This is a genomic window from Alteromonas sp. S015 (assembly GCF_036864485.1).
Classification (GTDB): Bacteria; Pseudomonadota; Gammaproteobacteria; order Enterobacterales; family Alteromonadaceae; genus Alteromonas.
Genome location: NZ_JAZETO010000002.1, coordinates 461,369 through 519,039, shown reverse-complemented (window position 1 = coordinate 519,039; position 57,671 = coordinate 461,369). Strand labels below are relative to the sequence as shown.

Genomic DNA, 57,671 nt, shown 5'->3' with positions numbered 1-57,671 from the left:
TACCTGAATGGGTAAACGTTCCTCTGCATTATTGGCTTCCAGCAAGAGTGCTTTTATTTGTGCAAGACGATGTTCGTTAGCAGCAGGGATAAGAAATTGAATGTCGCTGCGTTTAGCATGAATAGCTTCTATGGTCTCCAGAAATACAGGAAGTAGCGTTTCTACTTCGCCTCTGCGTGAGCCGGGAAGTACAGCCAATACGGAAGCATTACTATCTACACCTAATTCTTGGCGCGCCGCATTTTGGTCGGGCTCAATTGCTATAGCGTCAGCCATTGTGTGTCCCACAAAGGTATAGGGAACATGGTATTTATCGTAAACCTGCTGCTCGAAAGGAAATAAACCCAATACGCGATTAGTCGCTTTCGCTATTTTATGGATGCGCTTTTCACGCCACGCCCATACAGTCGGACTCACATAGTGCATGGTTTTGATACCGCGTGCTTTAAGCGCTTTTTCTACTCTTAGATTAAAATCAGGCGCATCAATACCCACAAATATATCTGGCGGATTTTGCTCAAAATGAGCAAGAAGCTGTTTTTTAACTTTTAAAATGGCGGGTAGATGGGAGAGGACTTCAACAAGTCCCATAACCGACAGCGTTTCCATATCGAACAGACTATGGAAACCTGCGTTTATCATGTTTGGGCCGCCAATACCTTCGACAATAGCATCTGGGTATTGGCGCTTCAACTCGGCAACCATTCCGGCGGCAAGCACGTCACCAGAGGGCTCTCCGGCAACCATGCCGATACGGATAGGTGTAGACATAATTAGCGAATAATGCCTCGCTCTGAGTCTTGTAAAAACTTAACCATTAGTGCCACACCGGGGAATTCCTTTGAAGGCTCAGCAAGTTTTTCAATGGCTTCTTGTATGGTATTGCCTTCGCGGTATATCACTTTGTAAGCGCGCTTAATAGCCATTACTTCTTCTTTGTTGAAACCGCGACGCTTAAGCCCTTCAGAATTAATTCCCTGTGGAATATTCTTTTGACCGCTTACCATAACAAAAGGAGGTACGTCGCGCAGAATAATACCGCCAGCCCCCAAGAACGAATGCGCACCAATCCTACAAAACTGATGAATTCCTGCAGCACCACCAACAATCACATGGTCATCCATGTGAACATGGCCAGCTATTGCAACACTGTTCGCAATAATGATGTCGTTGCCTAGAACACAATCGTGGGCCACATGGGAGTTGGCCATAAATAAACAACGAGAACCGATAATGGTAATGCTGTTGTCTTGGATAGTGCCTCGGTGAACGGTTACCCCTTCCCTAAACTCGTTATCATCGCCGATTACAAGTTCAGTAGGCTCGCCCGCATATTTTTTATCCTGGCAGTCTTCACCAATTGAAGAAAACTGATAAAACTTATTATTTTTACCGATACGCGTTGGGCCGCGCACCACCACATGTGACTTCAGAATACAGCCATCGCCTATGGTAACGTTATCGTCTACCACACAAAATGGGCCAATGGTGACATGTTCACCAATCGTTGCACTTTCTGAAATTACCGCAGTCGGATGGATCACGTTAAGCTATCTCTCTCATCGCACACATAAACTCTGCAATACAAGCGATGTCACCATCGACACTTGCAGTACCCTTAAATTTCCAAATCCCTCTGCGCTCTTTAACTAAAGCGACATCAAATTCGAGCCTGTCTCCTGGTACAACAGGACGCTTAAAGCGTGCGTTATCAATTCCTGCATACAAGTATAACTTATCATTGTTACCCATTGTCTTAAATCCCAAAACACCGGCGGCTTGTGCCATTGCTTCAAGAATTAACACACCAGGGAAAATTGGGTGCTCAGGGAAGTGCCCCATGAAACACGGCTCATTGATAGTGATATTCTTGTAAGCCTTTACAGACTCACCCAGAACATAATCTGTAACACGATCAACAAGTAGGAATGGATACCGATGTGGTAACAATTCCAATATCTCCTGAATTTCGATGGTATTAAGTGAATTGGCCAAAAACTTTCTCCTGTATACAAGCATGACCTATAACTATTTTATACCAATACGGATGATTGATTGGCATACTGGTCAAACTCGCCGTAAAACTAAAAACGGCGGCAACCATACGCTGTTAAGCGCGAAAAACAAATCAGACCAACACCTTTGGGGAGTTGGTCTGACAATTTTCACAACCGATTAGCGCTGTTGATTAATTAGTTTTACTTACTTGCTCAAGAACTTGCTCAGATAAATCGTGCTCTTCTTTTGCAAACGCAACTGCACCAGCGTTAAGTACTAAATCGTAACCTTGCTTTGCTGCAACAGCGTCGATAGCCTGCTTGATAAGGCCAAGAAGCTTGTTACGCTCCTCGTTACTGCGACGTTGAATATTTTGCTGTAAAGGTTGCCCTTTTTTAGCTAGCTCTTCACGCACTGACAAGATTTTTTGTTCTAGTTCTTTCTTCTCGGCATCGCTCATTGTCGCTGCATCACGCTGAAGACGCTCTGCATAAAACTGACCATCGCGCTGCAGTTGATTCACTTCTTCAAGCTGATCTTTAAACTCAGCCTGAATAGCGTTTTGAATTTCAGCCGCTTGCGGCATCGCTTGGAAAATACCTTGCACATCGACAACAGCCACTTTCTGCTCGGCCATTACAGATGTACTAACTAAAGCGCTACCCAACATAGCTCCTGCAACGATATGTTTTACCAACTGTTTCAAAGGGAACTCCTTTTGTAAATCCTACTAAAGAGCGCGCTCAAAACGCGCTCACTTTAATGTCTTAGAAAGTTTGACCAATGTTGAAAGTGAAGAATCTCGCATCGTCACCATCACGTTCCTGTATCGCTTTCGAGAAGCTGAATACCATAGGTCCCATTGGCGAAATCCACTGAACCGATATACCAGCCGAGCTACGATACAGACTCCAATCAGAATAGTCCAATAGCTCGCCACGTTGAGTAGACGCTATGTCAAACTGACGGTAATAGTCATAATCAAACTCAGTATCCCACACGTTACCCACATCCACAAACAAACTTGTGCGCACAGAGTTATCCATTTCTTCTTCTACAAACGGTGTGGGAACAATTAACTCAACACCACCAAGCGCCATTGCGTTACCACCTAGGCTTCGCTGCGACCAAGACAGCTGTGCATCAGCGGGATCACCTGTAAACACATCACCATCGGGACCAACAATGCTACCCGTGTTGCCTAGGAATATGCCGCGAGGACCTACCGTATTATTTTCAAAGCCACGTAGTGAGTCTGAACCACCTGCCGTAAAGTTCTCTGTAAACGGCAATATTTGCTCATTGCCGTTAATATCACCATAACCATTACCGTAACCAAGACGTACACGAGCCAAGAAAGACCAGCGCTGGTTACGTGATAATGGAAAATACCATTTTCCGTCAAAAACTGATTTGAAATAGTTAACGTCTGAATTAGGCGTAGTAATACTGAATGATGCTCGCTGAGACGAACCTGCGGTAGGGAACAAGCCGCGGTTAAGCGTACTTCTGCTCCAGCTTACGCTAGCCAAATAGCTGTCGTATTTAATGGCTGCATCAGGGTCTTCACCATTAGTAAACTGATTGTAGAACTGTTCCGTTTGCTCGTAATAACCGCGGTTAAAGAGCTCAACATTGCTGTAGGTCAAGCCGAAGTTAATACGGTTGAATTCGTTAATTGGGTAACCAATGTTCGCACCAATTGACCAACGTTTTGAGTTGTATTGGATTACGTTGAAGTCGGATCCGTCGAATTCACTGTAGCCTATGCTTCCACCCAAGCTGATACCATCAATGGTAAAATAAGGGTCGTTATAGGTGATTTGCGCACTACGCTGATAAGAAACCGTACTAAGGTTCAAGCCAACACGCTTACCAGTACCTAAGAAGTTATCTTGCTGGATACCCGCCTGCAAACTTAGCTTCGTTCTATCACCGTAACCGATACCCGCATTGAATGAGCCCGATGGCTGTTCTTTGACGTTAAAATTAACGTCTACTTTATCTTCCGACCCTGGAATACGCACGGTTTCAAACTCGACTTCTTCCATATAGGTGAGTCGAGAAAGCTGATTCTTAGAAGACTCTAACAAGTTATTCGACAGCCACGTGCCTTCCATTTGACTTACGTTCTGACGCAGTACGCTATCTGCTGTTACCACGTTACCGTTAAACTTAATACGGTTGACGTAAATACGCTTACCTGGGTCAACAGACAGTGTCAGCTTAACTGTTTTGTCTTCGTCATTAATTTCAGGAACCGTAGTTACTGTTGGGTAAGCGTACCCAAAACGACCAAGATACTTACTGATAAATTCTTCTGTATACGTCACTTCTGCTTGGTTATACAACTCACCCGTTGTAAGAGGAAGCACGCGCTCGATATACTCTTCATGACCAAGTACATCGCCCACTAATTCCACTTCAGAGATGGTGTACTGCTCACCCTCTGTAACGTTCATAGCTATGTAGATGCCTGACTTTTCAGGTGTCATTGAAACTTGGGTAGAGTCGACGTTAAAACGCAAGTAACCGCGGTTCAAGTAATGGTTACGCAGCGTTTCCATATCACCTTGCAAGGTTTGTTGCTGGTAGCGGGTTTCTGATAAGAAATCCCACCAAGGCGTGTCATACTGCAGCTCGAAAGCCTCCATCAACTCTTCGTCTGAAAAGATTTCGTTACCGACAATATTGATTTGCTCAATCTCAGCGGCATCGCCTTCTTCGAAAAGCAACTTCAAGTCTACGCGGTTACGCGGTAGCGGTGTGATGATGGCTGTTACATCAGCATTGTATTTACCAATGCTATAAAAAAAGTCTTTGAGACCGTTCTCAATAGAAGTTAATACTGTCTTATCAAGCGGTTCACCAATGCGAACACCGTTTCCGTCCAAGCTTTCCTGTAGCTGCTCATCTTTTATATCATCGTTGCCGTCAAAAATAATATTGCTGATGGTAGGACGTTCAGAAACACGCACAACGAGCGTATTGCCGTCGCGAAGAATTTCTACATTTTCAAAGTGAGTTGAAGAGTACAGCGAGCGAATAAGCTGCGTTACCCTAAATGTATTAAGCTCGTCGCCAACTTGTACGGGCAAGTAGGTTAAGGCTGCACCAAGTGCAACTCGTTGCAAACCTTCTACGCGAATATCTTCAACGACAAATTCACTGTCTTGCGCCGCAGCGTTGGCAAAGCTAGCACTGGAAAGAATGGCTCCGGCTGCTACTAACTGTTTTAACTTCATCTATTTTTCTTTTCCTAGCCGCGTTTTGTATTAGCTGTTTTGTACTTCCTGATTTCAATCAGGTTATGCGAGCGATATCGTTAAAAATTGCGATACCCATGATCATAAACAGAAGCACGCCACCTATTCTGTAACCCCATTCCTGCACCGCTTCAGGCACAGGTTTGCCTGTGATCCACTCCACGATAAAAAACATGAGGTGACCACCATCAAGCATGGGCAAGGGTAATAAATTTATTATGCCTAAATTTACGCTTATTAAGGCAAGAAAACTCAAAAAGTACGCAAGTCCATACCCAGCACTTGTTCCCGCACCTTGAGCAATTGAGATAGGCCCGCTCAAATTCTTCACTGACACGTCGCCTGTGATGAGCTTACCTATCATTTCAACACTGAGTGTCATAAGGCGCCACGTTTTATCAAGCGCCTTCCCAATAGCCTCTATAATGCCATATTGATGAGTAAACACATACCCTTCTGGCCAAGGCTCAAATGTTGGGCTTACACCGAGATAGCCACTTTGCCCCTGTGGTGTATCGCGGCGCGCTATCGTGGCATCTAACGTCAGTGGTTGTCCATCTCTTTGTATATCAAGTGAGATATTCTCTCCGGGACTTTCAACAATAACGTCAACTAATCGCTCCCACGATGACAACTTGGTACCATTTAGTGCAATGAGCTCATCACCGGGTTTTAAGCCCGCTTGCTGAGCCGCACTCCCTTCACCAACGAACCCAACGATTAACGTTGCGTCTGGACGATAAGGGGTAAGTCCTAAGCTGCTTAAAGGAGACTCGCTATCTGGGTCAAAGTTCCAAGCCCCCAGTGTAAAAGTCAGTTCTTTTTCGACATTTGATGAATTTTTAACCGTAACACTGGCATTTTCAGCACCAATATTTGAGACTATTTCTAAATTAACGGCTTCCCAATCGGGTGTACTTCTGTCGCCTATTTTAATAATTTCATCGCCAGGTCGCACTCCAGCAATGGCTGCAATGCTTTCTGGTTCAACCTCTTTCACTACCGGTTTAACCGTGTCCAGTCCCACCAAATACATTAACCACAGGGCGAAAAATGCAAAAATAAAATTAACACCAGGGCCCGCTGCGATCACCGCCATGCGCTGTAGTACTGGTTTGTTGTTGAAGGCTTTATCTTCTAACTCGGGCGGTACGTCATCAATCCGGCCATCAAGCATGCGAACGTAGCCACCAAGCGGGATCATAGCGATAACATATTCAGTACCCGACTTGCTTGTCTTACGCCAAATTGGCTTTCCAAAACCAATTGAAAAACGCTCTACTTGCACACCGCATTGACGAGCAACGTAAAAGTGCCCCCATTCATGTACAGCAACCAAAATGCCTAAGGCTACAATGAATGCACCAAGACTCCATAAAAATGCTAGCACTGGAATTTACCTCGAATAATTTCGTTAGCTTTTGCTCTTGCTAAGCTGTCTTGCTCTAGTATTTGCTGAATAGAACTTACTGAAACATAAGGCATGGCGTTAAGCGTGGCGTCATTCACTTTGGCAATGTCACAAAACTGAATCTTACCTTCTAAAAAGGCTTCAACTGCCACTTCATTTGATGCGTTCACACGCGTTGTTGCACATTGCCCCTCTTTGCATGCATCAATTGCAAGCTTTAAATTAGGGTAACGCTCAAAGCAAGGCGTTTGAAAGCTGAAGTTTGCTATATCTGAAAAGTCGAGTGGCGTAACGCCAGCTTCAATTCGCTGCGGATGTGCCAAGCCATAGGCGATAGGCGTGCGCATGTCAGGGTTGCCCATTTGTGCGATGACCGAACCGTCAACGTATTGCACCATAGAGTGAATAATACTTTGCGGGTGGATAACCACATCAATATCATCAACCCCAGCGCCAAACAGCCAACAAGCTTCAATGAACTCCAACCCCTTGTTCATCATAGTCGCCGAATCGATTGTTATTTTTCTGCCCATCGACCAGTTAGGATGTGTACTCGCTTCATCAATAGTAATTGACGAGAAGCTATTAAGCACCCTTTCTCTAAACGGACCACCTGAACCCGTAAGCAGAATTTTACGAATGCCTGATGCCGCGAAATTACCGTATTCATAATCGTTCGGTAAGCACTGAAATATGGCGTTGTGCTCGCTGTCAATAGGAAGAATTTCTGCGCCACTTTGATTCGCTGCTTCGATAAATAAAGCGCCGGACATGACCAAGGCTTCTTTGTTGGCAAGCAAAACGCGCTTGCCAGCCTTAACCGCTGCCAATGTAGGTAGTAGCCCTGCCGCTCCCACAATAGCTGCCATCACGGCATCAACCTCAGGCGCACTTGATACTTCTTCCAGCGCCTTGGCTCCAGAGAGAATTTCTGCGTCAACGCCATACTGAGATGATAACTCACAAGCATCTTTGTAGTGAGCATCATCGGCAATTACCACATAGCGCGGTGCGCATTTCTGAGCCTGCTCCATAAGTAATTCAAGCTGAGAGTTACCAGTAATAGCAAATACGCGGTATTTATCTGGATGGCGGTTTATTACGTCAAGTGTATTACAACCAATGGAGCCGGTGGCCCCTAACACTGTTACTGTTTGCATTACGCCATCCAGGTTACATAGCAGAACGCGAAAACAGGGAAAGCTGCTGTTAAGCTATCAATTCTATCAAGCACACCACCGTGACCAGGAAGAATTTTGCCACTGTCTTTTATACCCGCACAGCGTTTTAGCATGCTTTCGTTCAAATCGCCAAGGGCTGAAACAGCAACTGTGATGCCACCAATAGCTAAATGAAGCCATATACGAGACGGTTCTACTTGATAGTGAAGAGCAGCAAAAGCGATAATGGCAAATGAAGCTGCAATCCCACCTAGCAAGCCTTCTAAGCTTTTGCCAGGCGATACATTTGGACGCAATTTATGGCGACCAAATTTCACGCCAACAAAGAATGCGCCTATATCTGCTGCCCAAACAATACCAAGTACGTAGAAGATAAGTGAGGCACCATAGAACGGGTCTACATCGTGCAAACTCGTACGAAGCGCCACTACTGCTACCCATGTAGGAATAAGCGTAAGTGCACCAAACAGGGTTCTGACGCTACGGCTGTCCTTCCAGAACCTAGAATATTTAGGGTAGGCAAGCACCATGAATAAAGAGGCTATCCACCACAAAACCGCAATGGTTAATATTGCGCGATATAAGCCGTGTAACTGGCCTTGATACCAAATTGCGCTAGCATCAACAATAAGTGACAATGTAATGCATATGGCGAAGGCGCCCGCCATATAAATAAGCTTTTTTGGACGCTCACATACGCCCGACATATTCGCCCACTCATAAGCCCCAATTCCGACAACGCCAGCAATGGCTATTTCAAACCAAAATATAGGAAGAAAAAGAATAGCGTAAAGCGCCAGTGGCGCGAGAATTAATGCGGTTATTATTCGTTGTTTTAGCATAATTTGCCCTTGGCAATCGTTACTAGGGCTAACCTGATAATCGCTTGCGTGGAGTTAACCATCGGCCGTCACTACCTGTTCACCGGTTAGACCGAAACGACGTTGGCGAACATTAAAATCATCTACGGCTAATTGAAACACATCTTCATTGAAGTCGGGCCATAGAACGTCGGTAAAATACAGTTCAGCGTAAGCACATTGCCAAAGCAAAAAGTTGCTAATACGGTGCTCGCCACCAGTGCGAATAAGAAGGTCTAACTCAGGAAGGTTAGCTGTTGAAATGTGCGCATCAAGTGCGTCTTCAGTAATACTTTCTACTTCTAAATCGCCGCTTTTAACTTGCATAGCAAGCTGTTGAGCTGCGTTTACAATATCCCATCTACCGCCATAGTTTGCGGCAATGTTTAAGACCAAGTCTTTATTGTCTTTGGTCATGTCTTCCGCTTTTCGAATTTTTTCGACTAGCTTGGCATCAAATGCCCCAACATCACCAATAACCTTTAAACGTACACCATTTTTGTGTAATCGTTTTGCTTCGCTGTTAAGCACAAGGTTAAATAGTTCCATCAAAACACTAACTTCTTCTTCGGGACGCTTCCAGTTTTCACTTGAAAACGCGAATAGCGTCAGTGATTCAATGCCGTTTTGACGTGCAAAGCGCACAACAGAACGAACAGATTCTACCCCGGCTTTATGACCAAAAGTACGAATTTTCCCTTTCTTTTGCGCCCATCGACCATTGCCATCCATAATGATAGCAACGTGCTTCGGGCCAGCAGTCGCTGCTGGCGCCTCGGCTTTTGTCGATTTGGCTGCGCTTAAACGCTTTCCAATCATAATACTGACTTATACTTCCATTAGTTCTTTTTCTTTGTCAGCAAGCATGCTGTCAACTTTCTTAATGAAATCGTTAGTAATAGACTGAATATTTTCTTCTGCTGCACGGCTCTCATCTTCACTGATCTCTTTCTCTTTAAGAAGATCTTTAATGTCACCGTTCGCGTCTCGACGGATGTTACGGATAGCTACACGACCACCTTCCGCTTCGTTACGTACAACGCGAATAAGGTCCTTACGACGCTCTTCGGTAAGTGGAGGAAGCGGTATACGAATTGAACCACCGGCGCTCATTGGGTTTAAGCCCAAATCTGACTGCATAATGGCTTTTTCAACTGCTTGAATAGCACTTTTGTCGAATACCGTCAGCGCAAGTGTGCGGCTGTCTTCTGCAACTACGTTAGCCACTTGTTTTAGCGGTGTGTCTACACCGTAATAAGGTACCATGATGCCATCTAGAAGGCTTGGATGCGCACGACCTGTGCGAATTTTGCTGAATTGGCCTTTAAGAGAAACCAGGCTTTTTTCCATGCGCTCTTGCGCATCTAATTCAATTTCATCAATCACGATTTGTATCCTATTGTTCTTAATTAATCGTTGTCAGCGTGGCGAATAACAGTACCTTCTTTTTCGCCCATCACAACACGTTTTAGGCAACCTGGCTTATTCATGTTGAAGACGCGAATTGGCAAGCTGTGATCGCGCGCCAAAGTAAACGCTGACAAGTCCATCACTTTAAGTTCTTTTTCTAGCACTTCTTGATAAGTCAATTCGTCATAAAGCGTTGCTTCCGGGTTTTTAACCGGATCATCACTATATACACCGTCAACTTTCGTCGCTTTTAAAACGGCATCAGCTTCAATTTCGATACCGCGTAAGCAGGCCGCTGAATCGGTAGTGAAAAACGGATTACCTGTGCCCGCAGAGAAGATAACAACGCGTCCCGACTTAAGAAGACTGATAGCTTCTGCCCAATTGTAGGCATCGCACACGCCATTTAGCGGAATAGCTGACATCATACGAGCATTAACAAATGCACGGTGAAGCGCGTCGCGCATGGCTAAGCCATTCATAACGGTAGCCAACATTCCCATGTGATCGCCAACAACGCGGTTCATGCCCGCCTTTGCCAAGCCTTCGCCACGGAACAAGTTACCACCACCAATAACAAGACCAACTTGAACACCAAGTTCAACCAGCTCTTTAATTTCTTGTGCCATTCTATCTAGCACTTTAGGGTCTATGCCAAAGCCTTCTGCACCCATAAGGGCTTCACCACTAAGTTTTAACAAAATGCGTCGGTATGCTGATTTTGGTGTGATACTCATAGTTTGAATTGTCCTCGTAAACCCGTTTTGTCCTATGTCTTTCATTAAATCACTGGTGCAAAAAACATAGGACAAAGCGCTTTCGTTTGTCAGGCAGGCGCGTACTCGTCTAGCCTAGCTTCACACTTACACGCTGCAATGGCAACACTAAAGACGTTTAGCTATAAAAAAGCACCTCCTAAGAGGTGCTTTGTAGTTTATCTAACTATTGCTTAATGCAAAAGATAAACACTCAATTATTTCTTAGCAGCTTCCATTTGAGCAGCTACTTCAGCAGCGAAGTCTTCAGTCTTCTTCTCGATACCTTCACCCACTTCGAAACGTACGAAGTTGATAACGTCTGCGCCGTTGTTCTTAAGAAGTTCAGCTACAGAGATTGAAGGATCTTTAACGAAAGGCTGACCAGTCAAGCTCACTTCACCAGTGAACTTCTTCATGCGGCCTGCAACCATTTTCTCAGCGATATCAGCTGGCTTACCAGACTGGATAGCGATTTCGATTTGGATTTCTTTCTCTTTCTCAACAACTTCTGCTGGAACGTTTTCAGGCTTAACGAACTGCGGGCTTGCAGCTGCAACGTGCATTGCAACGTCTTTCGCTAGCTCTTCGTCACCGCCAGTAAGGATAGAGATAACGCCAATGCGGCCGCCGTGGATGTAAGCGCCTAGTGTATCGCCTTCAACGTTGATAACGCGACGAGGAGAGATGTTTTCGCCAATTTTAGCAACAAGTGCGTCACGCGCTTCGCTAACTTTAACGCCGTTCATGTCAGCGTCATTAAGCGCTTCGATGTCGTTAATGTTATTAGCTGCTGCTACTTCTAAAAGCTCGTTACCGAACTTTAGGAAACCTTCGTCACGAGCAACAAAGTCAGTTTCACAGTTTAGTTCAAGCATAGTCGCACGACCCGCTTCAACTTTAGTAAGGATTACACCTTCAGCTGCGATACGGCCTGCTTTTTTAGCTGCTTTCGCTTGACCTGATTTACGCATATTTTCAATGGCTAACTCAATGTCACCATCGGTTTCAACCAGGGCTTTTTTACAATCCAGCATACCTGCGCCAGTACGTTCGCGCAGTTCTTTTACTAGTGCTGCAGTCACTGCCATTTTTCAATTCCTCAGCATTAAATTTTAAATTCGTTAGGTAAAAGGGGCGATGTCGCCCCCTCAATACGTTTCGTATAATAGCGCTGTCATATTATCTTGATATGACAGCAAGCAATCAGAATTACTCTGCCGCTTCTACGAAGTCGTCTTGCTCAGCTTGTACTTCGAGGTTGCTTTCACGACCTGAATTAATAGCGTTTGCAGCAGCATCCAAGTAAAGTTGGATAGCACGGATAGCATCGTCGTTACCAGGAATGATGTAATCAACACCGTCTGGGTTAGAGTTAGTATCTACAACACCAACAACAGGAATACCTAGGTTGCGCGCTTCAGTGATAGCAATGTGCTCGTGATCTGCGTCGATAACAAAGATCGCGTCAGGAAGACCGCCCATGTCTTTGATACCGCCAAGGCTGTTTTCAAGCTTGTCCATTTCGCGCTGAAGCATAAGTGCTTCTTTCTTAGTTAGCTTCTCAAACGTACCGTCTTGAGCTTGTTGCTCTAGATCTTTAAGACGTTTGATTGACTGACGTACTGTTTTCCAGTTAGTCAGCATACCACCTAACCAACGCTTGTTTACGTAGTACTGGTCGCACTTAAGAGCAGCGTCTTTAACTGCTTCGCCAGCGGCGCGCTTTGTACCAACGAAAAGGATTTTACCTTTCTTAGACGCAACACCTGAAAGGTAGTTAAGTGCGTTGTTGAAAAGTGGAACCGTTTTTTCAAGGTTGATGATATGAACTTTGTTGCGTGCGCCGAAGATGAAAGGCTTCATCTTTGGGTTCCAGTAACGAGTTTGGTGACCGAAATGCACACCTGCTTTCAGCATGTCACGCATAGAAACATTAGCCATTTTATTTTCCTCTTGGGGTTAGGCCTCCATATACCCCTTGTATCGATTCAGACCAACCTAAGTTGAACTGAACACCCCGATACGAAGTGTCGGTATATGTGTGTTTTAATAGAATAAATTTACCCTCTAAAACGGTGCAAAATGCACGTAGCAAAATGAGCTTTCCGTCAGGGCGCGCGCTTTATACCACATTCCCACCTGAGCCTCAAGTTTTGAGGGTAAAAAGCTAAGGTTTGGTGCAATACGACTTAAGAAAGTGTAGCCCCGTCAACCACCTTGCGTAACGCGCTACCGGAGAACAAATAAAAGCCATCAATATCATAACCTTACTAAGAATGGCCCGAATGGTGTTATAATGCGTAAGCAATCAATATTCTTCATAAAACTAGTTTCAAACGATTTGAGAGGCGCTGTGACAGCTATTATCAAAACCCCAGAAGAAATCGAAAAAATGCGCGTAGCCGGTAAACTGGCTGCCGAAGTGCTCACCATGATAGAGCCTTATGTAAAGAAAGGCGTTACCACTGATGAGCTGAATACTATTTGCCACGACTACATAGTAAATGAGCAAAAAGCGGTACCCGCGCCTTTAAACTATGGCCATCCGCCTTTTCCTAAGTCTATTTGTACGTCTGTAAACCACTGTATTTGTCACGGTATCCCTTCTGACAAGAAACTGAAAGACGGTGACATCATAAACATCGATGTTACGGTTATAAAAGACGGCTACCATGGCGATACATCAAAAATGTTCGTGGTCGGTAAGCCTTCGATTCTTGCAGAACGCCTAATTCGCGTTACCCAAGAATGCCTATATAAGGCTATTGAGCAAGTGAAGCCAGGCATGCGACTTGGTGATATTGGTCATATATGTCAAACTCACGCAGAAGCGCATAACTATTCAATTGTTCGTGAGTACTGCGGCCACGGCATTGGTGCTAGCTTCCACGAAGAACCACAAATTGTTCACTACGGTAAACCAGGCACGGGGGACGTGTTAGAGCCGGGTATGTGCTTCACTATCGAGCCTATGGTAAACGCAGGAAAGCGCTACTCAAAAGTGCTGCCAGACCAGTGGACCGTGGTGACGAAAGATAGAAGTTTAAGTGCTCAATGGGAACATACGCTTTTGGTCACTGAAACTGGCGTTGAGATTCTTACGCTTCGCGAAGAAGAAACCTTGGAGCGCGTCATTTCTCACGGGTAAAACGACTTCGACAATATTGATAACGGGCTACTTTTGCGCGTTATTTATTGCAAGTTTGTAAAGTGAAGTCCAATGGATTTTTATAAAGCGGTTGTTGAGTAAACGGCCGCTTTTTTACATCATTCGCAAGCTTCAATCCGAACGCTCAAATTTCGATAGTATGCCTTCTGCTTCCCTTTCGTTTATTGCGCTACACACCTATAACAAAAAACCATAAATATTCACAATTCAACCTAACTTATGCATTAATTTGCTACTGCGCACTGCTACCAATTCATGTTATTGTTCTTAGCGTCTAAAAAGAAGTCTATTTCAAAGGTGTATTTTGACGCTGCAATCACTGATAAAGAATATCGACACAATCAGCTCTGTTGATGAAATTCCCGCCATTAAGTCGTGCGTGGAAGCCAGCTATGCTTGGATAACAGAGTCCTTCGACACTACACCGGTTAATCAACTTGTCACCGGTCGTGCACAATTCGTCGATGCGTTACTTTGTCATCTTTGGCAGCTATATGGTTTAGATACTGTTGACGAATTATCGCTTTGCGCCGTTGGTGGTTACGGTCGTGGTCACCTGCAACCTCACTCAGACATCGATTTACTCATTGTTAGCAGAAAGAAGCTTAAGCCCGATGTGCAAGAAAAAATTGGAATGTTCATCACCCTTTTATGGGATATCAAATTAGATGTCGGCCAGTCGGTTCGTACCATCAAAGAAACGGTTAAGCTAGCAAAAGACGATATTACGATTGCAACCAATTTGGTTGAGAGCCGATTACTTTGCGGTAGCGAAGCCACCTTTGATAAATTGTGGGATGAAGTTAACGGTCGAAACTCATGGTCAAGCAAAGCGTTTTTCTCAGCCAAGTATGAGGAGCAGAAAAAGCGCCACGCAAAATTTAACGGCACCGCGTACAACCTTGAACCTAATATCAAAGAAAACCCCGGATGTCTGCGTGATATTCAATCTATCGGTTGGGTAGCAAAAAAGCATTTTAAAGAGTACGACGGCTGGAATTTAGTAGGCCACGGGTATTTTACCGAGCAAGAACACAGCGAGCTAATAGCTTGTCGCATGCACCTTTGGAAAATGCGCTGTGCACTACACCTGGTTGCTAGCAGAAGTGAAAACCGATTGCTTTTCGACTACCAACCCGACGTTGCAAAAATGATGGGGTACGGCGAAGAAGGTAAATCGTCTGTCGAGAAAATGATGCGCGACTTTTTCCGTACCGTGGCGCGGGTATCTGAACTGAATCAAATGCTGCTTCAACGCTTCAAGTACGACATGCTGAATCAAAGTGTTCAGAAAAGCGTGATCATAAACGAAGATTTCGAACTGCTCGATAATATGATTTCGCCACGACACGAAACCGTATTTTCATCACCCGAAGCTATCTTAGATTTTCTGCATTTGGTGGCAAACACACCAGAAGTACAAGGCCTCAGCACGATTTGTATCCGTCAGCTGCGCAACGCCCACCGGGCTTTTGAAGCAGAGTACTATGTAGAGCGCCCGTTGTGTCGCGAAAAGTTCATGCGCTTAATGAGACAGCCTGAGTTTTTTGATTTTGCATGGGACATCATGCATCAGTATGGTATTTTACAAGCTTATCTTCCTGAGTGGGATGCTATTGTTGGCATGATGCAGTTTGACCTGTTTCACGCCTACACGGTAGACGAACACACTCACCGATTAGTAAAACATGTAAATTACTTCTTCTCAAAAGCCAATAAAGATTTCCCGCGATGTGGCAGAATTTGTAGAAACCTCGATAGACCAGAAGTACTTTATATCGCGGCTATTTTCCACGACATCGCAAAAGGTAGAAACGGCGATCATTCCACGCTGGGTGCCCAGGATGTGGCAAAGTTTTGTCAGCAACACGATGTTCCCAATGACGACGCAGAAATGATTGCGTGGCTAGTGGAAAACCACCTACTAATGTCAGTGGTGGCTCAACGCCGTGACATTTACGATCCTGACGTTATAAGCGAGTTTGCTGGCGCGGTAAGGAGTCACAATCACCTTAATTTGCTTTATACGCTAACCCTTGCCGATATTCGCGCCACCAATGATAACCTTTGGAACGATTGGAAAGCATCTTTGCTTCGCGAGTTATATTTAATGACGCAAAAGGCATTGGATAATGGACTGCAATGCCAGGTAACACTGAACGAGCGAGTAACCACTCACAAACATCAGGCAAGACAAATATTGCAGGAGCGCGCCATAGAGTCGGTTGCCATCGACGCATTATGGGCCCGCCTTGACGATGATTACTTTGTTCGCTTTAAGCCTACGCAAATTGCATGGCATACCGATGAAATAATCAAGGCTCAGAATGAATGGCTTACACCAGAACACAATGGTCTGTTAGTTAAGGCCAACGATAATAGTGCTAAAGGCGGCACTGAGGTGTTTGTTTACGGCAAAGACAGAAAAGCCTTGTTTGCGCAGGTCGCATCAGTGCTTGACAGTCGCAACTGTTCAATTCACGACGCCCACGTCACCGTAACCCGAGACGGCTATGTATTCGATAGCATGCTCATTCTTGAAAATGATGGTAGTCGCATAAGCTCAGAATCCCGTATTGCGTCTATTGAGAATGCCATTTCTGCCCAACTTGAAAAGCCGGGGCGTTCACACGAAAATAAGCGAAAGTTACCTCGACAAATGAAACAACTAGACGTGCCTACCAAGGTACGTTTTTTCAATATCAACGATGAAGCTACACTTATTGAGCTAGAAGCCCTGGACGCTCCAGGCATTTTGGCTAAAATTGGTCACGCATTCGTTGATACTAATATGACGCTTAAGCTTGCGAAAATTGCCACTATTGGCGAGCGAGCTGAAGATATTTTTATCGTCAGCAATGAGGCTGGCAAAGCATTAACCCAAGAACAACAGGTGAACCTTAAAAAGCGTATCCTGTTTAAACTCGACCAACTTGAAGATATCACAATACCATGAATGAATTGAAAGCCATCATTGAAGACGCCTTCGAAAATCGCGATAGCATTAGCCCTTCATCTGCACCTGATGAAGTAAGAGATGCAGTGGCCCAAGCTATTGACCTTTTAAACACAGGTAAAGCGCGCGTTGCCGAAAAAATTGCTGGCGAATGGGTCGTCCATCAATGGCTTAAAAAAGCGGTTCTACTTTTCTTCCGCCTTCACAACAACGATGTAATTGAAGGTGCTGAAAGTAAGTTTTATGACAAAGTACCGCTTAAATATACTAACTACACTGCTGAGCAGTTTGCAGCTGATGGCGCACGTATTGTTCCGCCAGCAGCGGTACGTACGGGTACTTTCGTAGGCAAGAATGCCGTTGTTATGCCTTCTTACGTAAACATTGGTGCGTTTGTTGACGAAGGCACTATGGTTGATACGTGGGCAACGGTCGGCTCTTGTGCACAAATCGGTAAAAATGTTCACCTTTCAGGTGGTGTAGGCATTGGTGGCGTACTAGAGCCACTACAAGCCAACCCAACGATCATCGAAGACAACTGCTTCATCGGTGCCCGTTCTGAAATTGTGGAAGGTGTTATCGTTGAAGAAGGTTCTGTTATTTCAATGGGCGTGTACATCGGTCAGAGCACTCGTATTTATGACCGCGAAACCGGTGAAATTCACTACGGCCGTGTACCAGCAGGTTCAGTAGTAGTAGCCGGTAACCTGCCTAGTGCCGACGGTAAATACAGCCTTTACGCAGCCATTATCGTGAAGAAAGTGGATGCGAAGACCCGCGCTAAAGTAGGAATTAATGCGCTACTTCGCGGCGTGGAGTAAGCAGTGTTACTGACTTATCGCTTAGGACTCGGTTTAGTTTTAGTTAGCCGAGCCACATGCAAAAAGAGTTACACATAAAAAGAGGCGCTTATGCGCCTCTTTCTAATTGTAATCAAAGTATTTCTAAGGTTTAAGCCAATAGTTTATCCTTAATGGTATTAACCCACTCTACTACGTCTTTTTCGGGCTCTAGGGTTTCAATCGCGTCAACCTCTAACATATCGGCAACTGCGTTGCCTCGTAGTTCGGTAAGTAGCGCTTGAAACTGTTTACCTGCACCACAGAAACTTTCGCCATAGCTGCTATCGCCTAGGGCTGCCACCGCGAATGGTTTGCCGGTTAGCATAGGCGATTCGTCTTTTAAATCTGAAAACACAAACTCTAAGTTTGGCGGTACATCGCCCTGTCCTGTTGTAGAGGTGATGATCAAAAGTGCGTCAGCATCAGTGAAATCCGCAACCGACGGGTCGCTTTCTAGTGAGCAATCCACGCCCTGTTCAGCTAAGTTCTCTTCCACCTGCTCAGCTACGTGTTGTGCGTTACCGTAAACTGTACCCGCAATAATTTTCAATGTTGCCATTTTTACCTCTTAAACCAATGATCATCGCCTTTGTCGGCAGGCGGAAATTCTTACTATTTTATCAACCTAAACGCTAAACGGCGTTAATTTTTCAAGCCATAGTCGCATTTCACTGTGCATCTGTGAATTAATGGTTACCCACTTTCCAGTGACGGGATGAGAAAAGCCCATGTGAGTACAACTTAAGGCCAAATTATTAAAATTAAAGTGTTGCTTGGCGAATTTGTTTTGTTTGCCGTCCCCGTGAGTTGTGTCGCCGATTATGGGGTGTCGAATATGAACCATGTGTCTACGAAGCTGATGTTTGCGCCCAGTACTAGGTGAAAGTTTCACTAACGAATATCGGGCGCTTTGGTATTTTCCTACAGGCTCAGGCACTTCGAATTTTGCTACAGACTGGTACATAGTTGACGCGGGCTGTGGCGGCTGTTGCGGACGCTTATGCTTATCGGCAATTTTGTCGTAACGGTATTTTAGCGCGTAATCAATATAGCCGGTGTGGTGCACAAAACCGCGAACAATGGCGTGATACGCTTTGACCACTTGCTTGTCCATCATTTGCTGCCCCAATCTTGCAGCTATTTCTGAGTTAAAACTAAATACCAACACACCGGATGTGGGCCGGTCTAATCGGTGGGCTGGATATACATGCTGACCAATTTGGTCTCTAAGTGTCTGCACTGCGAACACCGTTTCGTGTCTATCAATCGGGCTTCTGTGTACTAGTAGACCTGGCGGCTTTTCAATCGCGATGATATGTTCGTCTTGGTACAACACAGGTAAATGAAGAGCGTTAACACTATCTTCCTCACCAACGTCTACCTTTCCTATTATTTGCTCATCTGAATGCACAGTTAATTGGCCTTTTTAAATCGTTCCGCATTGTGCGTTGTGTTTGCTCACCCAATGTATCCATTGGCAATGTTATCAATTTTTTGTAGCTGGGAAAGCGTGCGCTGATTCGCCGATGATAGGTATATTTGTGCTGCAGGCGCAATTTGCATAGGCGGCAGAGGCTTCTCTTGCGATAACAAGATGCGCAATTTGGGAATAAAAATAAAAGCCAACCAACTCTCAAACGCTAAACAGTCGACAGCAAAAGGAACCGCACTTTCCATAGCAGTTTTAAGGTCTTGCTCAGCAGGCATTTTCTTAGGCCAAACACCATCTTTTTCCATAACAGTTTCTAACTGCTCCAATGCCCTAACAAGTGCAATGTGACAGGCACGACTCTCTTTACTCACAGCAACTCCGCAAAAAAACGCTTCTATTTCGAAGCGCGCAGTATATCAGGGGCTAAAGGTCAACATAAGTCTGCGTGTCTTATCGTTGAAATTCATCTGCTGTGATACCATTATTCGTGTTTGTTGGCGGTCACTCATAGAAGTCCCCCATACATAGATTTGCCCACTGACAAATTTTAATTAAAGCAGTATTTTGGAACGAGTTATGAGCGCTAACAGTATTAATTCTATCAGCGAGTTTTTGTTACATGCAGGCACTGAATACCAGGTTTTTGATTTAGGTCGTCGCCTTGAACCCACCGATAGTCAGACTTTTCTAGAAATAGAAAACGGCAGTGCTTACGCACCCTACCCTCGTCAGCAGCACGCGTGGTTCGGCATCGTCTTTTGGAATAAAAACGCATCCACGCAACACTATATTTGGTTTGTGAAACTGCCGCTTGATGAGCAAGGTTTAGTGGTTGCCGCTGCAAGGAATCATTTTCTAGAAATTATTGTCGATGCACTAGGTCAGTCTGTTGCTGAAGATACTGAAAACGCGCAAACATTGCCTGATAATCCTTATTCGTTTGTTCCCAATCAATCGCAACTCGCTCAATTTAACGGATTAGTCAAACGCACCCTAAACCAGCCTTTAAGTGAAGATGCGCAAAAAGTGGAGGCCTACATTCAAGCCCCACAACTCGTTGACTGGCAGCAAATACCCATGCAAAGCGTGGCCGACTTTGTACAAAGCCTAAGCCATCACCCCAAACAAGACGGGTTAACGCAAGCAATTGAAACCAACACTTCACTCTACTCACAGGTTTTTCTTAACACACTGATGGAAATGAGCGAAAGCGTTTCTCTGCCTGAAAATCTATTAACGGCGTATTTATTTGAGATAGATAAAAGTGATGACATCAATTTAGCCGCGCTGAGAGGCACGTCAGAAGGTAGTTTTCACCCTACCATCAACAACAAACTACTCGAACTATTAAAAAGCGAAAAGTCGCAAAGACTTGATATTTTAAGCGTTATTGCAGCACGCCATTTCGACCAAATGGAACCACTGCTACTTAGTGCCTTTTTAGAGCAGGTGGCAAACGTTGATGAAAAAGAGGGACATAAAGGCGCCTTATTCGCAGGGTTCTTTTCGGATTTAGTGCAAATCCCGAAATTACGCAGACAAGTGCTAACACTTCTGCATTCCAAAGCCCCCCCACAGATTCTCAGCAATGCGTTTCAACAGTTGTTTGCACAAGCGAGAAAATAAATGACGTTACTTGAATTGGTGGTGTGGTTGGTTATTGGATTTACTGGCTATCAGTTTTGGCGCATTAGAGCCATTTCCGAGCAAACAAATGCATACTTAAAGCAATACTGCGATAAGCACAACTTACAGTTACTGAGTGTGGCGAGAACAAAAACACGGTTTTCATTCAAATATGGCAAGCCTGATTGGCACAGTGTATTCAACTTTGAGTTTTCGAGTAATGGAGAGGACCGATATACCGGCGAAGTTGAATTGATAGGAGTAAGGGTTATGCGAACAGAAGTGCCGCCCCATAGGGTTTGAGCAAATATAACAGAAGGCTCGAAGGCTTTTAGCCGCCCATAAATTCCAAAAAAAAGGGGAACCTGACGGCTCCCCTTTTTCCTGGAATTTTGAGTATCCTTCTCCGCGATCCTTTGCGACTAAAATCTTCCCGATTAAAATCCGTATACGCCCCTTTCCATCTACTCTCGCGCCTTCCTGTGCGAGCTACCCTTCCATGCGTAGGTCCCTTTCCTTTTGTCCTAAGCTACTGTACATCCTTCATACAGCGTTCCTCTTCCTGAGGCTGTCCTTGTCAGACTCCGCTGACGCTCCCTTCCTTCGTTCCATTTTTCGCTGCACATCCTGTTACAGCTTTGCTAATCCGTTAGCATGTCCCTCTTTCGTCCCTGGTTTGCTCGTCCATGTAAACTAGAAGTTCCTTGATGGCAACCCTGCCGTTGGCTTCATGCCTCTAGCTCCTTGCTAGCTTTAGTCCCTTTATCCCTGCAACGTCCTATACGTGATGTCCTATCTCGTCTCTCGTCCATGAATTCCCTTATTCCCTATCAAATCCGTTTTCAACGTCCGTTTAATGCAGAATCCTATCTGCTTTCCCTTCCCTTCACTCACTGCCTTGTGAGAGTCTCATCCTTAAGTTGTCCTAACTTATTCCGTTGATGATTCCTTACTCAATCCGTGACTCGTCGTGTTTCCTTGTGACATGTTCATAGTATCCCTTCCAATTATTACCGCCATATTGAATTACAGAGATTTAAGAAAAATTTTTGTACGACTTTTGACTAAATAAAAAAACTTCAATGTAATCAACAGCTTTATACTTTAGTATAAATTCTTCTTTCACGATTTAAGTAAGATCACTCACAGCGTTTGTAGGAAATGTCTTACAAACGCTATGGTAAATTTGGTGCAGAGGTTGGAATTACTTATGGTGGGGTTTTAATAAAGCTGTCTCATCGAAAAAAGCATCATTTCATCCTAAACATTACGTCGCCGTTCACATGAGAAAGGCTGAGTTGCCCCACAACCTGATAATTGTCATCGTTAAAGAAAGCACGATGTTTTTCTATAGTCACAAATACTGAAACGCCTTCGCTTTTTGCATCCTCTTCTACCACGCTATCAACAGCACCTAGCAATACATGCCCTAGCCCATGATGTTGATAATCAGGATGAACCGCGATGAAACTTAGCATGTGGAAATTGTCGGCGGGTACTAATGAGCGTACTTTTTCTTCTTTTTCTAACATTTGCTTGGTGCCAAACAGGCCTGCTGTCAAAAGCATTCGCAATCTCCAGTGCCAGTAACGCCCTGAACCAAATGCCGCATCAGGCGCGGTTAAACATGCAACGGCGATAAGCCTGTCATCATCAAATAAGCCAATCATGGGCTGCTCCGCTACCCAAAATGCGTTGAGCTCTTCGCGGATGGCCGATCTTAGACGGCTTTCATATCCTTCTTTTTCTGCTTGGAAAATATCAATAAATAAAGGGTCGTCTACGTACGCATTGTATAGAATGGAGGCGGCAACTTTGAGATCATCTACACACAGATAGATGGCTTTAACCGTGTCATGCAGCGGGGCTATTGCATTGTTAATGGTATCAGTATTCATGAGGGGCTCCTTGTACGCAAAGTTTTCGGTTTCTTTTGCCCATCTAAACAATACGGGCAAAGTGGACGTTAGCGCACAACTTTTACCATTGCGCCAACAACCCACTTAAACTGTATAAACTTTAGCCTACGCGAAAAGCCCCGACTTGTTAACTTTTTATTAACACGTTGGATATTACAGTAATTTCAACATCCGTCGTAAATTACCAATAAAAGGCTTAATTAGTGCATCAAACTATAAGCGCTGTCACCCCAACCTATCAAATTACCGTTTCTGAAAACTAAAGGTGTGCACTCGTCCTTTGTGGTAATACCGTCACCCATGGTTTTTTGAGTACGGTAATAAAGTACGCGATATGTTCCATCTTGCTTCTCGAACAGTTCGTTGAAATCCGCTACGCCCATTTTTCTTAGCACACTTTCGTAACTTTTCCCTGTTTCAAGATTCGCTATATGTTTACGATTGTTAAACTCTCTATCTTCCCAATCAGCACTGTAGTGACTGTCCGATCCACCACCTACTGATACGACACAGCCAGAAAGTAAAACTGAAGATGCCAAAGCTACAGAAAGAAGAACCGTTTTCATGTGAATTCCTTATTTATGTTGTTTTTATTTGATACTACGCCTACTTTGTGAACCAACACTGAATAGACATTAATATACTCATATTATTCGTGCAAAAACCACTACGCTTGTTAGTGATAACGTAATTTATGACTGATTAAACAAGAATAGGGCCAAAAAATTAAACCATTGATTTTTATATCTATTTTTATTTTTTCTTTTCCCGTTAACTTTTAGGTATAGTGAAATGAGTTATTTTTTAGTGAAATTGACTACATATACAAGCTACACTGAGGCGATTCTCAACCTTGAACCATTTTCGTATTATGAGTAATTCTAACTTACAGCAACTTCACTTATTGTGTGTTCAAATGCACAAACAAGGTAAAACGCCGTCAGTGGCCATTCTACGTGCCAAAGCGCCCTTTAAAGTATCAGTAACCGAAGCCATTGAAGCGCTCAAGCGGTTTCACGCACATAAGCCTAAGTTAGATGTACCTAACGAAGAAAACGTATTACAACAAAACCACGCCACCACAACAGAGCAGTCAAACAATTTGAACACACGGGTCGACGTTTTGGAAAAAGAAGTAGCAGCTCTTAAACAAGCACTACATCAAATTATTAGCGCTCAATAGCTTAGCGTTTTGCAAACCGGTAATTTTAGGCCTGATTAACGCCATTTAAAGTGATATTGTCATATAGTGGGTGTAAGTTGCTCAAGAAAAGCCGAAAGGGAAGGCGCAAGGATTTGAGTAGGTTCTCTGCCTACCTGCTCTAGTGCAACTTCGCCACTTTCGTTAACAACGGTTAGAACAAAATCTTCTTCGTCGGTTAACCCAAAAAACAATGTTGGCCTTTGCTTGAGTCTTTGCTTCATCAACAAGTGCCCAATTAAGTTTTGCTGTAATCGCTCGAAATCTTCGTTATTAAAAACTTGAAGTAATTCACAACGACCTTGCGGAGCAGTAGCCTTTAAATTATCGCTGTAGTAACGAGTAAAATACTCGCAGTAGTCTGGGTTTAGCTTTAGCGATAGCGCCTCTTCAACATTATTGAAAGACTGCCGAGGCGATTGAAGCGTTGGAGACCATCTAACCAGATCACCATCTTGCGCCGACATTTCATAGCACGGCGAGGGCCACTCGCTATCATATGCAATCTTTAACCCTTCCCCCTTGGTGTGTTCGACATAAGATGATACAAATTTATCTAATTGTGCGGAAATTGTTAGAGCCATTATGACGTTACCTGCGTATTTTTGGGGTACACTATACAACTAAACGGTTAAGTCAATACACGGGTCGCTTTTATACGCTGCACGGCTTTGTTTCGCTACTGCAGTTAGCTAATTTCAACCCCTCGTAGATGGATAAAAGGTTCTTATGTCGACGGACAACTCTCCTCAAAAAATTGTTATTTCTGCCCCCGATGATCTATCGTTGGGCAAACAGGTCGCTTATGAGTTTGAATATAATCCTGACTTGTTGCAAGGCGTACCGCGCAGTTTAAGTCGTGATACGTTGAACTTGGCTAGCTCAGTTTTACCTTTTGATGGTATCGATATCTGGACAGGATATGAACTTTCTTGGCTTAACCTAAAAGGTAAGCCCAATGTAGCAATTTTGGAGTGTCACGTTCCCATTACCTCGAAGCATTTAATTGAATCAAAATCATTTAAACTGTATTTGAATAGCTTTAACCAAACAAAATTCGCTTCTGTAAAGGACGTAGAGAAAGTATTACAAACTGATTTATCGGCGTGTGCAGGAGAATCTGTCGAAGTAAAACTCATTCTTCCAGAGCAATTTTCATCGCTACAGTTCAAAGAATTTGAAGGTATCTTGTTAGATAATCTTGATGTAGAAATCAGTCAATACTCCCCTAACACCCAATATTTAAATGTTGCTAACAACGAAATTGACGTCAAAGAGACGCTTGTTTCTCACTTACTTAAATCTAATTGTTTAATCACAAGTCAGCCAGATTGGGCTAGTATTCAAATTAGGTATGAAGGAAACGCTATTGAACACGAAGGGCTTTTGAAATATCTAATTAGCTTTAGGCAACACAATGAATTTCATGAACAGTGTGTTGAGCGCATCTACAACGACATCATGCAGCATTGTCAGCCAGATAAGTTAACCGTTTGCGCTCGTTACACGCGACGAGGAGGTTTAGATATCAACCCTTTCCGTTCAAATTATGAAGCGCCTTATGCTAATCATCGTCAGGCACGTCAGTAATATAACGATGAAGTATATACCAACGCTAACTAAGCCGCGGCAGTAATAGCGAATTAGAACTAAGACGAGATTATGGAAGCAAAACAACTACAAACGCTAAAACAAAATAACGCGCTTCTTTGTCAGTTTATAGTGAAGCTCTCAGCATTTTATGAGGGCTTCTCGGATAAGATCGATACTGAACTTAAGGTGTTGCGAGGCCACCTTTCTGGCACACCTAATTTCAGTCTAGCGGCGGTCAGTATTGAAAAACTCAATAAATCTCTACAGCACCAAGAGATAACGCTTAGAAAATACACTGTTGATACTGTTTCATCGCTAGAAGATGCGATGAAACAACTACAGAAAATTGTATTTGAAGATACTGAATTAAAAGGGTTAACCACGCAGGAATTGATTAAGTTAAATCAACCTGTGGGGGATATCTTCAGTATTTATAAACTCTATGCAAAAGCCATTGCACTTCACCGCATCGCGCTTAACAAAGAAATGGTTGGACTTGAGCCATCTGAAACCACAGAAACTAAGCCCAATAACAATGAAAGCGCACCGGCTCGTTCAATTAAAGATGATAACCCTCACTACCGCTCTATATTGGTTGAACTTAATCATTTAATTACTTCATATGCGCAGAAAAAGCCAAATGATCCTCAACTCAATGATATAAAACAACGTCTTGATGAAGGCATGGATGAAGACAAGCTACTGAAAAGCTGCGTTGTGATTTTACGCATGATCGTGCAAGACGCCATGTCAGAGGCGAGCATAACGGGAAAAGTGATTCAAAGCCTTCATCGCTCATTAGGTGAAGTGAGTAACGATGTAAATAACTCTATTCAAGGTAGCCAAGCCCAATTCAAGCAGCGCCAAGCGGGTAATGAGCAGCTCAAACGTGAAATAACTCACATAGAAGAAGCCGTATCAGAAAGTCATTCCCTTGAAGTACTTAAAGAGCAGACACAGTTTCGCGTAGAAAAGCTTGTGGCTACGTTAAGTGAGCAGCAAAGTAACGACCAACAAGGTCAAGAAGCACTGATGGCATTGTTATCCTCTATGCAATCGCGAATAGATACCCTTCAGCAACAAACCAGTGTTTATAAGAAAAAACTGGCCGAACAGGCGATGCAAAGCCGAACTGATCCGCTAACACGACTGCCTAATAGACAAGCTTATAACGAAAGACTAGAAGCCGCTTTCACTAAGTTTAAAGAAAATGGTGACTTACTTGCGGTGGCTGTTGTCGATATTGACCATTTTAAGTCTATCAACGATAGATTCGGGCACGCTGCGGGCGACAAAACCCTGCAAGTAGTGAGCAAGTTCTTAAAGCAAAGTCTGTCGGAAAATGACTTTATCGCAAGGTGGGGAGGAGAAGAATTCGTAATGCTGCTGCCTCAGGCACAGATGACTGATATTGATAACAAGCTTAATGAAGTTAGAACTAAACTTGCCACAATGCCGTTCAAATTTAAACAAGAAAAAGTAAAAGTCACCGCTTCTTTTGGCGCAACGTGTTTCAATGACAATGATACGACCGAAACGGTTTTCGAACGCGCCGACGAGTACCTCTATAAAGCAAAACGAAACGGACGCAACCTCGTAGTTACTGATTTAAGCACTGACTTATAGGAAGTAAAAATATGAAGAAAGTGCAGCTTAACCCTGTTGGCTGGATGAGCCAGCTGTCACAAGTAGAAGTTTCTCGCCTTCAAGACGCGACTAACAGCGAGCTCTTCGCTATGTTTAGAAACTGCTGTCTTGCAGTATTAAACAGCGGTGTTGACGAAGACAATTTTGAAGCACTTTTTGCTCCCTATGAGAATTTCGAAATAAAGCTCATTCGTCGTGAGCGAGGCGTAAAAATAGAACTTGTTAATCCTCCTGAGGTTGCTTTCGTTGACGAAAAGCTTGTACGTGGTGTGCACGAACACTTGTTTGCCGTACTTCGAGATTTGCTTTACATGGGGAACAAGTATGCCTTTCTTCATCAAACCGCACCGGCTGAAGGTAACGACATCACCGACATGGTATTTGACATGCTGCGTCATGCCAAAGCACTTGAAGGTAACGATGGCGTAAACACAATTGTTTGCTGGGGTGGGCACTCCATTAATCAAGTGGAATACAAGTACACGAAAGAGGTGGGCTATCAACTTGGTTTGCGTGACATGAATATTTGCACAGGGTGTGGCCCCGGCGCGATGAAAGGTCCAATGAAGGGCGCTACTATTGGCCATGCCAAACAGCGCCACAAAACAGGTCGTTACATTGGTATTTCTGAGCCGAGTATTATTGCCGCCGAGCCCCCCAACGCCATTGTAAACGAACTCATTATCATGCCCGATATCGAAAAGCGTTTAGAGGCGTTCGTTAGGCTCGGACATGGAATTATCGTGTTCCCAGGTGGTGTAGGCACTGCCGAGGAACTATTGTATCTACTTGGCATTTTGATGAATGAGCGCAATTCGCAGCAACCTTTTCCTTTCATCTTAACGGGGCCAGCCGGTAGTGAAGAATACTTTGAAGCCATTGATGCTTTTGTGGGAGCAACACTGGGCCCAGAGGCACAGTCAAAATACCAAATCATCGTGGATGACCCAGAAGAAGTAGCGCGCACCATGAGTAAACACCTTGAAAAAGTAAAGAAATTCAGAGGTGCTATGGGCGATGCATTCAGCTTCAATTGGTCGTTGAAGATTGAGCAAGATTTCCAACAGCCCTTTATTCCAACGCATGAGAGTATGGCCGCGCTCCAGCTGCATCTAGACCAAAGCAAAAGTGATTTAGCGGCCAATTTACGCAAAGCGTTTTCCGGCATTGTTGCGGGTAACGTTAAAGCAGAAGGCATTGCTCAGATAAAAAAACACGGGCAGTTTGAACTCACCGGTGATAGCACACTGATGGATAAAGTTGATACGCTACTCGAGTCATTTGTTAAACAGCATAGAATGAAGCTACCGGGTAGCGCGTACGAACCGTGTTATGTGGTAAAAAGCGATAAGAGAAATACTAAATAACACGGTATTGTGACGAGACGCATTTGCTTACGTTTACTACTTATGTTTGGTAGTCATTTTGCGGTACACTATCAAAGAGTATTGTTTAACGAATGAATGTAGTGCACATTTAGCCCCACATTCAGACCTCGAACTGTGTCGAGCTCTGATTTGCAGTAACATTCAAGCAAATAAAAACGAGAAGTAACGGTCATGAATACCAAGGTTATTCGTCTAATTTTAGCTGGCATCGCTCTTTATGCGGTGTTTGTTTTTATGGTTATCGCGCTCTATCCCGATAAGCCAGAGAATATGGATTGGAAGGACCGTGAAGAATACAACCGTGTGCAAATCACTAAGTTGAAGCTAGGTAGCACCCGAGAAGAAGTGTTAGCATTGCTTGGGTCGCCTGACATTACAGAAGCTAAGCGACAGGGTGCCACAGCTATTCAAGTTATGTTTTTTAGAACCCAGCATGTGCGGGCAGACGGTTTAACCACGCAAGACGAATGTACACCGTTGCTTTTCGAAAACGACAAACTTATTGCATGGGGTGAAGGGGCTTACTCCAGTTATCAAAAAAGTTAATAGGATGGGGAGTGAGCGACATCATTTCCACGCTTAAACGCCTAGTTCAGTTAGGTAATTCTGAACTTTCTGTCGAGGAGCATGTTAATCATTGGTTGAAAAGCGCTAAACGTATCCTGACTTTAGTTAATGCCAACCCTGCGCTTGCTGCAGCAACATTACATATTGATAACGACCTGCCCAAAGATACACAACATCTTTTATTACTCGCGCTGTTTGGCAAGCTTTGTCGGTTAAATGACCACTATTTGCAACATGTACTTGCGTCTTTACTTGCTTCGCTCTGGTTTTCAAGTAAAGGGGCATCGAGCGACCAAAAGGCCAATATCATTCGCTTTTTGCGGAAACATAATCTCTCGATTTGGCTAGATATTATCAAACTGCAAAACGCATTTCGGTCAAACAAGCCGATCAGCTATGTCGCAGACATTCGGCTTAACTTGATCCAAAGACTTTGTTTCCTTGCCAATGTCTTCGCAACCAAAAGAAAGAAAGCAGATTACCGTGAGGTTTTCACCCAGATTGTTTTTCGCCTTCCGGCGCATCATCGTTATCCTATCGCACCGCTTATCACCCTATTCGACTGTGTACTACCTGGTGCAAAGGTGTACGCGAACGGGATACCAGGCGCGTTAGTCGACATTCAGCAAGATCACGGCTACGTATTCATGCTTAGCCAAGACGATGAAGATGGAAAGTGGCTTCCTCTTTCGTCTATACACTCACCAGTTTCACGATCAATGCCGTTTGAACACTTCGTTGCTCTATATGCTGATACGGCTACTGCTAGAGTAAATCATGGCGGCACACCGTTTTTGCCTTCTACATTCGCAATTCAGCATCCCCCTAAAGCACTAATTTCCATTATTGACGAACTGCATAAACGTGATGTGGATATTGAACAGCTTTGCGAAAACATTGAAAGGGTGCCCACGTTTAATCACTTTTTGATGCACACTGCGAGTCAGGACAACCGGCTTCAGCTCCCAGTAAAAAACATCAAGCAGGCAGTTTTAACCTATGGCATTGAACGTGTAGGTGACATGCTTATTCAATTTGCCCTACTAGAACGATTAACGCAAAACCAGTTCCCACTAATGGGAATGTGTAAGCAATTAACCTTGTTAGCCTGTTCATTTTCAAGCTACTTTGCACAACTCGCCGATTCGAAGTTTTCTCCGCAATCTGCCGCATTAACGATGACCTTCGTTTGTACGCCTTTGTTCACGCTGCCAGGTTTTAAGGTGTCTTTGTCGTTACCTGTCGACCATAGCAAAGCGGTGTCTATTAACAATGCATTCAGGGTCAAATCTGACACCCCTTGGCTTGCTATCGCTTCAGAACTCGCTGGTAGTTGGCATCAAAGTTCGACATGGCGAGCCGTAATACATCAATGCAGTAAAGAAAGTACGGAGGTGCCAAAATCACTTCAAAAAGAACAAGTAATTCTGGTGTTAAGTTTTGCTCTGGCCAAAGCGTGTTTATTCAATAAGGATGTCTATTCATTACTACAGGACATCAGTATCAAAACACTTTTAAATATCTTAGGTATTCGAAGAGATGATGTAATAAACGCGTTAGACGCCAGTGGCCCCCTTCTGTTCTGTCCACTAGCTCTATAACGCCATTTACTTTTGAACATCGAACTCAGCTATTTAATTAATATTTACGAATGGCTATAACTTGTGCCAGGTATCGTATAAAATACGGCAACTTTTGCAGTGCTTAACCCTTTTTCCCTACATTTTCCATTATAATAAGTAAGCAGGCAGAAATTGGCGCATAAGCGTCAAGTTACAAATTGAATAAACCTAACGATTTTGACAACAGAATTACCAGAGGATCCCTCCACATGACTCAGCAACGTATTACAGTCATTCGCGGTGACGGCATTGGCCCGGACATTATCGATGCAACCACAAAAATTCTAGATAAGGTTGGCTGTGACTTTGCCTATGACTATGCCGACGCTGGTTTAGTCGCACTGGAAGAACATGGCGAGCTTCTACCTCAAGAAACTTTAGACCTAATCGCAAAAAATAAGGTTGCGCTTAAGGGCCCTTTAACTACACCCGTTGGTGAAGGCTTTACTTCAATCAACGTAAGTCTTCGCAAGCAGTTCAAACTGTACGCAAACCTTCGTCCTGTGATGTCATTCAAAGGCACAAAAGCACGTTACGAAGACATCGATATCATTACCGTTCGTGAAAACACGCAAGGTATGTACTCTGGTCTTGGCCAAGTTGTATCAGAAGACGGTAACGAAGCTGAAGCAATGAGTAAAATCACTCGTGAAGGCGCTGAAAAAATCGTTGTTTTTGCTTATGAATTAGCGCGCCGTGAAGGTCGTAAGAAAGTAACAGCTGTTCACAAAGCTAACATCCTTAAGTCAACATCAGGTCTTTTCCTTAAAGTAGCCCGTGAAGTTGGTGAGCGTTATCCAGACATTGAGTCAGCTGAAATGATCGTTGATAACTGCTGTATGCAGCTTGTGATGAACCCACATCAATTTGACGTTATTGTTACGACTAACCTTTTCGGTGACATTTTATCTGACCTGTGTGCTGGTCTTGTCGGTGGTCTTGGTATGGCACCAGGTGCAAACATCGGTGAAGATTGTGCAATCTTCGAAGCCGTACACGGCTCTGCACCAGACATTGCTGGTAAGAACTTAGCTAACCCGACGTCGGTAATCTTGGCAGCAGCGCAAATGCTTGAGTACCTAAACATGGGCGATAAAGCAGAGAAAATTCGCGCAGCACTGAAAGACGTTATCGAGTCTGGCGATCGCACAACGCGTGATCTTGGTGGTGAAGCCGGTACAACGGAATTCACGCAGGCGCTTCTTGACCGTCTATAAGCATTTTAGCTTGCACTTTTCAATTATTTAAAAACGGGCTTTACAGCCCGTTTTTTTGTGCCTCTATTACCAAGCCCTGTTGAGCTTTGGTTTACGAATGTTGGTCTGGATAGAAGTCTTTTAATTGCGCAACAGTCCTAACCGCTCTCGCATTAAACTGTACTAAAACTGGACTTCCGCTTTTCACGTTCATCTTTATTATTTCCTTCGTACACGTCGAAGTGTGCTGAGCTTTGTAACTTGGTCATAGCAGAGGACAGGAACTTTTCGAGAGAGACCTACTCCGCTTGCATCAAGGTTATAAAAGTCAGCGCGCTTTGGTACATGACTAAAATCCCATTTACTTAAATATTGCGCCGATCACGTTTATGGCGCACTTAGCAACATACAAGGAAAGATGATGAAAAAATTACTCTCAGGTTTACTCGTACTATCTGCATTAACCTTTCAAACACCAATGGTGCATGCTCAGCCAGCGGATGACGAAAAAGCGCAAGTTAGTGCAGGTTCAGGTACAACTCAACAGCAACGTATCGATTTAAACTCGGCAACCGTAGAGCAACTGATAACCCTACCCGGCGTTGGGCAGTCTAAAGCGAAAGCTATTATTAAATACCGCGAAGAAGTAGGTCCGTTTCTTGAGGTGGCACAGCTTACCCAAGTCAAAGGCATTGGTGAAAAGATGCTTTATAAAATTGAAGGCTATGTACAGGTAAGATAAGTTATCCAGCGTCCTGCTTCAGAATAGCCTAAGTACTTAACTAGCACTTAAGCCTTCTAATGAAAAACAAATATAAAATGCGCCGTTACGGCGCATTTTATCTATTTCAATCCCTTGGTAAGCCTATTTGACTATTGATGCGATGTATTCTTTAAATTCATCGCCCAATGATGGGTGACGTAGAGCATATTCAACGTTAGCTTTCATATACCCTAACTTGCTGCCGCAATCGTGGCTTTTGCCTTTCATGTAATATGCGTCAACTTGTTCAAGCTTCATCAATGCGTCAATGGCATCAGTAAGCTGAACTTCGCCACCTGCTCCTGGAGGAGTGAACTCAAGCAAGTCCCATATCTTTTCCGAAAGAACATATCGACCTACAACAGCAAGATCAGAAGGCGCTTCATCACGAGGCGGTTTCTCTACCATTTTATGGATCTTTGCCGACTCACCTGGTGCGATAGCCGCTCCGTCTAGGTCCGCAATACCAAATTTAGAAATATCTTCTTCGGGAACTTGTTCAACCATAACCTGACTTACACGGCTAGTGTTAAATTTAGCAACCATATCGGCCAGATTGTCTTTTTTGGGATTACTTGCTGCGTCATCAATAATGACGTCAGGTAGAACTACCGCAAATGGCGCGTCTCCAATTAGAGGACGAGCACAAAGAACCGCGTGCCCAAGACCATTTGCAACACCTTGGCGAATGTGCATGATAGTAACGTCTTTTGGACAGATTGATTGAACTTCTTCTAACAACTGACGTTTAACACGCTTTTCTAATGTTGCTTCTAGCTCAAAAGAGGTATCAAAGTGATTTTCGATACTATTTTTACTAGCATGCGTTACAAGGATAATTTCTTTTAGCCCCGCAGCGACACACTCGCTTACCACATATTGAATCAATGGCTTATCAACTACTGGTAGCATCTCTTTCGGGATGGCTTTTGTCGCTGGAAGCATTCTTGTCCCAAGGCCCGCTACAGGGATTACCGCTTTTTTAACCTGACTCATAAGTCAATATCCTTTTTAAAATTCTCGCTACATGCTCAAGTCGACAAATCGTCTTCAGTTATTCCTCAAGCTGATTAATATTCGGTATTGTTAGCAGACTAATGCAATCAATGTTCCAATTACCTTTTTAGAGCATTAATGTCCTGAAAATGGGCATTGCGGCTAATTCTTACCATTAAACGCACAAAACTTGGGATAAATAATATCTAATGCACTAAATTAGTGAAAGAGTAATGAGTAGATTTTTCACACTGCGTATACATTAGTTGGCGATGCGTTGCTTATCACCAACGCTACTTAACGGCTTTTATCAGATTGAAAAGGACCGCTGCGGAGTATAACGCCATCCCGTAGCCCTGCACGCATATACAGACCTCTTTCTTTTGCTTGGGTAAAATAAAATCGATTAACAATATATCTCACGGGTATTGCACAAACATGACGAAGCTTCCAATAAAGTGGAACATAACGACGTCGTGCAAGAATCAAGACGTTGCGAAACTGATAATAGAGCCTTATCGGGGAACCTTGCTTAAACGTAATCCCCCATACCTTAATCCTATCATCGCCTTGTCGATGGGGCATACAAGCACTTAGCGATTGATAAATAACCATGCGTTTTGCACGTGCACGCCAGCACCATTCATGATCGACGCCATCAATAAAAAGTGCCTCTTCTTTTTCTCCGACTCGCTCAAAAGCGTATCGAGAGGTTAGCATGCCTGAAGCTATAATTTGTTTTACTTCTTTCAAATTATCAGAGACTTTTTTGCCTTTTTGCAAAACACCTTGTTCAATACCTTTCGAGAACTGACAGTAAATAGATGGACCTAAAGCAGCAATGGGAGTGTTTTTCTCTAAAGCCATAAACTGCTGTAATAGCTCAAGGGCAATAGAAGGCGTAAACAAGCTATCTTGATCTAGCAAAAAGGCGTACTCAACGCCTTTATCAAAAAGCGTTTTTAAACCAATATTTTGAGCCTTAGCAATACCTACATTGGCTTTGCAATGGATGTAAGTACAATTAGATGAGCTAAAACAGTCATTCGCCTTATCAGAATTATCAACTAATACCAAATCCCATTCAGGATCAGAAAATGCTCTGACAATTTCGTCAACATGCCTAACATCTGGATTATAAAGTACTACTACAATCCCTGTCTTCAATGCTTACTAAACCTCTCTAACAAGTGCCGGTCAAGCCTGTACGCAAGTTTCACCACTTTTCCAGGCATCAAACGCAACGACAATACGCCACATGCATAGAAAAAATTATAAGGAGAAAACTGCTTTAGTTTAGTGATGGCATATATCCGTGCTTTGAATTCATTGAGCGACTTACTCAAACCTCGGCGCTTATAAAAATTGTTAACTCTTCTAAACTTCAATAAGCGATCTTTTAGATTTCTAAAAATGTAACCTTCTGAAGCAAGGGTAATCCAGAAGAAATAATCTTGCGTGTTAGTCAAGTCACCATCGTATCGGTGTCCATCATGAAATACGTTGTAGCGGATTACAACGGTTGGATGATTAAGAGCACAACGTCTGGGTAATATTCGCGTTATTTGCTTGTGAGAAGCAGGCATTACTCGTGCTCCTACTTTCCTTCCGCTCTCATTTATTTCGGTAAGCGCTGATCCTAGCACAGAAATATTGCTGTGTTTTTTGAGGTACGTGATTTGGCGCAGAAGACGGTGAGCTTCAGAAATATCGTCTGCATCCATTCTGATAAAAAAAGTGGGATTAAACTGAAGGCCAAATTCGATGGCAGAATTCATACTACTTGCAAGGCCAATGTTATGGCTGTTTCGCGCTAATATAATTCTTATATCACTCTTTGCGGCATCTTGGAGCACGTGAGTTATTGAGTCTGGCACAGGCCCGTCAATAACAATAATAAAAAGAAAATCGGTATATGTTTGGTCTGTTATACTTTCAATGGCTTCTTTGAGCCACTCAGCATTGTCCGCTTGATAAACCGCCATTGCGACAATCGACTCAATGTGCTTTTTTTTATTTTCGTTATGAATGATAGAGAATTGATTTATCAAGAATTTTTACCAGCAAATAGAGTAACCGAGAAAATAAAAGCGCTTTGATGCGCTTTTAAATGGGTAGGTATGTTACAGAGATTTCACTCAACCTTCTACGGGTTTCACCAAATCTGTTAAGCAAACCGCTTTATAAAGCGAAGTACACTCCATATATGCTGAATTACCAGGCTGTAAAGAATTAAAAGGCCGATAAAGCCATAAAACATGACCGCTTCCGGTACCTGATAAACTTCACCTAAAATACCAATCAAGCAGTAACACGCACCAAGGCACAAAATGGCTACCAATGACTTTCTGCTGCTTAAACCAGCTCGCATAAAGATGTTGTGAAGGTGTTGTCTGTCTGGTTTCAACATCGATTGACCTTTGCGCGCACGGCGATACATAATTGCTGCCATATCCATTAAAGGAAGGCCCACAAGCCACACCGCCGTTATAGGTCTAAACGCAGCAGTATCACCTTGTGTATGATCAACGAGCAGCCAGACAATCGTAAGTCCTACGAACATGCTTCCCGCATCACCCATAAATATCTTGTTACCTTTAAACCCTTTCCAACTTAAATTAAAAGCAAGAAAAGGAACAATAGCGGCAACAATTATGAGGGGTTCCATGATTGATACGCCGTTGCCAGTGAAAATCAAAAAGCCTGCCACGGTAAGCAATATAACGAGACTCATGCCACCTGCCAGGCCATCAATTCCATCGATCATGTTGAACGCATTGATAACACCAACAACGCAAATGATAGTAAAGAAGTAACCGCCAAGGTCGAGTAGTACCTCACCGGTACCAAAAATGTTACCAAGCGAGGTAATGTAATTTTGTGCACTCCACGCCATGATCGCGGCCACACCAAATTGACACATTAGGCGGCCTTTCGCGCTTAAATCGAAACGGTCATCTAGCATACCAAGCAAGACGACAAAAGCAGACGCGGTAAAAAATAAGGGGTCGTTCTTCATCCATACGTCAGTGACAACGCTCGCCACAAGTACAGCCATGAATATCGCAACACCTCCCGTTAAAGGGACAATACCTGCATGGCGTTTACGTGCAGTAGGTTGGTCCACCAAACCGAATTGATGCGCTAACGGCGTCATCACCACTAATAGAATTAGGGCTACGAAAAATGCAGTAAAAAGCGGGACGAACTGCAAGTACGCTAGCATAAAACACACAACCTCTCGTCATCGGTTTGCGAAAAATATGAGGTTTCGAGCATAACCAATACACTTATAAATTTGTTTAAAAAACTCAATGTTGATTCCATTTTTGTACAACTTCCGTTTTTCCAACGCGGAGAGGGCTTTTAGCTGTAACTGTGCGGGTGGAAAACCACCATATGATATAAAACATTTGTTTAAGTAACCACCCCAATTACAAAAATATCGATTCAAAAGCTTTTTAAAATGCCGCAAAAATTCTAATTTCGGATTGAAGCAGCTTTAAACTGCATTGGCATCAAAAAAACTATATCTAAACGGGCAAAAAACGTCGTTATTCCAATGAATATATAAATTTTTCACACTTTTGAACTTGCTGTCAAAGTAAGGGTCTCTTTGAAGTCTTAAACCGTAGCGCCCATGCGATAGCAAGCATGCTTTTTTTGAAACTTATGTTATCCTAGCGCGAAATTGCTATATGGATGTGAAAGCTAATGTTCAAACAATTCACACGTTTAATTTTGCCATTCGCACTAGTGGTGAACGCAACAGGGTGCACTAATTCACCTAAAGTTACTAAAGCTGACATACCCTTAGTGCACTCATCTCTTGCTTATTCCTTAGTTCCGGACAAAGAGACAGCAATAAATATACCAAAAGCCAATATTTATTTCGACACTAGGGAGTCTTTCACAATCCGCTTTGATGGTTACGAATACGAAGCTTCCAAGCACTATATTTCGGCGACAGGAAATAAATGTATCCGCTTTTCTTTACAAGATACAGATTCCATTCGCGCTGGGGCGCAACGCAAAGTAACAACCTGCCAACGGGATGGTCAATGGAGAGTCATTTCTCCTCTCGTTGTTTCCGCGACAGCGCAAGGTGAATAAGTAAATGAAGTTTATGGGCATAACAAATACATTAAAAGGGCTGGCGTTAATAGCGTGTACTGCAGTAATTGGCAGCATGCTGTTAAAGCCTGCTTCAGCACAAAGCATTGAGCAGTTGCAACAGCTTAGAGAAAGAGCGCAGCAATCTCAAAACGGCATTGCTACTCAATCGATATCTCCGTTAAGCATCACAACACAGCGAACTCTCCCTGGTGCATCTGGTGCAGTAAACTCAATGGGACAATTTTCTACACAACCCAGAAATGGTGTCAATCTTCCCGGTGAGCCTACTATTGATACGGTTTTTCCTGCGCAAGCGCCTATGGAAAACCCGCCATTCGCTGCCAATCTGTTCATTGGTGGTTTTGAGTCGGAACGCAGTTCGGGCTTAAACGACAATTACTTAGTAGCCCCTGGCGATAAAATAAATATTTGGCTATGGGGCGCCGTGAATTTTTCAAATGTAGTCACTGTTGACAACCAAGGTAACATTTTCATCCCCAATATTGGCCCTATCCGCGTTGCTAATACGCCCGCCGGATCAGTAAACCAAACAGTTACAGCAAAAATTAGGCAGGTGTACACCAATGATGTGAATGTTTACGTAAATCTTCTTACGTCAACGCCCGTGTCTATATTTGTATCAGGTCCTGTATTGCGCCCTGGACAGTACGCAGGCCTTGCTTCAGATAGCGTGCTTTATTACTTAAAGCGCGCTGGTGGAGTTGATTTTCAACGAGGCAGTTTTAGACAGATAGACATTGTGCGCAATGGTAAAGTTGTCGCGACTGCCGATTTATATGCCTTTTTCAGAAATGGGAAGCTGCCTCAGATGTCGTTTAAAGATGGCGATACCATTTTAGTGCACCCAATTGGCAACACTATTGTGGTTGAAACTGGCGCTCGTAATAGTTTTACGTTTGAATTTCTCAACGAAGAATTAAATGGCAGCGTAGTTAATTACTTCGCGCGCCCTGGTGAATTTGCATCCCATGCCTCGGTATCAGGTGTTCGCAATAATAAGCAGTTCGCTCGTTATTTAGAATTAAACGAGTTCGCATCTTTAGCGCTAAGCGCAGGCGATACCGTTGAATACATTGCCGATTACGAACCTCAAATTTATCGGATAAATGTTGAAGGTGCTTTCGCAGGCGCTTCGCAAATTATGGTTGATAAAGGTGCGCGCCTACTTGACGTGCTTGACCATATTGAAGCTGACACCGCGCTTTCTGATACACAAAACATTTATCTACTTAGAGAAAGTGTTGCCACGAAACAAAAGGAAATCATTGAAGAGGGTTTACAGCGCCTTGAAAGAAGCATGTATACCGCACCAATAAGCTCAACAGGTGAAGGCGCCATCAGGGCTCAAGAAGCACAGCTTGTGGCAGATTTTATCGCCCGAGCGCGTAAAGTCGAACCGCAAGGTCGTGTGGTTGTCGCTGAAAACGGCGACATAGCAAATATTCTTCTAGAGCCAAACGACACTATCGTCATCCCTGAAGTAACCGATTTGATACATGTTGGGGGCGAAGTATTGCTGCCTCAATCTGTGGTCTTTAATCCAGATGCGACAACCGAGGACTACGTAGCGTGGGCAGGCGGTTTCACGGAGCGTGCTGAAGATGAGCGCATTTTGATTGTTCGTAAAAATGGTAACGTAGCCTTTGCAAGCGTCAATGACTCGTTCCTTTCTAGCAATGATAGTAAGCTTGAGCCAGGTGACCAAATTATTGTGCTGCCAGCGATAGATACCAAGCTATTGCAAGCGGTTAAAGACATTACTCAGATCGTCTATCAAATTGCTGTTGCAGCTAACGTAGCTATTGATTAGACATGGTAACGTTTAAAGACCAGCTCTACGCATGGAGGGGCGTAATTTTTGCGCTTTTCCTACGTGAGCTACAAAGTAAATTTAGCGATAAATTTGGCCTAGGTTGGGCATTCCTCGAACCTTTCGCGTTTATCTTCGCGTTGTCCTACTTACGTGGTTTAATTAGTGGTGATGATATTCACTCCATCCCTCTTTTTCTGTTTATGATGATTGGCATGGTAGGTCTGCAGACTTTGACTTCATGCTTGCAATCAGTGTCAACTTCGGTGCGAAGAAACAAGCCGCTCTATGCATTCAGACAAGTACAACCTGTTTCAGCAATGCTTACCGCGGGTTTTCTAGAGCTGTCTATCAAAGTCGTCGTTGTTGCCTTGTTAAGTCTCGCTCTATATTTGATGGGGGAAACATTCACGGTTAATGATCCATTACTGTTAATATCGCTGTTTTTTCTTTTGTGGGTCTTCTCCGTATCTATAGGGATGATTTTTGCCATCGCCGTGGCGTTTATTCCAGAAGTCGATAAGATAAAATCCGTGCTTACTCGTCCATTGATGTTTATTTCCTGTGTCTTTTTCAGCCTTCAAGACATTCCAGAAGAATATTGGCCGTACTTAACTTGGAACCCTCTTGTTCACTTCAACGAACTCGCTCGTTATGCTTGTTTTGAGTCCTATGGCACTAAAGGCGTTTCCTTTAGTTTTCTAATTGAAATAACTATTATTTTTCTGTTCCTAAGCCTTTCGATATATCGCATAACGTGGAAGAAGGTATTGTCTCGATGATAAGAATTGAGAATTTAACCAAGAGTTATCCCAGTAAAATGGGACCTCAGTATATATTCAAAAATCTGAATTTTGACTTCCCTACAGAGAATAATGTCGCGATTCTGGGAAAAAATGGAGCGGGTAAATCCACCCTTTTTCGAATGTTAGCGAAAAGCGAATACCCTGACCGAGGCAGGGTGCTAACGAATAAATCCATGTCTTGGCCGGTTGCACTTCAGACCGGGGTTCACCCCCAAATGACAGGACGTGAAAACACGCGCTTCGTTGGCAGAATCAATAATGTCAAATCGCTTTCAGAGTACGAGGAAAAAGTGCAGGAATTCGCTGAGCTCGGCAAACGCTTCGACCTGCCTGTTAACACTTACTCTTCGGGGATGCGTGCCAAGTTAGTATTTGCTTGTTGTATGAATATCAATTTCGATATCTACCTTGTTGATGAGGCAACATCGGTAGGCGATCCGCTTTTTAGAAAAAAAGCGCGGCTGTCGCTTAAGGAAAAAAGCGAACAAGCGGGCGTTATTATGGTTAGCCATGAACTCGAACAAATCCGCGAGTTCTGTACGTCTGCTGTTATCATTGATGATGGCAAACTCACGTATTATCACGATCTAGAAGAAGGCATCGACGTTTATACGCAGGATGCAGACAATAAGAAATCACTTAAATAGGTTCAAATTACAGTGGAAAAATCTCTTACACAGCTCAATGCCCTGCTCAGCAAGCACAAAATGCTGTTGCTCGTACTTCCATGGGTACTTTACGCCCTATACCTTGTTTTATGGGCTGCACCACAATACGAAAGTAAAAGCCAACTTATTGTAAAATCGAGCGATGGTGGGAGCAGCTTTGACCCTTCATCTCTATTATTGGCAGCTGGTGTCTCAGGCGCATCTGGTGGCACAGAAAGTCAGCTTGTGGAAGCCTATATTCAATCTACAGATATGATTATCTACTTGGATAACACCATCGGGCTTCGAGAGCATTACATGTCAGACAAAGCAGATATATTTAGCGGCCTGGCGTCTTCACACAAGCAAGAAGATTTCTACCAGTATTACCTTGACCATATTGAGGTAAGCGTTGATTCAACCTCTTCTGTAATTAGTTTGCGTACGCGAGCGTTTGACGCTGAATACGCCCAAATAATTAATAAAGCTATTGTTGATAAGGCAGAAGAGTTTATCAACAACATCAATAACAACTTGGCGAAATCAAAGCTTGCCTTTGCCAAAGGCGAGCATGATATCGTTGAGCAAAAACTTCAACAAGCAAAGGCGGAAATTTTAGGCTTTCAATCTAAATACAACGTGCTTGACCCTACTGCTGAAGGCGTAGCGTTTCAGCAGATTGCTTTTTCATTAGAAGCAACCCTTGCCCAGAAAAAAGCAGAACTAAGTACTATGTCCACTATGATGTCTAACGTGGCACCTGAAGTCATCAATATTAAGCGTGAAATAGCCGCACTACAAAGTGAAGTAGAAAAACAGAAAGAGCGCATTAGTACTGCTGAGGGTGAAAGTGAAGCCCTGTCTGTAGGAGAGCTTATGGCGCAGTACAGTAACCTTCAAGTTCAGCTACAGTTAGCCATTCAAGCGTACTCTTCATCGCTTATAACTCTTGAAAATGCGCGCGTAGAGACATATCAAAAGCTGCAACACTTGGTAACCGTAGAATCGCCGACACTTCCGGATGATAATGCCTATCCCACGGTTATCTACAACCTTGTACTGTTTGGTGTGTCATTATTACTTCTGTATGGAATAGTTCGAATTATAGTAGCTACTATCCGCGAGCTTTAGTGCCTCAACCTGTTTAGCAAGCCAACTCTTCATTCGGCTAAGTCGTACAAGACTTAGCCGATTGACAGCGCTTTAATGAAGTTTATCGCCCAAATCTTGTGTCTTTAAGCAAGCTCTAGTATAAGAAGCTATCCGCCTTACGGACTACTATCAAAGAGCCTATCCTATAAGTGCTCTACAATAACAACCATAAGCAATATGGAATTAAAATATAATTATGAAACCATCTAACGATACTAGCTTTTTCGGCCATCCAGGGGGCCTAAGAACGCTATTCTTTACAGAAATGTGGGAGCGCATGAGTTACTACGGTATGCGCGCGCTACTTGTTCTTTTCATGACCGCGAGCTTACAAACGCAGGGCTTGGGCTTTACCGTTGCAACCGCTGGCGCTATCTACGGCCTATACACAGGTGCGGTATATTTTCTAGGCTTACCGGGCGGGTGGTTAGCGGACCGCTTAATTGGTGGTAAAAACGCCGTATGGTATGGCGGTATTATCATCTTCGCAGGCCACGTGGTACTCGCCATAGACTTGCAAAACCTTTTCTTCGTGGGCCTTATCCTTGTTGCTTCAGGTACTGGCTTACTAAAACCTAACATTTCTGCGATGGTTGGCCAGCAATATGGCGACGACGACGGCCGTCGTGACAGTGGTTACGCGTTGTACTACATGGGCATTAACATCGGTTCACTTATTGCCTACCTCGTTACCGGTTATTTACAGGAAAACTGGGGCTGGCACTACGCATTTGGTGCAGCTGCTATTGGTATGGCTATCGGCTTAATTCAATATTACTTCAGCAACCGTTCGTTGTCGGCTGATTCTGTTGCACCTGCAAACCCATATCAAGGTGCGGCTAAGCAGCGAGCATGGATGGCCGTTTGGGCCGTGATTGCACTTGCTATTGTGGTTATTGTGCTTGCACACATGGGCACTATCGTTATTGAGCCGGTGGCACTCGCTCAACAAGTTGCGGTCGTATTTACTGCCATCTTCTTCCTTTACTTCGGGTTCATTTATTTCAAAGGCCAACTAAGCGACAACGAAAAGAGGCGTATGTGGGCGCTGTTCTTAGTGTGTGTTGCTTCAGCGTGTTTCTGGTCTGGTTTCGAACAGGCTGGTTCTTCACTCAACCTATTCGCTCAGAACTACACCGACCGTGTACTTGAAAGTGGTTCACTACTTACATCTTGGTTTGGGATGGACGCTATTCCAACCGTATGGTTCCAGCTTTCAAACTCCCTATTTATCATTATTTTGTCGCCTTTCTTCGCTGCCCTTTGGATTAATCTTGCTAAGCGAATGATTGACCCGTCGTACACCATTAAGTGTGCCATTGGTATCGTAATTATGGCGTCTGGCTTCTTGGTAATGTTTATGGCGTCGCAGTACGCTGCCCAAGGCCTTAAAGTAGCACCTATGTGGCTTGTTACCACATATTTCTTACATACTGTTGGTGAACTGTGCTTAAGCCCAGTTGCACTAAGTGCAGTAAGTAAACTATCGCCTAAGCGTTTCGCAGGCCAAATGATGGGCGTATTCGTACTGACATACTCTATCGGTAACATCATTGCTGGCTTGCTTTCAGGTAACTTCGACCCTGAAAACGTAGAGCAGATGCCAGACCTGTATCTTCAAATTGCCCTGTTTAGCATTGCTATAGCCATCGTAATTGGCTTGATGAGCTTTAAATCTCGCTTCTGGGAAAAAGCAGGTATTGAAGAAAAGGCGTAATTTATTGCTAGCATGTTTTAAGTGCTGACTAATTACCCTACAATAACCGCCGCAACGTAACGTTCCGGCGGTTTTTTTATCAAGGGCTTTTACATAAACCTATGAAGTTTTATTTTTCTACCAGAGACATCCCTGCCTTAAAAGGTCTTCCATTGACAGAGCGCGTTAAGTTGCTCGACCAAGCTGCAAAGCGGCTATCTGTTCCAGAGAAGACTTTTCTGAATGTGCTAAAGTTACTGGTCATTGTCCCTGTATTCGCACTTATTCTTCAGACCGCGTCTAATTGGACCTCGTTACTGTGGGCTTTTGTGGTATTTTTAGTTTATCCATTGGTTGTAAAACCTATTCAATATTCCATCTGCGCTAAATACATTGCGCAACCGTCTAGCAAGGAGAATGCATGAAGACCATCTTAGTTACTGGTGGTGCAGGCTATATAGGTAGTCACACAGTTTTACAGTTACTTGAGCAAGACTATGGTGTTGTCGTACTGGATAACTTAGCTAATTCAAGTGCTGAATCACTTCGCCGTGTAGAAGCATTAACAGGCAAGTCGGTTACTTTTGTGCAGGGTGACATTCGCGATACCGCCGTGTTAGATGACATATTCAGCGAGCGTAACATTTATGCCGTTGTTCACTTTGCAGGTTTAAAAGCCGTTGGTGAGTCGGTTCAAAAGCCACTTTCTTATTATGAAAACAACGTGTACGGCACGCTGACGCTATGTAAAGCTATGCAGAAGCATAACGTAAAAAATATCGTGTTTAGTTCATCTGCGACGGTTTACGGCGATCCTGCATCTCTACCACTACGTGAAGATATGGCAACAGGACAACCGACTAATCCTTACGGTATGTCGAAGCTTATGGTTGAACATATGCTTAGCGATCTTTACGTGTCAGACAACCAGTGGAACATAGTATTACTTCGCTACTTCAACCCCGTTGGCGCGCACGAGTCTGGCCAAATTGGTGAAGATCCTAACGGCATTCCGAACAACCTAATGCCTTATATCTCGCAGGTAGCGACCGGTAAACTAGAGCAGCTTAGCGTATTCGGTGACGACTACGATACCGTTGATGGCACAGGCGTTCGCGACTATATCCATGTTGTCGATCTAGCTAACGGTCACTTAAAGGCGCTCGATCGTTTGAACCTCAACATGGGATTAGATAAATACAATCTTGGTACTGGCCAGGGCTATTCAGTTATTGAAATGATTAAGGCTTTCGAAAAAGGTTCGGGTAAAACCGTACCTTATAAGATTGCACCACGTAGAAGCGGCGATGTGGCAGCCTGTTATGCCGACCCAACAAAAGCTGCTACAGAGCTCAATTGGCATGCAGAAAAAGGCTTAGAAGACATGTGTGCCGACACATGGAACTGGCAGTCGCAAAATCCGATGGGCTATCCAAAGGACTAGGTTGCGGTTTGAACGCTGCCAATAAACTTGTTCACATACTAAGAACTAAAAAGCCATGCTGTTGAGCATGGCTTTTTCGTGCGAGGCATTATATAGCTAGGGTAACACTGGAGTTGGGGTTAGAAAATAATAGATAAACCCAGCCCAGTGCTTTTTCCAACGTCGTTTTGTTTATTACTCTTTCTCTATTTGCCGTCTTTCGACTTGGAATTTTTTTCTTTTAGCTTAGCTTTTTCCGTGTCATCGGCTGATGCATCTTCTGAATCTGTCGACTCCTCAACAGCTTCTTCTGACGCTTCTTCATAGCTATCAAAGTCATTGCCTTCCAACATCGCTTCAAAATCAGCAAAGTCGTCTAGCTGCTGATCATCAATGGCTTTATCACCACTTTTACCGTCAGTAACGCGAAATTCCAAGTTTTCAAAGTAAGCATTTTTCACGAAGGCATAGTCATCAACAGACTGCTCTAACTGCGCCTCTTGATCAAGTAATTGGGCTCTTGTTTCAAGTACCGATATACCAATACGCGCTAAGTTTACAGAACCTTCAAGTAACGACATTGGAAATGCAAAACCGTCGACATAATCACCGGTAAAGCTTCGCGGATCGCTTGGACCTAAAAAGGGCAGCATTAAGAAAGGCCCTGTGTCTAAGCCCCATACAGCCAGAGTTTCACCAAACTGCTCGCGTTTACGTTCAATACCAATTTTTGACGCGACATCAAACGTGCCAACTAACCCTACCGTGGAGTTAATTAAAAAACGAGCCAGGCTGTCTAAGCCATCATCAACCTTGCCTTGAAACATATTATTCAAAAAGTTCGCAGGCTCTTGTAGGTTGTCCGTGATGTTCACCAAACCAGTTCGCGCAGGCTGAGGCATCACAGTCACGTAGGTAACCGTTATTGGGCGTAAGATGTAGGCATCCAACACATCCCAGTTAAAATCCCAGATTTCACGGTTAACCGGCTCGAACGGGTCTCGGGGGTCTGAAGTATCCACTACAGCCTCGTTCGACCCAGTGCCTTGAGAATACGCTTGAGCCTGATCTTGAGTATGGTTACTCGCACAGCCACCTAAAAGACTTGCTGCAATAACCAACCCTGTTGCGAGTGATTTAGACAAATCCATACTTATAATTCCTTATCAATAATAACGCTTAGTGAAGATATTTCGTTAGCAGTAACGCTTGCACTAACACTACCTTGCCATTCACCTTTCGAAACTGCCACATTACCATCTTTAGATAGTCTTGCGGTAACCATCACATTAGAAAGTGTGGCTAGCGTGAATTGTGGCATCATTGCGTTCTCTGTGGTTAGAGTAACGGAAACGGGGAAGTCATCTATCGGCAATTTAACCACAGCAGCAGGCATTTTGTTGTCAGAGTTTGCGTCTTGAGCGAACACTATCAAAAAACCGTCTTTTGGCGCTTTTGTGTTAGCATCGTCAGATAATTTTACCGTAATATTAAAGCCGGTTTGTGATTCGCTAGTAGTATTTTGCGCTTCGTTACTGGCATTTTGCGCTGTTGATGTATCAGTAAATTCAGCACCTGTATTTTGTAGCGCTGCCATTTCACTGGTATTCCCTTGTAGTTCTTTTATACGCGCAACCAAACGCTGCGCCATGTCGCTATCTGCTGGTAACTTACCTTCAACTTGCTTATAAAAACGCTGAGTATTTTCAAGGTCGCCAAGTTGAGCAGAAACCACGGCCATCATCAGAGCAAGATTATCATTCGCTGGATTGTCGTTTAGCAAGCCCAATAAGATAGACTGCGCTCGTTCCAGGTTGTTTACATCCCCTGTGGTCATCAAAGCCTGAGCTAGCGTAATGCGATTCGCGGAGTTAGACGGCGCCAAACTCACCGCTTTATCAATAGCTTCAATGGCCTGCACTTCTTGGCCAATACTCAGCATCAATCTGCCCAAATACATCCATCCCGTGTCGTCTTCGGGCTCTTCTCTCAAACGCTGGCGTATGGCGAGAGCAATGCTAGCAATATCTTGTTGGGTCAGGTTATTCGCATTACCGCTGGCAAGCTGTTGACTCAATTCGGGCAGGGCTTCAATGGCTTGACTGGCTTGCGTCACTCGCGCCATTTGATTGACTTGTGAATACACTATTCCCCCGCATACTAGGGCAAGCACCGCACCAACCACAAGTGGAATTTTTGCATTACCCGTTTTGTGAGATTCAAACGCGCTTTCATCTACCAGCGCTAGTTTAAGTTCATCAACGGCTTGTCGCTTGTCGTGCTCACTAATGAGCCCTTCTTGCACTTCACGGTCTAGTTCGGCAAGGCGCTGCTTAACAATTTGCGTATTGCTCAAACTGTCCTGTTTTGCGTGGTTTTTGTTACGCAGCCATGGGAAAGCAACAATTAATAGAACAAGCGTAATTAGGCCTGAAACAATGATATAAAACTCAGACCAACTCATTCTTTCTCTCGCTCCAACATTTCATCTGCTTTAGCTAACTTAGCAGCCATATCTTCTGGTGGTGTTACCGATTTGCGGCGAACTACCGCAATCAGTGCAATGAAAATAAACAAGACTGGACCAGCCCAAAGCCACAAGGTCGCAGCCGTAACCGGCGGTTGATAATGCACAAAATCGCCGTAGCGCGACTTCATAAAATCAATCACTTCCTGCTCTGTTTTGCCTTGCTTTAATAGTGCGTACACTTTTCGGCGCATGTCATGGGCAATCATGGCGTCGCTATCAGCAATATTTTGATTTTGACACATTGGACAACGTAATTCGGCGGTTAGCTTTAAAAAGCTTTCACGTTGAGCTGGCGTGTCGAAAGAGAACTTATCTTCGGCCGCACTTACCGAAAAAGTGCTAAGCACAAACAGCAGCGTAAACACACTTAGCGCAATGGCTTTAAAGGGTGCGAGACTGTGGGAGGAAGTGTCCGATAACATCATCATTCCCCTCCCTGTGCACTTGCGGTGCTTTGATTATTCTTTTCATTAAGCGTGTTCGACAATGTAGGCTCTGAGGCCATAACTGCATCCACATCTACCTTTTTGACATTACCTGTTATGCCAGACGCTGCTGCCACCAGCTTGTTATATAGCGGGCCAACTTTGGAGTTCCACACCCGCTCGTTAATATCACCTATGTGGTGCATACGAATAGTACCTTCAGCGTCGATAACAAAGTGTTCTGGCGCTCCCGTTACTCCAAGGTCGAGCGACGTATCGCGATAGACATCAAAAATATTATATGCATACGGGTTACCGTATCGGCTGAGCATGTCGGTCACTTCTTGCTGAACACGGCTCAGTGTTTTTGTGCCAAAGTCTGGGTCTAAGTCCTGATCAAAATACAAACCTACAATGTGGACGTTTTGCTCATTTTTTAGCTGAGTAAGATACGGCATCTCAACAGCGCAGGTCACGCACCATACCCCCCATACATTTAATATGGTTACCTTGCCCTTTAAATCTTCGGGCGTATAGGTAATGTCTGGCTGCATTAGGTCTGGCAGTGAGAATGCGGGTAGCGTCTTATCTTGAACCTGAGAATCTAGCTCTCTGGGGTCAGAAAAAAGCCCTTTAAACAGGAAAATGACCAGCAAAGAGAATAACACTAATGGAATAGCAACGAGTGGTGCTTTTTTCATTACGCGCCTCCTTTCACTGAGGTATTTGATGTAGCTGATGCTTGACCATGAGATTGCTCAGCGTCGTTTACACCTTCACCACCAAATACACGTTTTATCTTTTTTACTTTAGCCATACGGTAACGTTTATCGCTAATAGCGAAGATGCCGCCTATAGCCATAACCACTGCACCCGTCCATAGCCAAACAACAAAAGGCTTAATATAAATACGGATCGCCCATGCGCCATTGTCTAAAGGCTCACCCATTGCGATAAACAAATCTCTTGCTAGATTCGAGTGAATAGCTGCTTCAGTCATCGGCATTCGCTGTACGATATACAAACGCTTCTCAGGCTCTAGATGCGCAATTAATTCACCGTCTTGATAAACGTCAAATACGCCTTTGTCCGCCTCAAAGTTCGGGCCTTGAACTTTGACCACATCTCTAAAGCTAAAGTCATAACCGCCAAGAGAAACAGTATCGCCGATGTCCATGCGCACATCGCGCTCCATTTCGTAGTTTGAAACCAGGGTAATACCGATAATGCAGATAGCAAAACCTACATGACCCAGCACCATACCCCAATGGCTTGGTGTAAGTTTGCGAAGTTTAGATATTACCGATACATTGTCACTGTTGGTTGATGGCATTGCCGATAAACGCTGCATCACTTCTTGCACCGTAGTAACGAGGATCCAAAACACCAACACCATGCCTAAAACGCCCATATAGGTTGGTTCGTCATAGGCAAAGTTCACTAACACACCAGCGCTTAGCGCAATACCGCCAGCAACTAGCAGCTGCTTTTGTAATTCACTGGCTTTTTGCTGTTTCCAGCGCGTAAGCGGGCCAAGCCCTAGCATCAAAACAAAAGGTACGATCAGTAACGTGAACATTTGGTTGAAGAAAGGCGCACCTACCGAAATACTGCCTAAACCTAACTCTTTGTGTACAAGTGGCAATAGGGTGCCCAACAAGACTACCAATGTTGCTGCGCACAAAAAGACATTATTGCCCATTAACAACACTTCACGGGAAAACGCTTGATAGCGGCCTGGGCTTTTCAGTGAAGCAGCACGCATGGCGTAAAGCAGCAAGCCAAAGCCACTTAGTACGATCAATATTCCCAATATAAATAAGCCTCGGGTAGGATCGCTTGCAAACGAGTGTACCGAAACAATCACCCCTGAACGAACTAAGAAAGTGCCAAGCAAACTCAAACTAAATGCGGCAATAGCAAGCAGTACGGTCCACGACTTAAACGCCTTCCGCTTTTCGGTTACAGCTAGCGAGTGCATGAGTGCAGTACCGACCAGCCAAGGCATGAAAGAGGCGTTCTCTACTGGGTCCCAGAACCACCAGCCCCCCCAGCCCAGTTCATAGTATGCCCACCAGCTACCTAGCGCTATACCTACCGTTAAAAAGGCCCAAGCGGAAATCACCCAAGGACGAGACCAACGGGCCCAAGTTGAATCTAGTTGACCTGAGATTAATGCCGATATCGCAAATGCGAAGGCGACGGAAAAACCTACGTATCCCATGTAAAGCATAGGCGGATGAATTATCATGCCAAAATCTTGCAACAGAGGGTTAAGATCCCGTCCGTCTACCGGGAAAAATGGCAGCATGCTGTTAAACGGGTTTGAGGTAAGTAGCATGAATAAGTAAAAACCGATGCCCACCATTCCCAATACTGATAGCACCCGCGCGACCATAGCAAGAGGAATGCCCTTGCTAAATATCGCCACTGCTACTGTCCAAATGGAAAGCATCAGCACCCACAGCAGAAACGAGCCTTCGTGGCCGCCCCACACTGCGGTAATTTTATAGTAAATAGGAAGTCGACTATTTGAGTGCTGCGCAACATACGCCACACTGAAATCGTCGGTCACAAAGGCATAGGTTAAGCATACATAAGCAATGAGCGTGAAGGTAAATAAGCCAATTGCCAGCGGCTTGGCCGTTGCCATTAACGCTTCGTGCTGACGGTGAGCCCCCCATAGCGGATAAACTGCCAATAATATAGAGAGCACTAGCGCAAGCGTCAGCGCAATATTTCCAATCTCTGGCACCATTATTTACTTGCCTCCGCTGCCGGTAGACGGCTCGTAGGAAGGCATACTTTCAGGTTTAACGTGCTTAATGCCTTTCATCTTCTCAGCCAGCTCAGGCGGCATGTACTCTTCATCGTGCTTCGCTAGCACCTCCTGCGCTTTAATACTGCTTGCTCCAGTGAGCACACCGGTTGCCACAATGCCCTGCCCTTCGCGAAACAAATCGGGCAGGATGCCGGTGTAAGTCACTGTCACCGTTGGCCCTGTATCGATAAGGTCAAAACTCACCGCTAAGCTTTCTTGGTCTCTTTTCACACTGCCGGGTACCACCATACCGCCTATACGAAGACGCTGGCCAACCTGCGGTTTTTGTCCATTTTTACCTTCAATGATTTCGCTTGGCGTATAGAAAAGGTCAATACTGTCGTTTAGGGCGTAAAGCATCAATCCAATTGCACTTACTATTAAAAAACCGATAATTCCCACTACGGCTAGTCGCTGCTTTCGTCTCGGGTTCATGCAACTCTCACTTCGAAAAAACTAATAAACGATAAAAACGCAAATGAATACTAAGTTCACTTATCACATTAACACTAGGTGTTGTCTTGCTGTTGCTGTCGCGCTTTTTTAATACGCGCTTTGCGTTCTTTTTCCACCACGACCTGCTTTAAAAGGGCGCGGTGTTTACTAAGACTCTGAATAGCGATAATGCCCATTGCTAAGAACGTAACGCCAAACGACAGCCAAACATAAAATGCATAGCCACCCATATTTAAAAAATCGGCAAACGATTCAAACTGCATCTTAACTGCCCTCTTTTAAATTGACGTTAGGTGAGCCGCTGGTCTGTTTCGATACTTTCTCTGTTGCCAAGGCTTGTACCCAAGGTCTGTGCAACTCTCGCAATACGATTTCATTACGTAAACGCGCTGTAGTTACCGCGCCGATAAAAAACGCGAAACCCAGTAAGTTAATCAGCAGCGGCCACAGCATTTCAGGGGCGATCGAAGGATTGTCGAACTTACTAATAGTCGCCCCTTGATGCAACGTATTCCACCACTCCACCGAGTAGTGAATAATGGGGATATTTACTACGCCCACCAGTGCCATTACACCTGCGGCTTTGCCTGCCTGTTGCTTATCTTCAAACGCACCGTAAAGGGCAATCACCCCCATGTACAAGAAAAGCAGAATAAGTTCTGAAGTTAGGCGTGCATCCCACACCCACCAAGCGCCCCACATTGGCTTGCCCCAAGCGGCGCCGGTGAACAGAGCAATAAACGTCATTACTGCACCAATAGGCGCCATGGCGATCATGCTCATGTAAGCAGTGCGCCACTGCCAAACCATGCCCACCAAGGCCGCAATTGCCATAGCAACATAGGTGCCCATAGACAAAATGGCGCTAGGTACATGAATATAGATAATTCTGAATGAATCGCCTTGTTGATAATCTTGAGGCGCAAAGGCCAGTCCCCATACAGTACCTATGCTTAAACACACTAAAGCACCAACCCAAAACCAAGGTTGTAAAGTTAAACAGAGTTGGTAGGCGCGCTCTGTTTTTGCGTAGGGGTGTAACCACTTCCACATTAGTTTTGACTCACTTTTAAAGAATATGCGATGGCAAACGGCGCAAATGCCGCGGCCAATAAAAGCATGGCGGCAATAATAGCAAGTTGCGCATGATAAGGTAATTGCAGTGCGGCAGAATCCACAGCCGACGTGGCAAATATCAGTAACGGAATAAAGACAGGGATAAGTAGCAATGCCAACAGCACCCCACCTTTTTGCAATCCAACGGTAAGCCCTACTGCGATAGCACCAATTAAAGAAAGTAATGGCGTTCCCAGCAACAATGTTAAAACGAGCGCGATATACATATCGACCGTTAAATTTAAAAACATCGCTAGTAGCGGAGACAACAGCAATAATGGTACAAAGCTAACCAGCCAATGGGCAGCAACTTTTACCGCACTCACCGCTGGTAATGGCATACCAGATAACATGTACTGCTCTAGCGACCCGTCTTGAAAGTCATCGCGAAAAAGCCTTTCCATCGCCATGAGCGATGACAAAATTGCCGCAATCCATATTACCCCAGGACCAATGCGTTGAAGGGTGTCGGGAGACGGGCTGACGCCTAATGGGAATAAGGTCACCACCATCAGCAAAAACATCAGTGGTTGCACCAATTCTGCTTTTTGCTTGAACGCAACCTGCATGTCGCGCTTAAAAATACCTTGGTAAAGTGACATTAAAAGCGGTACTCCAAGTCGAATACACGATGTTCCCCTGCAGTTTCTGACAGGGGTTGATGCGAAGTAGTAATAATAAGACCGCCGCGACTAACGTGCTCTTTCATACTTGTTTCAAGTAAGTGAACCCCTTTTACATCCAGTGCGGTAAACGGTTCGTCTAATATCCACACCTTTGCTGGCTTAAGCCATAGTCTTGATAGCGCAACGCGACGCTGTTGACCGGCCGATAAATACCTAACAGGTACATCTTCAAGTCCAACCAATCCCACTTTCTCTAATACGTCATAAAGCGTGTTAACGGGCACCGATACATTGTGCTGAGCGAGCCAGAACGATAGATTGTCTAAGGCGGAAAGACTACCGTTAGTTCCGCTTTTATGGCCGAGGTAAAGAAGGTTTTGGTAGTAACCTGTCTTGTCCTTTGAAATGTCTATACCGTTGTACAATACTGCACCTGAATCAGGTGAGCTAAGCCCTGTTAAAATGCGCAGCAAGCTGGTTTTTCCTGCACCGTTTGGACCGCGTAAATACAGCAACTCGCTGGGTTTAACAACAAGTGAAAGCCCTTCAAAAAGGGTTCTGTCTTGTTTGCTGCAGGTTAATCCGCGCGCCTCTAACACTACTTGGCTACTCCAACCTTAAAATGCGGTTCTAAAAAATGGCGCTAGTCTACCACATGAACGCTTTTTCGCAGTCGCGAATTCCAATTAAATATGATTTACTTCAATGACAAAGGCATTTTTCCTGAGAGCCATCCGTCGTGAGTAAGCGTTGCCCCTCCGCCTAAAGGATGAATTCTTTTGCTTCATCTTATTAACAAGCCCAATAACGAAATTGCCAAACAGAGTTTTGCTATACTCAAATAAGTAAGGAAAAGCGCGACATTGCCGATATCTCAAATATGACAACATCATTATCATCACTATTGGCAGCCACCCTGAATCAATCAACTGGCTCGACTTCGCCTTCCCCTATATCCTTGTCTTCAGCAGGAAATGTTGACGCGGCTACTCATTCGGGGAATCGAAGTACAGCTCCCGCTATTACCAACACCGCGCTGTCAAAGGCTGTTGCGTTAGATAATGCTGCGAAAGCAGTCGTAGAACGCGTGCCCGATCGGTTGTTATCGATAAGTATTTCAGCGAATTCATCTGATAATGCGCCTTCAAGTAGTGTGAAGTCAGCATTACTCGCACTTAACGTTGTCTTACCTGCTGAACTAAATACAAAGCTGTCTAAACAAGCAATTAATAATGCGCAGCTGGCACTGTTGCCGCAAAGCGCTCAAGGTCAACCTAATGCGCAGTCCGCTGTGCTATTCTCCACAAGCTTGCATCAACGTCAGGTATCACTGCCAGCATCTGATAAAGCTGAATTAATCAAAACCGTGGCACAATCACTTGCCAATAATAACGCCGCGGTAACGCTTAAAGGCCAGCTATCCATTTCTACTAAAAGCGAGAGTTTCGGCCAGCTTATGCTCACCACCGTCAAAAATGACGTTGTGCCTATTAGCGATATAAATACTGAAAAGCTCGATGGCACGTTAAAAGCCGCGCTACAAAAATTGATCGGTCAACAAGTCGTAATAGGGCTAAGCCGAGCGAGCAATAGCGGTGTTGCTCTTAACATTTCTCCAGAGCTTTCTACTGGGAACGTTAATCCTAGCGTCAATCGTGACAATCTAGCCACCATCGACCATAAAAATGTGAGTACCAACTTACAGTTACAGCTTATTTCTAGCGCACTTAAGCAAGGCGGTGTAGCCGTTGAGCATAACTCAGATAACACATCGCGCCTAAGCGCGCTGTTAGAGAGTTCAGGTGCCAACACTAACGCGTTAAAAGTACTCTCTGCGTTGACCTTAACCAACGATAAGCTTTCAGTACGCACAACTCAACAGACCGCGTTCTTACAAATAAACTTGCCGCAAGGTAGTGCCCCTTCCCTTTCGATCCCTACTCTAACGCAGGAGCAGATAAATAAACTAAACCTTACGCAGTTACCAAATGTAACGGCAAAAGGATTTGAGACCATCTCTGAGAGCGGCGTAAGCGTAAACTCACCACCTACCGCAGACGTTAAAACAGAGGTTCCCACATCACTTAAAGGCACCGAAGTGCATAATGCAATCACTGCACTTTCCCGAATATTGCTAAGCCAAACAGGCAGTACAAATCAAGCGTTAAGTCAACTCATAGCGATAATTGAGAATGGGAAGTTCTCGTCAAACACCGGTGCTACCAACGCGATAAACCTCCCGCCATTTGATAAAATTTTGATGCAGCTAAAAGGCGTCGATGCACTCAATGCGAAACCTTCTCAAGCTAAAGTATTTAACGGAGAGTTTATCGGCCCCCCTAAGCCTTCAAGTGAACAACTACAGGCAATGGCAAAAGCTGCTTTAATTGAAAAGGAAAGTGCCATTTCAGGAGAAGCTAGCAGCATGCAAGGAGAGGACATGGCAAACAAGCCTTCTCTTGTGTCACTTGCGTCTCTCGCACAAGCGTTTAGCACGCAGGCAAAAGGCTTATCAAATACCTTAGTGAATAATATTTTTCAGCAATTAGCGGCTATGCATAGTAAAGGCGCTGAGGTATCTCCTACGATTACAGATAGTCAAGTCAGTTTAGCGAACTCAAAGACAAACGAGGCCATAGTTGGTGAGAGCGTAAGTGCAATCGACGAAGTTAAAAACAGCACAAAGAAGCTTGCGCTCGACATGAACGACCAAGGATTGTCGCAACGCTTGCAGCAACTTCTATCAACACAGGCGCTGGTTACCACACCATTAAACTTAACATCGCCTGCAAATTCCTCAAACTTCGTTCAAGGGCTAATTGCCTTGGTCCAGTTAGCGCTTGCCGGCCGTGCCATGCAACGACAGCCTAGCTTAAAATCACAGATAGATGCGCCTGACTCTTTTGTTTCAAAAACACTGGCGAATATGGGGGTCTCCTCTCAACCAAGTCGACTTAGCCAAGACATTAACCAGTTAGACAGTCGACACCAGATGCTTGCTCAACTTAAAACGTTGCTAAGTAGTCACCAGCAAAACAAAATTGCCAATGTCGACAGCCGTATTCAAGGGCAAGAGAGTTTCTATTATATCTTGCCCTCATTTTCACAACACCAAAATCCTCCGGAGCTTTTAATAAAAAGAGAGTACGCTGGACAGCAAAATAAGCACGCGCCAACAGATCAGCGTGCATTTTGGAATATCACCATGAAGCTGGACATTGGTGATAGCGGGAAAGTACTGGCTAAGTCTAAAATTGATAAAAGTACTATCACGTTAGACCTGTACGCATCTAACGACGAAATACTTAGGCGGATTGGAGACACGCTACCTTACTTGCGTAAACGTCTTACTTCTCTTGGACTTGCTGTTGAAAACACCAGTTATCAACGAGGTCATATACCTGACACACTGAACTCGCGCCCTCATCAAATCTTTGAAACCAGGGTTTAAGTGGAGCATTTATGACTGATTCACAAAAAACAAAGCGCGCCATTGGCCTTAGGTATGAAGGAGGCGACAAGAAAAACACGCCGAAAGTTGTGGCTAAGGGCTATGGAGATTTGGCGGAAGCAATCATTGCCATGGCGGAAGAAACAGGCATACTTATTCACGAAGACCCATACTTAAGCGAAGTTCTCTCTACCCTTGATGTAGGGCAAGATATACCTGAATCCCTTTACTACGTAATTGCCGAGTTACTGGCCTACTCTTACGTACTTCAAGGTAAAATACCGCCCGGATGGGAGACAATTATCAAACATATTGACTTTAAAATTTAGCGAAATTTTTTAGTTAAACCACTTCGCTCCAGAACTTGCTATATAAATACGGTCCGTCATACTCAATACGCTCGGCTTCATCCACACTTTCAACTTACGTCCTTGTTATCGAGAGCTCAGGTGCTGCCTCAGGAGAATGACTGTCTTCTTCATTGGTATTGCCTCTTTGTCCAATGTTTATTAAACAGAGACCGTTTTCAACATACTCACTTGCTGATACATTTACCCTCTCCCCCAAGGGCGCGCTAGAAAGGATGGTTAGGGAAAGCTGCAATACATTTTCATCATCGTCACCGCTGCTACACGCAGTAATCACACATGTAGAGAAGATCAGCACTGCCATACATTTTGAAATACCGTCTATCTCGTTTTTGGGTTTCATGTTTCATGTCCTTTAGAGTGAAACGCTGAAACCCATAATAGGTGCGCTTGGCAGTACAATCAG

57 protein-coding genes (1 of these 57 cut by a window edge) are annotated in these 57,671 nt (G+C 44.1%); 23 read left to right on the top strand and 34 right to left on the bottom strand.

The window, feature by feature from the left end:
• From lpxB to rpsB, 13 genes are all read right to left on the bottom strand, one after another.
• Window positions 1-771, bottom strand: the 5' portion of a protein-coding gene (gene lpxB, locus V7R42_RS06295) for a lipid-A-disaccharide synthase (RefSeq protein WP_334019337.1). The gene continues 378 nt to the left of window position 1, outside the view; the window shows 771 of its 1,149 coding nt (coding positions 1-771); it begins with the start codon at window positions 769-771; its stop codon lies beyond the left edge, outside the window.
• Window positions 772-773: 2 nt separating this feature from the next.
• Entirely contained in the window at window positions 774-1,544 is a 771-nt protein-coding gene (lpxA, locus tag V7R42_RS06290; protein ID WP_334019336.1) for an acyl-ACP--UDP-N-acetylglucosamine O-acyltransferase, read from the bottom strand.
• A 1-nt stretch (window position 1,545) separates the two neighbouring features.
• A complete protein-coding gene (gene fabZ, locus V7R42_RS06285; RefSeq protein ID WP_334019335.1) occupies window positions 1,546-1,995 on the bottom strand; it encodes a 3-hydroxyacyl-ACP dehydratase FabZ in 450 nt (149 codons plus the stop codon).
• Window positions 1,996-2,188: 193 nt separating this feature from the next.
• On the bottom strand, window positions 2,189-2,704 hold the full coding sequence (locus tag V7R42_RS06280; RefSeq protein WP_334019334.1) for an OmpH family outer membrane protein: 516 nt from the start codon (window positions 2,702-2,704) through the stop codon (window positions 2,189-2,191).
• A 61-nt stretch (window positions 2,705-2,765) separates the two neighbouring features.
• Window positions 2,766-5,243, bottom strand: a complete 2,478-nt coding sequence (gene bamA, locus V7R42_RS06275) for an outer membrane protein assembly factor BamA (RefSeq protein ID WP_334019333.1) — start codon at window positions 5,241-5,243, stop codon at window positions 2,766-2,768.
• A gap of 58 nt (window positions 5,244-5,301) precedes the next feature.
• Window positions 5,302-6,654 (bottom strand): sigma E protease regulator RseP, encoded by a 1,353-nt coding sequence (gene rseP / locus V7R42_RS06270; protein ID WP_334019332.1) that lies wholly within the window; start codon window positions 6,652-6,654, stop codon window positions 5,302-5,304.
• Window positions 6,648-7,835 carry a 1-deoxy-D-xylulose-5-phosphate reductoisomerase gene (gene ispC, locus V7R42_RS06265; protein ID WP_334019330.1) on the bottom strand — a complete coding sequence of 396 codons (1,188 nt, stop codon included), beginning with the start codon at window positions 7,833-7,835 and terminating at the stop codon, window positions 6,648-6,650. The genes rseP and ispC overlap by 7 nt, the downstream gene beginning before the upstream one ends.
• Complete coding sequence (locus V7R42_RS06260) at window positions 7,835-8,698, bottom strand: phosphatidate cytidylyltransferase (RefSeq protein WP_334019329.1); 864 nt, start codon at window positions 8,696-8,698, stop codon at window positions 7,835-7,837. Before V7R42_RS06260 ends, ispC begins: the two co-directional genes overlap by 1 nt.
• A 54-nt stretch (window positions 8,699-8,752) precedes the next feature.
• Complete coding sequence (gene uppS / locus V7R42_RS06255) at window positions 8,753-9,535, bottom strand: polyprenyl diphosphate synthase (protein WP_334019328.1); 783 nt, start codon at window positions 9,533-9,535, stop codon at window positions 8,753-8,755.
• Window positions 9,536-9,544: 9 nt separating this feature from the next.
• Complete coding sequence (gene frr, locus V7R42_RS06250) at window positions 9,545-10,102, bottom strand: ribosome recycling factor (RefSeq protein ID WP_014948555.1); 558 nt, start codon at window positions 10,100-10,102, stop codon at window positions 9,545-9,547.
• A gap of 23 nt (window positions 10,103-10,125) precedes the next feature.
• Complete coding sequence (gene pyrH, locus V7R42_RS06245) at window positions 10,126-10,863, bottom strand: UMP kinase (RefSeq protein ID WP_105932280.1); 738 nt, start codon at window positions 10,861-10,863, stop codon at window positions 10,126-10,128.
• Window positions 10,864-11,099: 236 nt separating this feature from the next.
• Window positions 11,100-11,972 (bottom strand): translation elongation factor Ts, encoded by an 873-nt coding sequence (tsf, locus tag V7R42_RS06240; RefSeq protein ID WP_334019327.1) that lies wholly within the window; start codon window positions 11,970-11,972, stop codon window positions 11,100-11,102.
• Window positions 11,973-12,093: 121 nt separating this feature from the next.
• On the bottom strand, window positions 12,094-12,825 hold the full coding sequence (gene rpsB / locus V7R42_RS06235) for a 30S ribosomal protein S2 (protein ID WP_334019326.1): 732 nt from the start codon (window positions 12,823-12,825) through the stop codon (window positions 12,094-12,096).
• A gap of 412 nt (window positions 12,826-13,237) precedes the next feature.
• Here rpsB and map point away from each other — a divergent pair, with 412 nt between their 5' ends.
• From map to dapD, 3 genes are all read left to right on the top strand, one after another.
• On the top strand, window positions 13,238-14,032 hold the full coding sequence (gene map, locus V7R42_RS06230; RefSeq protein WP_334019387.1) for a type I methionyl aminopeptidase: 795 nt from the start codon (window positions 13,238-13,240) through the stop codon (window positions 14,030-14,032).
• A gap of 325 nt (window positions 14,033-14,357) precedes the next feature.
• Window positions 14,358-17,009, top strand: a complete 2,652-nt coding sequence (glnD, locus tag V7R42_RS06225; protein ID WP_334019325.1) for a [protein-PII] uridylyltransferase — start codon at window positions 14,358-14,360, stop codon at window positions 17,007-17,009.
• Entirely contained in the window at window positions 17,006-17,830 is an 825-nt protein-coding gene (dapD, locus tag V7R42_RS06220; RefSeq protein ID WP_014997565.1) for a 2,3,4,5-tetrahydropyridine-2,6-dicarboxylate N-succinyltransferase, read from the top strand. Before glnD ends, dapD begins: the two co-directional genes overlap by 4 nt.
• A gap of 130 nt (window positions 17,831-17,960) precedes the next feature.
• Here the strand turns inward: dapD and V7R42_RS06215 are convergent, their stop codons facing one another.
• From V7R42_RS06215 to V7R42_RS06205, 3 genes are all read right to left on the bottom strand, one after another.
• The gene (locus V7R42_RS06215; protein ID WP_334019324.1) at window positions 17,961-18,410 is read right to left on the bottom strand and encodes a flavodoxin domain-containing protein; all 450 of its coding nucleotides are present in this window, start codon (window positions 18,408-18,410) and stop codon (window positions 17,961-17,963) included.
• A gap of 66 nt (window positions 18,411-18,476) precedes the next feature.
• A complete protein-coding gene (gene truC, locus V7R42_RS06210) occupies window positions 18,477-19,262 on the bottom strand; it encodes a tRNA pseudouridine(65) synthase TruC (RefSeq protein WP_438823635.1) in 786 nt (261 codons plus the stop codon).
• 47 nt (window positions 19,263-19,309) lie between these two features.
• Window positions 19,310-19,654 carry a YqcC family protein gene (locus tag V7R42_RS06205; RefSeq protein ID WP_334019322.1) on the bottom strand — a complete coding sequence of 115 codons (345 nt, stop codon included), beginning with the start codon at window positions 19,652-19,654 and terminating at the stop codon, window positions 19,310-19,312.
• A 205-nt stretch (window positions 19,655-19,859) separates the two neighbouring features.
• Here V7R42_RS06205 and V7R42_RS06200 point away from each other — a divergent pair, with 205 nt between their 5' ends.
• On the top strand, window positions 19,860-20,909 hold the full coding sequence (locus V7R42_RS06200) for a DUF3549 family protein (protein ID WP_334019320.1): 1,050 nt from the start codon (window positions 19,860-19,862) through the stop codon (window positions 20,907-20,909).
• Window positions 20,910-21,212, top strand: coding sequence for a DUF3301 domain-containing protein (locus tag V7R42_RS06195; protein WP_334019319.1), 303 nt, complete (start codon window positions 20,910-20,912; stop codon window positions 21,210-21,212).
• A gap of 947 nt (window positions 21,213-22,159) precedes the next feature.
• On the opposite strand, the gene V7R42_RS06190 is transcribed toward V7R42_RS06195, so the two are convergent.
• Window positions 22,160-22,807, bottom strand: a complete 648-nt coding sequence (locus V7R42_RS06190) for a GNAT family N-acetyltransferase (RefSeq protein ID WP_334019318.1) — start codon at window positions 22,805-22,807, stop codon at window positions 22,160-22,162.
• Between the two features lie 221 nt (window positions 22,808-23,028).
• On the bottom strand, window positions 23,029-23,394 hold the full coding sequence (locus V7R42_RS06185) for a DUF3192 domain-containing protein (protein WP_334019317.1): 366 nt from the start codon (window positions 23,392-23,394) through the stop codon (window positions 23,029-23,031).
• 305 nt (window positions 23,395-23,699) lie between these two features.
• Here V7R42_RS06185 and V7R42_RS06180 point away from each other — a divergent pair, with 305 nt between their 5' ends.
• Window positions 23,700-24,011: a hypothetical protein gene (locus V7R42_RS06180; protein WP_334019316.1), complete on the top strand. Its 312-nt coding sequence runs from the start codon at window positions 23,700-23,702 to the stop codon at window positions 24,009-24,011.
• Window positions 24,012-24,070: 59 nt separating this feature from the next.
• On the opposite strand, the gene syd is transcribed toward V7R42_RS06180, so the two are convergent.
• A complete protein-coding gene (syd, locus tag V7R42_RS06175) occupies window positions 24,071-24,613 on the bottom strand; it encodes a SecY-interacting protein (protein ID WP_334019315.1) in 543 nt (180 codons plus the stop codon).
• 145 nt (window positions 24,614-24,758) lie between these two features.
• Between syd and queF the strand changes: the two genes are divergently transcribed.
• From queF to V7R42_RS06140, 7 genes are all read left to right on the top strand, one after another.
• Window positions 24,759-25,619 carry an NADPH-dependent 7-cyano-7-deazaguanine reductase QueF gene (queF, locus tag V7R42_RS06170; RefSeq protein WP_334019314.1) on the top strand — a complete coding sequence of 287 codons (861 nt, stop codon included), beginning with the start codon at window positions 24,759-24,761 and terminating at the stop codon, window positions 25,617-25,619.
• A gap of 72 nt (window positions 25,620-25,691) precedes the next feature.
• The gene (locus V7R42_RS06165) at window positions 25,692-27,248 is read left to right on the top strand and encodes a diguanylate cyclase (RefSeq protein ID WP_334019313.1); all 1,557 of its coding nucleotides are present in this window, start codon (window positions 25,692-25,694) and stop codon (window positions 27,246-27,248) included.
• Window positions 27,249-27,259: 11 nt separating this feature from the next.
• A complete protein-coding gene (gene ppnN, locus V7R42_RS06160; protein ID WP_334019312.1) occupies window positions 27,260-28,636 on the top strand; it encodes a nucleotide 5'-monophosphate nucleosidase PpnN in 1,377 nt (458 codons plus the stop codon).
• 192 nt (window positions 28,637-28,828) lie between these two features.
• Window positions 28,829-29,203 (top strand): DUF3192 domain-containing protein, encoded by a 375-nt coding sequence (locus V7R42_RS06155; RefSeq protein ID WP_334019311.1) that lies wholly within the window; start codon window positions 28,829-28,831, stop codon window positions 29,201-29,203.
• Between the two features lie 11 nt (window positions 29,204-29,214).
• Window positions 29,215-30,825: a histidine kinase gene (locus tag V7R42_RS06150; protein WP_334019310.1), complete on the top strand. Its 1,611-nt coding sequence runs from the start codon at window positions 29,215-29,217 to the stop codon at window positions 30,823-30,825.
• Between the two features lie 230 nt (window positions 30,826-31,055).
• Complete coding sequence (locus V7R42_RS06145; RefSeq protein ID WP_334019309.1) at window positions 31,056-32,063, top strand: isocitrate dehydrogenase; 1,008 nt, start codon at window positions 31,056-31,058, stop codon at window positions 32,061-32,063.
• A gap of 400 nt (window positions 32,064-32,463) precedes the next feature.
• Window positions 32,464-32,784: a ComEA family DNA-binding protein gene (locus V7R42_RS06140; RefSeq protein ID WP_334019308.1), complete on the top strand. Its 321-nt coding sequence runs from the start codon at window positions 32,464-32,466 to the stop codon at window positions 32,782-32,784.
• 123 nt (window positions 32,785-32,907) lie between these two features.
• Here V7R42_RS06140 and galU read toward each other — a convergent pair whose 3' ends face one another.
• The 4 genes from galU to wecA form a co-directional block, all read right to left on the bottom strand.
• Window positions 32,908-33,801 (bottom strand): UTP--glucose-1-phosphate uridylyltransferase GalU, encoded by an 894-nt coding sequence (gene galU / locus V7R42_RS06135; protein WP_334019307.1) that lies wholly within the window; start codon window positions 33,799-33,801, stop codon window positions 32,908-32,910.
• A 297-nt stretch (window positions 33,802-34,098) separates the two neighbouring features.
• Window positions 34,099-34,968 (bottom strand): glycosyltransferase family 2 protein, encoded by an 870-nt coding sequence (locus tag V7R42_RS06130; protein ID WP_334019306.1) that lies wholly within the window; start codon window positions 34,966-34,968, stop codon window positions 34,099-34,101.
• Window positions 34,965-35,852, bottom strand: coding sequence for a glycosyltransferase (locus tag V7R42_RS06125; protein ID WP_334019305.1), 888 nt, complete (start codon window positions 35,850-35,852; stop codon window positions 34,965-34,967). The genes V7R42_RS06130 and V7R42_RS06125 overlap by 4 nt, the downstream gene beginning before the upstream one ends.
• Window positions 35,853-35,968: 116 nt before the next feature.
• Entirely contained in the window at window positions 35,969-37,027 is a 1,059-nt protein-coding gene (gene wecA, locus V7R42_RS06120; protein ID WP_334019304.1) for a UDP-N-acetylglucosamine--undecaprenyl-phosphate N-acetylglucosaminephosphotransferase, read from the bottom strand.
• A gap of 488 nt (window positions 37,028-37,515) precedes the next feature.
• On the opposite strand from wecA, the gene V7R42_RS06115 reads away from it, so the two are divergent.
• The 8 genes from V7R42_RS06115 to galE all read left to right on the top strand — a co-directional run bounded on the left by V7R42_RS06115 (window position 37,516) and on the right by galE (window position 45,493).
• Window positions 37,516-37,914, top strand: a complete 399-nt coding sequence (locus tag V7R42_RS06115) for a hypothetical protein (RefSeq protein WP_334019303.1) — start codon at window positions 37,516-37,518, stop codon at window positions 37,912-37,914.
• A 4-nt stretch (window positions 37,915-37,918) separates the two neighbouring features.
• Window positions 37,919-39,748 carry a polysaccharide biosynthesis/export family protein gene (locus V7R42_RS06110; RefSeq protein WP_334019302.1) on the top strand — a complete coding sequence of 610 codons (1,830 nt, stop codon included), beginning with the start codon at window positions 37,919-37,921 and terminating at the stop codon, window positions 39,746-39,748.
• 2 nt (window positions 39,749-39,750) lie between these two features.
• Window positions 39,751-40,530, top strand: a complete 780-nt coding sequence (locus V7R42_RS06105; RefSeq protein WP_334019301.1) for an ABC transporter permease — start codon at window positions 39,751-39,753, stop codon at window positions 40,528-40,530.
• Complete coding sequence (locus V7R42_RS06100) at window positions 40,527-41,201, top strand: ABC transporter ATP-binding protein (protein ID WP_334019300.1); 675 nt, start codon at window positions 40,527-40,529, stop codon at window positions 41,199-41,201. The genes V7R42_RS06105 and V7R42_RS06100 overlap by 4 nt, the downstream gene beginning before the upstream one ends.
• A 12-nt stretch (window positions 41,202-41,213) precedes the next feature.
• On the top strand, window positions 41,214-42,332 hold the full coding sequence (locus tag V7R42_RS06095; RefSeq protein WP_334019299.1) for a capsule biosynthesis protein: 1,119 nt from the start codon (window positions 41,214-41,216) through the stop codon (window positions 42,330-42,332).
• A 217-nt stretch (window positions 42,333-42,549) separates the two neighbouring features.
• Window positions 42,550-44,070: a peptide MFS transporter gene (locus V7R42_RS06090; protein ID WP_334019298.1), complete on the top strand. Its 1,521-nt coding sequence runs from the start codon at window positions 42,550-42,552 to the stop codon at window positions 44,068-44,070.
• Between the two features lie 101 nt (window positions 44,071-44,171).
• Window positions 44,172-44,474, top strand: a complete 303-nt coding sequence (locus V7R42_RS06085) for a DUF6170 family protein (RefSeq protein ID WP_334019297.1) — start codon at window positions 44,172-44,174, stop codon at window positions 44,472-44,474.
• Entirely contained in the window at window positions 44,471-45,493 is a 1,023-nt protein-coding gene (gene galE / locus V7R42_RS06080) for a UDP-glucose 4-epimerase GalE (protein WP_334019296.1), read from the top strand. The genes V7R42_RS06085 and galE overlap by 4 nt, the downstream gene beginning before the upstream one ends.
• Before the next feature lie 185 nt (window positions 45,494-45,678).
• Here galE and V7R42_RS06075 read toward each other — a convergent pair whose 3' ends face one another.
• The 10 genes from V7R42_RS06075 to ccmA form a co-directional block, all read right to left on the bottom strand.
• A complete protein-coding gene (locus tag V7R42_RS06075; RefSeq protein ID WP_334019295.1) occupies window positions 45,679-46,623 on the bottom strand; it encodes an MlaA family lipoprotein in 945 nt (314 codons plus the stop codon).
• A 2-nt stretch (window positions 46,624-46,625) separates the two neighbouring features.
• A complete protein-coding gene (ccmI, locus tag V7R42_RS06070; protein ID WP_334019294.1) occupies window positions 46,626-47,936 on the bottom strand; it encodes a c-type cytochrome biogenesis protein CcmI in 1,311 nt (436 codons plus the stop codon).
• Window positions 47,933-48,430: a cytochrome c-type biogenesis protein gene (locus V7R42_RS06065; RefSeq protein WP_438823634.1), complete on the bottom strand. Its 498-nt coding sequence runs from the start codon at window positions 48,428-48,430 to the stop codon at window positions 47,933-47,935. The genes ccmI and V7R42_RS06065 overlap by 4 nt, the downstream gene beginning before the upstream one ends.
• The gene (locus V7R42_RS06060) at window positions 48,427-49,128 is read right to left on the bottom strand and encodes a redoxin family protein (RefSeq protein WP_334019293.1); all 702 of its coding nucleotides are present in this window, start codon (window positions 49,126-49,128) and stop codon (window positions 48,427-48,429) included. Before V7R42_RS06060 ends, V7R42_RS06065 begins: the two co-directional genes overlap by 4 nt.
• Window positions 49,128-51,185 carry a heme lyase CcmF/NrfE family subunit gene (locus V7R42_RS06055; protein WP_334019292.1) on the bottom strand — a complete coding sequence of 686 codons (2,058 nt, stop codon included), beginning with the start codon at window positions 51,183-51,185 and terminating at the stop codon, window positions 49,128-49,130. Before V7R42_RS06055 ends, V7R42_RS06060 begins: the two co-directional genes overlap by 1 nt.
• 3 nt (window positions 51,186-51,188) lie before the next feature.
• Window positions 51,189-51,683, bottom strand: coding sequence for a cytochrome c maturation protein CcmE (gene ccmE, locus V7R42_RS06050; RefSeq protein ID WP_334019291.1), 495 nt, complete (start codon window positions 51,681-51,683; stop codon window positions 51,189-51,191).
• A 74-nt stretch (window positions 51,684-51,757) separates the two neighbouring features.
• Complete coding sequence (gene ccmD, locus V7R42_RS06045) at window positions 51,758-51,967, bottom strand: heme exporter protein CcmD (protein WP_334019290.1); 210 nt, start codon at window positions 51,965-51,967, stop codon at window positions 51,758-51,760.
• 1 nt (window position 51,968) lies between these two features.
• A complete protein-coding gene (locus V7R42_RS06040; protein ID WP_334019289.1) occupies window positions 51,969-52,757 on the bottom strand; it encodes a heme ABC transporter permease in 789 nt (262 codons plus the stop codon).
• Complete coding sequence (gene ccmB / locus V7R42_RS06035; protein ID WP_334019288.1) at window positions 52,757-53,422, bottom strand: heme exporter protein CcmB; 666 nt, start codon at window positions 53,420-53,422, stop codon at window positions 52,757-52,759. Before ccmB ends, V7R42_RS06040 begins: the two co-directional genes overlap by 1 nt.
• Window positions 53,422-54,045 (bottom strand): cytochrome c biogenesis heme-transporting ATPase CcmA, encoded by a 624-nt coding sequence (gene ccmA, locus V7R42_RS06030; RefSeq protein ID WP_334019287.1) that lies wholly within the window; start codon window positions 54,043-54,045, stop codon window positions 53,422-53,424. Before ccmA ends, ccmB begins: the two co-directional genes overlap by 1 nt.
• A 281-nt stretch (window positions 54,046-54,326) precedes the next feature.
• Between ccmA and V7R42_RS06025 the strand changes: the two genes are divergently transcribed.
• Together V7R42_RS06025 and V7R42_RS06020 are read left to right on the top strand one after the other, a co-directional pair.
• Window positions 54,327-56,897, top strand: a complete 2,571-nt coding sequence (locus tag V7R42_RS06025; RefSeq protein ID WP_334019286.1) for a flagellar hook-length control protein FliK — start codon at window positions 54,327-54,329, stop codon at window positions 56,895-56,897.
• A gap of 11 nt (window positions 56,898-56,908) precedes the next feature.
• On the top strand, window positions 56,909-57,226 hold the full coding sequence (locus V7R42_RS06020) for an EscU/YscU/HrcU family type III secretion system export apparatus switch protein (protein WP_334019285.1): 318 nt from the start codon (window positions 56,909-56,911) through the stop codon (window positions 57,224-57,226).
• A gap of 94 nt (window positions 57,227-57,320) precedes the next feature.
• On the opposite strand, the gene V7R42_RS06015 is transcribed toward V7R42_RS06020, so the two are convergent.
• A complete protein-coding gene (locus V7R42_RS06015) occupies window positions 57,321-57,608 on the bottom strand; it encodes a hypothetical protein (protein ID WP_334019284.1) in 288 nt (95 codons plus the stop codon).
• Between the last annotated feature and the right edge of the window lie 63 nt (window positions 57,609-57,671).

Bases quoted from the DNA above. Each gene is read 5' to 3' on its own strand.
- bamA (WP_334019333.1), bottom strand. From the start codon at position 5,243: ATGAAGTTAAAACAGTTAGTAGCAGCCGGAGCCATTCTTTCCAGTGCT.
- ispC (WP_334019330.1), bottom strand. From the start codon at position 7,835: ATGCAAACAGTAACAGTGTTAGGGGCCACCGGCTCCATTGGTTGTAAT.
- V7R42_RS06260 (WP_334019329.1), bottom strand. From the start codon at position 8,698: ATGCTAAAACAACGAATAATAACCGCATTAATTCTCGCGCCACTGGCG.
- uppS (WP_334019328.1), bottom strand. From the start codon at position 9,535: ATGATTGGAAAGCGTTTAAGCGCAGCCAAATCGACAAAAGCCGAGGCG.
- pyrH (WP_105932280.1), bottom strand. From the start codon at position 10,863: ATGAGTATCACACCAAAATCAGCATACCGACGCATTTTGTTAAAACTT.
- tsf (WP_334019327.1), bottom strand. From the start codon at position 11,972: ATGGCAGTGACTGCAGCACTAGTAAAAGAACTGCGCGAACGTACTGGC.
- rpsB (WP_334019326.1), bottom strand. From the start codon at position 12,825: ATGGCTAATGTTTCTATGCGTGACATGCTGAAAGCAGGTGTGCATTTC.
- dapD (WP_014997565.1), top strand. From the start codon at position 17,006: ATGAATGAATTGAAAGCCATCATTGAAGACGCCTTCGAAAATCGCGAT.
- V7R42_RS06215 (WP_334019324.1), bottom strand. From the start codon at position 18,410: ATGGCAACATTGAAAATTATTGCGGGTACAGTTTACGGTAACGCACAA.
- V7R42_RS06200 (WP_334019320.1), top strand. From the start codon at position 19,860: ATGAGCGCTAACAGTATTAATTCTATCAGCGAGTTTTTGTTACATGCA.
- V7R42_RS06195 (WP_334019319.1), top strand. From the start codon at position 20,910: ATGACGTTACTTGAATTGGTGGTGTGGTTGGTTATTGGATTTACTGGC.
- V7R42_RS06190 (WP_334019318.1), bottom strand. From the start codon at position 22,807: ATGAATACTGATACCATTAACAATGCAATAGCCCCGCTGCATGACACG.
- V7R42_RS06185 (WP_334019317.1), bottom strand. From the start codon at position 23,394: ATGAAAACGGTTCTTCTTTCTGTAGCTTTGGCATCTTCAGTTTTACTT.
- V7R42_RS06180 (WP_334019316.1), top strand. From the start codon at position 23,700: ATGAGTAATTCTAACTTACAGCAACTTCACTTATTGTGTGTTCAAATG.
- syd (WP_334019315.1), bottom strand. From the start codon at position 24,613: ATGGCTCTAACAATTTCCGCACAATTAGATAAATTTGTATCATCTTAT.
- queF (WP_334019314.1), top strand. From the start codon at position 24,759: ATGTCGACGGACAACTCTCCTCAAAAAATTGTTATTTCTGCCCCCGAT.
- V7R42_RS06165 (WP_334019313.1), top strand. From the start codon at position 25,692: ATGGAAGCAAAACAACTACAAACGCTAAAACAAAATAACGCGCTTCTT.
- ppnN (WP_334019312.1), top strand. From the start codon at position 27,260: ATGAAGAAAGTGCAGCTTAACCCTGTTGGCTGGATGAGCCAGCTGTCA.
- V7R42_RS06155 (WP_334019311.1), top strand. From the start codon at position 28,829: ATGAATACCAAGGTTATTCGTCTAATTTTAGCTGGCATCGCTCTTTAT.
- V7R42_RS06145 (WP_334019309.1), top strand. From the start codon at position 31,056: ATGACTCAGCAACGTATTACAGTCATTCGCGGTGACGGCATTGGCCCG.
- V7R42_RS06140 (WP_334019308.1), top strand. From the start codon at position 32,464: ATGAAAAAATTACTCTCAGGTTTACTCGTACTATCTGCATTAACCTTT.
- galU (WP_334019307.1), bottom strand. From the start codon at position 33,801: ATGAGTCAGGTTAAAAAAGCGGTAATCCCTGTAGCGGGCCTTGGGACA.
- wecA (WP_334019304.1), bottom strand. From the start codon at position 37,027: ATGCTAGCGTACTTGCAGTTCGTCCCGCTTTTTACTGCATTTTTCGTA.
- V7R42_RS06115 (WP_334019303.1), top strand. From the start codon at position 37,516: ATGTTCAAACAATTCACACGTTTAATTTTGCCATTCGCACTAGTGGTG.
- V7R42_RS06110 (WP_334019302.1), top strand. From the start codon at position 37,919: ATGAAGTTTATGGGCATAACAAATACATTAAAAGGGCTGGCGTTAATA.
- V7R42_RS06105 (WP_334019301.1), top strand. From the start codon at position 39,751: ATGGTAACGTTTAAAGACCAGCTCTACGCATGGAGGGGCGTAATTTTT.
- V7R42_RS06100 (WP_334019300.1), top strand. From the start codon at position 40,527: ATGATAAGAATTGAGAATTTAACCAAGAGTTATCCCAGTAAAATGGGA.
- V7R42_RS06090 (WP_334019298.1), top strand. From the start codon at position 42,550: ATGAAACCATCTAACGATACTAGCTTTTTCGGCCATCCAGGGGGCCTA.
- V7R42_RS06085 (WP_334019297.1), top strand. From the start codon at position 44,172: ATGAAGTTTTATTTTTCTACCAGAGACATCCCTGCCTTAAAAGGTCTT.
- galE (WP_334019296.1), top strand. From the start codon at position 44,471: ATGAAGACCATCTTAGTTACTGGTGGTGCAGGCTATATAGGTAGTCAC.
- V7R42_RS06075 (WP_334019295.1), bottom strand. From the start codon at position 46,623: ATGGATTTGTCTAAATCACTCGCAACAGGGTTGGTTATTGCAGCAAGT.
- ccmI (WP_334019294.1), bottom strand. From the start codon at position 47,936: ATGAGTTGGTCTGAGTTTTATATCATTGTTTCAGGCCTAATTACGCTT.
- V7R42_RS06065 (WP_438823634.1), bottom strand. From the start codon at position 48,430: ATGATGATGTTATCGGACACTTCCTCCCACAGTCTCGCACCCTTTAAA.
- V7R42_RS06060 (WP_334019293.1), bottom strand. From the start codon at position 49,128: ATGAAAAAAGCACCACTCGTTGCTATTCCATTAGTGTTATTCTCTTTG.
- V7R42_RS06055 (WP_334019292.1), bottom strand. From the start codon at position 51,185: ATGGTGCCAGAGATTGGAAATATTGCGCTGACGCTTGCGCTAGTGCTC.
- ccmE (WP_334019291.1), bottom strand. From the start codon at position 51,683: ATGAACCCGAGACGAAAGCAGCGACTAGCCGTAGTGGGAATTATCGGT.
- ccmD (WP_334019290.1), bottom strand. From the start codon at position 51,967: ATGCAGTTTGAATCGTTTGCCGATTTTTTAAATATGGGTGGCTATGCA.
- V7R42_RS06040 (WP_334019289.1), bottom strand. From the start codon at position 52,757: ATGTGGAAGTGGTTACACCCCTACGCAAAAACAGAGCGCGCCTACCAA.
- ccmB (WP_334019288.1), bottom strand. From the start codon at position 53,422: ATGTCACTTTACCAAGGTATTTTTAAGCGCGACATGCAGGTTGCGTTC.
- V7R42_RS06025 (WP_334019286.1), top strand. From the start codon at position 54,327: ATGACAACATCATTATCATCACTATTGGCAGCCACCCTGAATCAATCA.
- V7R42_RS06020 (WP_334019285.1), top strand. From the start codon at position 56,909: ATGACTGATTCACAAAAAACAAAGCGCGCCATTGGCCTTAGGTATGAA.
- V7R42_RS06015 (WP_334019284.1), bottom strand. From the start codon at position 57,608: ATGAAACCCAAAAACGAGATAGACGGTATTTCAAAATGTATGGCAGTG.